At 56.8% G+C, this 57,671-nt stretch carries 53 protein-coding genes (2 of these 53 cut by a window edge); 36 read left to right on the top strand and 17 right to left on the bottom strand.

The window, feature by feature from the left end; all coding sequences use genetic code 11:
• The 6 genes from xsc to BUA39_RS06125 form a co-directional block, all read left to right on the top strand.
• A protein-coding gene (gene xsc, locus BUA39_RS06100) for a sulfoacetaldehyde acetyltransferase (RefSeq protein ID WP_072791981.1) crosses the window boundary here: on the top strand, window positions 1-745 show its end. The gene continues 1,025 nt to the left of window position 1, outside the view; only the last 745 of its 1,770 coding nucleotides appear in the window; its start codon lies off the left edge, out of view; the stop codon is at window positions 743-745.
• A gap of 22 nt (window positions 746-767) precedes the next feature.
• Window positions 768-1,772, top strand: coding sequence for a phosphate acetyltransferase (gene pta, locus BUA39_RS06105; RefSeq protein WP_072791983.1), 1,005 nt, complete (start codon window positions 768-770; stop codon window positions 1,770-1,772).
• A gap of 216 nt (window positions 1,773-1,988) precedes the next feature.
• On the top strand, window positions 1,989-3,020 hold the full coding sequence (locus BUA39_RS06110) for a YeiH family protein (RefSeq protein ID WP_072791985.1): 1,032 nt from the start codon (window positions 1,989-1,991) through the stop codon (window positions 3,018-3,020).
• Between the two features lie 25 nt (window positions 3,021-3,045).
• Window positions 3,046-5,862 (top strand): molybdopterin oxidoreductase family protein, encoded by a 2,817-nt coding sequence (locus tag BUA39_RS06115; protein WP_072791986.1) that lies wholly within the window; start codon window positions 3,046-3,048, stop codon window positions 5,860-5,862.
• 75 nt (window positions 5,863-5,937) lie between these two features.
• Window positions 5,938-6,717, top strand: coding sequence for a 4Fe-4S dicluster domain-containing protein (locus BUA39_RS06120; protein WP_072791988.1), 780 nt, complete (start codon window positions 5,938-5,940; stop codon window positions 6,715-6,717).
• A complete protein-coding gene (locus BUA39_RS06125) occupies window positions 6,717-7,592 on the top strand; it encodes a dimethyl sulfoxide reductase anchor subunit family protein (RefSeq protein WP_072791989.1) in 876 nt (291 codons plus the stop codon). Before BUA39_RS06120 ends, BUA39_RS06125 begins: the two co-directional genes overlap by 1 nt.
• Before the next feature lie 76 nt (window positions 7,593-7,668).
• Here the strand turns inward: BUA39_RS06125 and BUA39_RS06130 are convergent, their stop codons facing one another.
• A complete protein-coding gene (locus tag BUA39_RS06130) occupies window positions 7,669-8,304 on the bottom strand; it encodes a DUF1523 family protein (RefSeq protein WP_072791991.1) in 636 nt (211 codons plus the stop codon).
• Window positions 8,305-8,476: 172 nt separating this feature from the next.
• Between BUA39_RS06130 and BUA39_RS06135 the strand changes: the two genes are divergently transcribed.
• The 4 genes from BUA39_RS06135 (at window position 8,477) to BUA39_RS06150 (ending at window position 13,982) form a co-directional block, all read left to right on the top strand.
• Window positions 8,477-9,253 carry an ion transporter gene (locus tag BUA39_RS06135; RefSeq protein WP_072792682.1) on the top strand — a complete coding sequence of 259 codons (777 nt, stop codon included), beginning with the start codon at window positions 8,477-8,479 and terminating at the stop codon, window positions 9,251-9,253.
• Window positions 9,254-9,351: 98 nt separating this feature from the next.
• Window positions 9,352-10,341: a P1 family peptidase gene (locus tag BUA39_RS06140; protein WP_072792684.1), complete on the top strand. Its 990-nt coding sequence runs from the start codon at window positions 9,352-9,354 to the stop codon at window positions 10,339-10,341.
• Window positions 10,342-10,437: 96 nt separating this feature from the next.
• Window positions 10,438-12,621 (top strand): esterase-like activity of phytase family protein, encoded by a 2,184-nt coding sequence (locus BUA39_RS06145; protein WP_072791992.1) that lies wholly within the window; start codon window positions 10,438-10,440, stop codon window positions 12,619-12,621.
• A 119-nt stretch (window positions 12,622-12,740) separates the two neighbouring features.
• A complete protein-coding gene (locus BUA39_RS06150) occupies window positions 12,741-13,982 on the top strand; it encodes an Hsp70 family protein (RefSeq protein WP_072791994.1) in 1,242 nt (413 codons plus the stop codon).
• Window positions 13,983-14,040: 58 nt separating this feature from the next.
• On the opposite strand, the gene BUA39_RS06155 is transcribed toward BUA39_RS06150, so the two are convergent.
• The 3 genes from BUA39_RS06155 to BUA39_RS06165 all read right to left on the bottom strand — a co-directional run bounded on the left by BUA39_RS06155 (window position 14,041) and on the right by BUA39_RS06165 (window position 16,189).
• Window positions 14,041-14,511: an Hsp20 family protein gene (locus BUA39_RS06155; protein ID WP_072791996.1), complete on the bottom strand. Its 471-nt coding sequence runs from the start codon at window positions 14,509-14,511 to the stop codon at window positions 14,041-14,043.
• Window positions 14,512-14,645: 134 nt separating this feature from the next.
• Window positions 14,646-15,470 (bottom strand): trypsin-like serine peptidase, encoded by an 825-nt coding sequence (locus BUA39_RS06160; protein ID WP_072791998.1) that lies wholly within the window; start codon window positions 15,468-15,470, stop codon window positions 14,646-14,648.
• Window positions 15,467-16,189 carry a trypsin-like serine peptidase gene (locus BUA39_RS06165; RefSeq protein WP_165610487.1) on the bottom strand — a complete coding sequence of 241 codons (723 nt, stop codon included), beginning with the start codon at window positions 16,187-16,189 and terminating at the stop codon, window positions 15,467-15,469. The genes BUA39_RS06160 and BUA39_RS06165 overlap by 4 nt, the downstream gene beginning before the upstream one ends.
• 175 nt (window positions 16,190-16,364) lie before the next feature.
• On the opposite strand from BUA39_RS06165, the gene BUA39_RS06170 reads away from it, so the two are divergent.
• A complete protein-coding gene (locus tag BUA39_RS06170; protein ID WP_072792001.1) occupies window positions 16,365-17,063 on the top strand; it encodes a DUF599 domain-containing protein in 699 nt (232 codons plus the stop codon).
• 9 nt (window positions 17,064-17,072) lie between these two features.
• On the top strand, window positions 17,073-17,441 hold the full coding sequence (locus BUA39_RS06175) for a hypothetical protein (RefSeq protein ID WP_072792002.1): 369 nt from the start codon (window positions 17,073-17,075) through the stop codon (window positions 17,439-17,441).
• Here BUA39_RS06175 and rlmH read toward each other — a convergent pair.
• The 3 genes from rlmH to BUA39_RS06190 form a co-directional block, all read right to left on the bottom strand.
• Window positions 17,429-17,899, bottom strand: a complete 471-nt coding sequence (rlmH, locus tag BUA39_RS06180) for a 23S rRNA (pseudouridine(1915)-N(3))-methyltransferase RlmH (RefSeq protein ID WP_072792685.1) — start codon at window positions 17,897-17,899, stop codon at window positions 17,429-17,431. The genes BUA39_RS06175 and rlmH overlap by 13 nt on opposite strands.
• A gap of 49 nt (window positions 17,900-17,948) precedes the next feature.
• Entirely contained in the window at window positions 17,949-18,302 is a 354-nt protein-coding gene (gene rsfS / locus BUA39_RS06185) for a ribosome silencing factor (RefSeq protein WP_072792004.1), read from the bottom strand.
• Window positions 18,303-18,500: 198 nt separating this feature from the next.
• Window positions 18,501-19,907, bottom strand: coding sequence for a mechanosensitive ion channel family protein (locus BUA39_RS06190; protein WP_084604769.1), 1,407 nt, complete (start codon window positions 19,905-19,907; stop codon window positions 18,501-18,503).
• 251 nt (window positions 19,908-20,158) lie between these two features.
• Between BUA39_RS06190 and leuC the strand changes: the two genes are divergently transcribed.
• The 14 genes from leuC to BUA39_RS06260 all read left to right on the top strand — a co-directional run bounded on the left by leuC (window position 20,159) and on the right by BUA39_RS06260 (window position 36,029).
• On the top strand, window positions 20,159-21,562 hold the full coding sequence (leuC, locus tag BUA39_RS06195) for a 3-isopropylmalate dehydratase large subunit (RefSeq protein ID WP_072792005.1): 1,404 nt from the start codon (window positions 20,159-20,161) through the stop codon (window positions 21,560-21,562).
• Between the two features lie 4 nt (window positions 21,563-21,566).
• Complete coding sequence (locus tag BUA39_RS06200) at window positions 21,567-22,904, top strand: glycosyltransferase family 4 protein (RefSeq protein ID WP_072792007.1); 1,338 nt, start codon at window positions 21,567-21,569, stop codon at window positions 22,902-22,904.
• A 56-nt stretch (window positions 22,905-22,960) separates the two neighbouring features.
• The gene (gene leuD, locus BUA39_RS06205) at window positions 22,961-23,566 is read left to right on the top strand and encodes a 3-isopropylmalate dehydratase small subunit (RefSeq protein ID WP_072792008.1); all 606 of its coding nucleotides are present in this window, start codon (window positions 22,961-22,963) and stop codon (window positions 23,564-23,566) included.
• A 448-nt stretch (window positions 23,567-24,014) separates the two neighbouring features.
• Window positions 24,015-24,848: a hypothetical protein gene (locus BUA39_RS16965; protein ID WP_072792010.1), complete on the top strand. Its 834-nt coding sequence runs from the start codon at window positions 24,015-24,017 to the stop codon at window positions 24,846-24,848.
• A gap of 98 nt (window positions 24,849-24,946) precedes the next feature.
• Window positions 24,947-25,834 (top strand): endonuclease/exonuclease/phosphatase family protein, encoded by an 888-nt coding sequence (locus BUA39_RS06215; RefSeq protein ID WP_423219935.1) that lies wholly within the window; start codon window positions 24,947-24,949, stop codon window positions 25,832-25,834.
• Between the two features lie 95 nt (window positions 25,835-25,929).
• Window positions 25,930-27,039 (top strand): 3-isopropylmalate dehydrogenase, encoded by a 1,110-nt coding sequence (leuB, locus tag BUA39_RS06220; protein ID WP_072792011.1) that lies wholly within the window; start codon window positions 25,930-25,932, stop codon window positions 27,037-27,039.
• A 141-nt stretch (window positions 27,040-27,180) separates the two neighbouring features.
• Window positions 27,181-28,146: a DMT family transporter gene (locus BUA39_RS06225; RefSeq protein WP_072792013.1), complete on the top strand. Its 966-nt coding sequence runs from the start codon at window positions 27,181-27,183 to the stop codon at window positions 28,144-28,146.
• Window positions 28,147-28,686: 540 nt separating this feature from the next.
• Entirely contained in the window at window positions 28,687-30,303 is a 1,617-nt protein-coding gene (locus tag BUA39_RS06230) for a peptide ABC transporter substrate-binding protein (RefSeq protein ID WP_072792014.1), read from the top strand.
• Between the two features lie 62 nt (window positions 30,304-30,365).
• Window positions 30,366-31,298 (top strand): ABC transporter permease subunit, encoded by a 933-nt coding sequence (locus BUA39_RS06235; protein ID WP_072792016.1) that lies wholly within the window; start codon window positions 30,366-30,368, stop codon window positions 31,296-31,298.
• Entirely contained in the window at window positions 31,295-32,224 is a 930-nt protein-coding gene (locus tag BUA39_RS06240) for an ABC transporter permease (protein WP_072792017.1), read from the top strand. Before BUA39_RS06235 ends, BUA39_RS06240 begins: the two co-directional genes overlap by 4 nt.
• A 3-nt stretch (window positions 32,225-32,227) precedes the next feature.
• Window positions 32,228-33,184: an ABC transporter ATP-binding protein gene (locus tag BUA39_RS06245; protein WP_072792019.1), complete on the top strand. Its 957-nt coding sequence runs from the start codon at window positions 32,228-32,230 to the stop codon at window positions 33,182-33,184.
• Window positions 33,184-34,164: an ABC transporter ATP-binding protein gene (locus BUA39_RS06250; protein ID WP_072792020.1), complete on the top strand. Its 981-nt coding sequence runs from the start codon at window positions 33,184-33,186 to the stop codon at window positions 34,162-34,164. Before BUA39_RS06245 ends, BUA39_RS06250 begins: the two co-directional genes overlap by 1 nt.
• A gap of 223 nt (window positions 34,165-34,387) precedes the next feature.
• The gene (locus BUA39_RS06255) at window positions 34,388-35,365 is read left to right on the top strand and encodes an HpcH/HpaI aldolase/citrate lyase family protein (protein ID WP_072792022.1); all 978 of its coding nucleotides are present in this window, start codon (window positions 34,388-34,390) and stop codon (window positions 35,363-35,365) included.
• 127 nt (window positions 35,366-35,492) lie between these two features.
• The gene (locus BUA39_RS06260; RefSeq protein WP_072792023.1) at window positions 35,493-36,029 is read left to right on the top strand and encodes a TetR/AcrR family transcriptional regulator; all 537 of its coding nucleotides are present in this window, start codon (window positions 35,493-35,495) and stop codon (window positions 36,027-36,029) included.
• On the opposite strand, the gene BUA39_RS06265 is transcribed toward BUA39_RS06260, so the two are convergent.
• From BUA39_RS06265 to BUA39_RS06295, 7 genes are all read right to left on the bottom strand, one after another.
• A complete protein-coding gene (locus BUA39_RS06265; RefSeq protein WP_072792691.1) occupies window positions 36,026-37,087 on the bottom strand; it encodes a flavin monoamine oxidase family protein in 1,062 nt (353 codons plus the stop codon). The two genes, BUA39_RS06260 and BUA39_RS06265, sit on opposite strands and share 4 nt — an antisense overlap.
• A gap of 95 nt (window positions 37,088-37,182) precedes the next feature.
• Window positions 37,183-37,851: a cupin domain-containing protein gene (locus tag BUA39_RS06270; protein ID WP_072792024.1), complete on the bottom strand. Its 669-nt coding sequence runs from the start codon at window positions 37,849-37,851 to the stop codon at window positions 37,183-37,185.
• Window positions 37,852-37,871: 20 nt separating this feature from the next.
• A complete protein-coding gene (locus BUA39_RS06275; RefSeq protein ID WP_072792026.1) occupies window positions 37,872-38,492 on the bottom strand; it encodes a glutathione S-transferase family protein in 621 nt (206 codons plus the stop codon).
• 196 nt (window positions 38,493-38,688) lie between these two features.
• Window positions 38,689-40,206, bottom strand: a complete 1,518-nt coding sequence (locus BUA39_RS06280; protein ID WP_072792027.1) for an ABC transporter permease — start codon at window positions 40,204-40,206, stop codon at window positions 38,689-38,691.
• Window positions 40,207-40,218: 12 nt separating this feature from the next.
• Window positions 40,219-41,271 carry a quaternary amine ABC transporter ATP-binding protein gene (locus BUA39_RS06285; RefSeq protein ID WP_072792029.1) on the bottom strand — a complete coding sequence of 351 codons (1,053 nt, stop codon included), beginning with the start codon at window positions 41,269-41,271 and terminating at the stop codon, window positions 40,219-40,221.
• Window positions 41,272-41,347: 76 nt separating this feature from the next.
• Entirely contained in the window at window positions 41,348-42,310 is a 963-nt protein-coding gene (locus tag BUA39_RS06290; RefSeq protein ID WP_072792030.1) for an ABC transporter substrate-binding protein, read from the bottom strand.
• Between the two features lie 33 nt (window positions 42,311-42,343).
• A complete protein-coding gene (locus BUA39_RS06295) occupies window positions 42,344-44,671 on the bottom strand; it encodes a DUF1989 domain-containing protein (RefSeq protein ID WP_072792032.1) in 2,328 nt (775 codons plus the stop codon).
• 106 nt (window positions 44,672-44,777) lie between these two features.
• Between BUA39_RS06295 and BUA39_RS06300 the strand changes: the two genes are divergently transcribed.
• Entirely contained in the window at window positions 44,778-45,788 is a 1,011-nt protein-coding gene (locus BUA39_RS06300; protein ID WP_072792033.1) for a LacI family DNA-binding transcriptional regulator, read from the top strand.
• Between the two features lie 6 nt (window positions 45,789-45,794).
• Here the strand turns inward: BUA39_RS06300 and BUA39_RS06305 are convergent, their stop codons facing one another.
• The gene (locus BUA39_RS06305; RefSeq protein ID WP_165610489.1) at window positions 45,795-47,081 is read right to left on the bottom strand and encodes a 3-deoxy-D-manno-octulosonic acid transferase; all 1,287 of its coding nucleotides are present in this window, start codon (window positions 47,079-47,081) and stop codon (window positions 45,795-45,797) included.
• 191 nt (window positions 47,082-47,272) lie between these two features.
• Here BUA39_RS06305 and BUA39_RS06310 point away from each other — a divergent pair, with 191 nt between their 5' ends.
• Window positions 47,273-47,968 carry a tyrosine-protein phosphatase gene (locus BUA39_RS06310; protein ID WP_072792034.1) on the top strand — a complete coding sequence of 232 codons (696 nt, stop codon included), beginning with the start codon at window positions 47,273-47,275 and terminating at the stop codon, window positions 47,966-47,968.
• Here BUA39_RS06310 and BUA39_RS06315 read toward each other — a convergent pair.
• On the bottom strand, window positions 47,957-48,877 hold the full coding sequence (locus BUA39_RS06315) for a lysophospholipid acyltransferase family protein (RefSeq protein WP_072792695.1): 921 nt from the start codon (window positions 48,875-48,877) through the stop codon (window positions 47,957-47,959). The two genes, BUA39_RS06310 and BUA39_RS06315, sit on opposite strands and share 12 nt — an antisense overlap.
• 273 nt (window positions 48,878-49,150) lie before the next feature.
• Here BUA39_RS06315 and BUA39_RS06320 point away from each other — a divergent pair, with 273 nt between their 5' ends.
• Genes BUA39_RS06320 through BUA39_RS06330 form a run of 3 tightly spaced genes read left to right on the top strand, consistent with a single transcriptional unit; the run spans window position 49,151 to window position 52,100 of the window.
• Window positions 49,151-49,915, top strand: coding sequence for a sugar phosphate isomerase/epimerase family protein (locus tag BUA39_RS06320; protein WP_072792036.1), 765 nt, complete (start codon window positions 49,151-49,153; stop codon window positions 49,913-49,915).
• Entirely contained in the window at window positions 49,908-51,032 is a 1,125-nt protein-coding gene (locus BUA39_RS06325) for a Gfo/Idh/MocA family protein (protein WP_072792037.1), read from the top strand. Before BUA39_RS06320 ends, BUA39_RS06325 begins: the two co-directional genes overlap by 8 nt.
• A 9-nt stretch (window positions 51,033-51,041) precedes the next feature.
• Window positions 51,042-52,100 (top strand): sugar phosphate isomerase/epimerase family protein, encoded by a 1,059-nt coding sequence (locus BUA39_RS06330; protein ID WP_072792039.1) that lies wholly within the window; start codon window positions 51,042-51,044, stop codon window positions 52,098-52,100.
• Here the strand turns inward: BUA39_RS06330 and BUA39_RS06335 are convergent.
• Window positions 52,070-53,131, bottom strand: coding sequence for a LacI family DNA-binding transcriptional regulator (locus BUA39_RS06335; protein WP_072792041.1), 1,062 nt, complete (start codon window positions 53,129-53,131; stop codon window positions 52,070-52,072). The two genes, BUA39_RS06330 and BUA39_RS06335, sit on opposite strands and share 31 nt — an antisense overlap.
• A 181-nt stretch (window positions 53,132-53,312) precedes the next feature.
• Between BUA39_RS06335 and BUA39_RS06340 the strand changes: the two genes are divergently transcribed.
• From BUA39_RS06340 to BUA39_RS06360, 5 genes are all read left to right on the top strand, one after another.
• Window positions 53,313-54,545, top strand: a complete 1,233-nt coding sequence (locus BUA39_RS06340; protein WP_110721823.1) for an ABC transporter substrate-binding protein — start codon at window positions 53,313-53,315, stop codon at window positions 54,543-54,545.
• A gap of 94 nt (window positions 54,546-54,639) precedes the next feature.
• Window positions 54,640-55,569, top strand: coding sequence for a carbohydrate ABC transporter permease (locus tag BUA39_RS06345; protein ID WP_072792697.1), 930 nt, complete (start codon window positions 54,640-54,642; stop codon window positions 55,567-55,569).
• Window positions 55,566-56,471, top strand: coding sequence for a carbohydrate ABC transporter permease (locus tag BUA39_RS06350; protein ID WP_072792044.1), 906 nt, complete (start codon window positions 55,566-55,568; stop codon window positions 56,469-56,471). The genes BUA39_RS06345 and BUA39_RS06350 overlap by 4 nt, the downstream gene beginning before the upstream one ends.
• A 4-nt stretch (window positions 56,472-56,475) precedes the next feature.
• Entirely contained in the window at window positions 56,476-57,564 is a 1,089-nt protein-coding gene (locus BUA39_RS06355) for an ABC transporter ATP-binding protein (protein WP_072792045.1), read from the top strand.
• Window positions 57,565-57,580: 16 nt separating this feature from the next.
• Window positions 57,581-57,671: the 5' portion of a Gfo/Idh/MocA family protein gene (locus BUA39_RS06360; protein WP_072792047.1), read on the top strand. 1,049 nt of this gene lie beyond the right edge of the window; only the first 91 of its 1,140 coding nucleotides appear in the window; the start codon lies at window positions 57,581-57,583; its stop codon lies off the right edge, out of view.

Here is a 57,671-nt window from a genome sequence, read left to right on the forward strand (position 1 = left end):
AAACACCATCGCAGATGCAAAATCCACATGGGCGCAACAGCTGACCTCTATGGATCACGAGGACGACGATCCGGGCACCACCTGGAACGAGCGTGCACGCGGTCGCGAGCCAGAAAAGATGTCCCCACGTATGGCATGGCGTGCGATCCAAGCAGCGCTGCCAAAAGATGCGATCATCTCTTCTGACATCGGCAACAACTGCGCAATCGGTAACGCGTACCCTTCTTTTGAAGACGGCCGCAAATACCTTGCACCTGGCCTGTTCGGCCCATGTGGCTATGGCTTCCCAGCGATCTGCGGCGCGAAAGTGGGCTGCCCAGATACACCGGTTGTTGGCTTTGCTGGCGACGGCGCATTCGGCATCTCCATGAACGAGATGGTCTCTGTGAACCGTGACGACTGGCCACCAATCACCATGGTGATCTTCCGCAACTACCAGTGGGGTGCGGAAAAGCGGAACACCACGCTGTGGTTTGACGACAACTTCGTGGGCACAGAGCTGTCCAAAGAAGTGTCCTACGCAGGCATCGCCAAAGCATGTGGCGTGCACGGCGTTGCCGTCACATCCATGGATCAGTTGACCGACGAGCTGGCCAAAGCGGTCAAGCGTCAGATGGAAGACAAAGAAACCACCTTCATCGAGGTTCTGCTGAACCAAGAACTGGGTGAACCATTCCGTCGCGACGCCATGAAGAAGCCTGTCCAAGTGGCTGGCATCAACCGCGAAGACATGCGCGCGCAATAATTGGTCAAAAGGACGGACCCGAATGACTCTTCTCCCTCAGGAGCTGCTGAAATCAAAGGCTCCGTCCAACCGACCTGTTATTTCCCTATGTGAAGGCAGTGATCCCCGCATCGTCGCGGGGGCGCTTGCCGCCCATCAGGCCGATCTGGCCGACGTTATTCTTGTAGGCGACGCTGACGCTGTCCGCACCGAACTGGCAAACCAGGGTGCGTCTGAAAGCGCAGGTGTTCAGGTCCATGACCCGCTGACCTCGCCCCTCACATCCGATTTTGCAGCTGAGTATCACAGCCTACGCAAACACAAAGGCGTCGACGAAGCCAAGGCGCTGTCGGCTGTTCAGACACCGGTTGTCTATGCCGCCATGCTTGTCCGTCTTGGTCATGCGACAGGCACCGTTGGCGGCGCTGTGCTCACCACTGGAGAGATCGTGCGCAGCGCGATCCAAGTCATTGGCATGGCCAAAGACGCCGCAATGGTTTCCAGCTTTTTCCTGATGTACCCGCCCGAAACGGCGACCACAGGCGCGCGCGCGATGCTTTATTCCGACTGCGGGCTGGTGATTGATCCAAGCGCCAAAGAACTTGCTGAAATCGCCAAGGCCTCCGCCAAATCCTGTCAGGCGCTGTTGGAAACAGATCCCAAAATCGCTTTCCTCAGCTTTTCGACCAAGGGCAGCGCACGCCATGACGCCGTGAGCAAAGTCTCTGAGGGCCTGGCCATTTTCAAAGACGCAGCACCCGAGATCGAAGCTGATGGCGAGTTCCAATTCGACGCGGCCTTTGTGCCAGCGGTGGGCGCGCGCAAGGCCCCCGGCTCTGACGTTGCGGGCCATGCCAATGTGATGATCTTCCCGAACTTGGACGCGGGCAACATCGGTTACAAAATCACCCAGCGCCTTGGCGGCTATATGGCCATCGGCCCGGTGATGCAGGGGCTTGCCAAACCCGCCAATGACCTGTCGCGCGGCTGCACCGCCCAAGATGTCACCCAAATGATCGCCGTGACTGCTTTGCAGGCGCTGAAATAATGTTGATCAATCCGTTTGCCCTTGCCGTTTTGGTATTTTCTCCTCATCAAGAGCACGGAGAGGAAAAAAATCCCAAATGGCCATGACATCAGGGAAATCCACCCAGCGCCCCGCGCCTATGGGCAATGCGCTTTGCGCACACTTTGGTTTGTTCCCTTCTTGCCTAACCGTGCGACCCGATTTCGGCGCAGCATCTCCAATGACGGTACTTCGCCTATGACTGCTTCCCTCGCCACCTCACCCAATATTCTGAACCGGGTCAAAGCGAAGGCACACGCCCTATTTCCGGGCGTCATGGTGTCTGTCATGGTGGCCGTCGCTGCGAAGTTTCTGTCGGAACACTACGCGACTCCAGCGATGTTGCTGGCCCTGCTTCTTGGGATCGCAGTAAGTTTTCTGTCGGAAGATGGAAAAGCCGTCGCAGGTATCGGATTCTCCGCCCGTACCTTGCTGCGCCTCGGGGTGGCACTACTTGGCGTGCGCATTTCAATGGACCTGATGGCCAGCCTAGGCCTTGAATTGATCCTTCTGGTCGTCGCTGGTGTCATCGCGACTATAGGCTTTGGTATCGCCTTTGGGCGCGTGTTCGGTCACAAATGGCGCTTTTCGTTTCTGACCGCAGGCTCAGTTGCGATCTGTGGCGCCTCCGCCGCAATGGCCATTATTGCAATCCTTCCAAAAGACGAACGTTCAGAAGAGCGCCTGATCTTCACGGTGCTTGGCGTAACTGTTCTCTCGACAATTGCCATGATTGCCTATCCGGTGCTCGTGAATTGGCTCGAACTGACGGAATTGCAGGGCGGGGTCTTCCTCGGCGGGACAATTCACGACGTGGCACAGGTGGTTGGCGCAGGGTTTTCAATCTCTGAATACACCGGCGACACCGCCACACTTGTGAAACTGATCCGTGTCGCGACTTTGGCACCGGTTGTCCTTGTGGCGTCGCTCCTCATCCGCCATTTCGCCGAACTACCAGAGGACGGCAAACGACCGCCGGTTCTGCCTATGTTTGTGGTCGGTTTCCTAGCGCTCGCCGCATTGAATTCATTCCACCTGATCCCGGCCTTTGTCGCGGATTTTCTTAGCCAAGCCTCGCGCTGGCTTCTGCTGATTGCGATCGCCGCCGTCGGAATGAAAACCAACCTTAAGCAAATCCTCTCCGTCGGTGGCGCAGCCATCGCGCTGATCGTCCTCGAAACCGTCTTTATTGCAGCCTTCATTCTTGCGGGGATCAAGCTGCTGACGTGACGCCAAAATAAAACAGGGAAGCCCGATGACATTCCAGCAACCTAAAATCGATACATCTCCGAAGGTCTCTGACGAGATACGCAAAACCACCTGTTACATGTGCGCGTGTCGTTGCGGCATCAATGTTCATATGAAAGACGGCAAGGTTGCTTACATCGAGGGCAACCGGGACCACCCAGTGAACCAGGGTGTTCTTTGCGCGAAAGGCTCTGCTGGCATCATGCAGGTCAACGCGCCATCACGGCTGAAAGCACCGATGAAGCGTGTGGGGCCACGCGGCTCTGGTGAATTCGAAGAAATCAGTTGGGAGGAGGCGCTGGATATGGCCGTCGCGCGCCTGAAGCCGCTGCGTGACAACGCGCCTGAGAAACTGGCGTTTTTCACCGGTCGTGACCAGTCCCAATCTTTCACCGGCTTCTGGGCGCAGAACTTCGGGACACCGAACTTTGCAGCACACGGCGGCTTCTGCTCTGTAAACATGGCGGCTGGCGGAATTTACACCATGGGCGGCGCCTTCTGGGAGTTCGGTCAGCCGGATTGGGATCGCGCGAAACTCTTTATGATCTTCGGTGTTGCCGAAGACCACGACAGTAACCCCATCAAAATGGGTATCGGCAAAATCAAAGGCCGCGGCGGCAAAGTCATTGGCGTGAACCCTGTGCGCTCTGGCTATAACGCTGTCGCAGACGAATGGGTTGGCATCACGCCGGGCACCGATGGCCTCTTTATTCTTTCGCTGGTGCATGAGCTGATGAAAGCCGGCAAAATCGATCTGGAGTATCTTGCGCAGTTCACCAATGCGCCGGGCCTGATCGATCCCGAAACCGGGCTGCTGCTGCGCAATGCAGATGACAAAGTCATGGTTGTCGACAGCGTTACCGGTGATCTGGTGCCGTTTGATCAAAAAGGCGCGCGTCCAAACCTTGGCGCGACCTACAAAGCAGACGGCAAGACCTACACCACGGTTATGGCGAAGATGGCCGAGAAATATCTCGACCCGCAATACGCGCCAGAGAACGTGGCTGAGAAGACCGGAGTCTCTGCTAAGAAGATCAAAACCATTGCGGCAGAACTGGCGCGTGTGGCCTTTGAAGAAAGCTTTACGCTGGATCACGCGTGGACCGACTTCCGCGGCGACAAACACGATAAGATGATTGGTCGCCCGGTGGCGATGCACGCAATGCGTGGCATCTCTGCCCACTCCAACGGTTTCCAGACATGCCGCGCACTACATGTGTTGCAGATCGTTCTTGGCACTGTTGAAGTGCCGGGTGGCTTCCGCTTTAAGCCGCCTTATCCAAAGCCGATTGAACAGCATCCAAAGCCACACGGCAAAGTCTCCAAAAGCGCGCCATTGGATGGTCCGCATCTGGGCTTTACCCGTGGTCCAGAGGACCTGATGCTGAAAGAAGACGGTTCTCCGATCCGCATCGATAAAGCCTTCACTTGGGAAAACCCAATGTCGAGCCACGGTCTGATGCATATGGTGATCTCTAACGCGCATGCGGGCGATCCCTACAAGATCGACACGCTCTTCATGTATATGGCGAACATGTCGTGGAACTCTTCGATGAATACCCGCGGCGTGATCGAGATGCTGACTGACAAGGATGAGAACGGCGACTATGTGATCCCGTATCTGATCTACTCCGATGCCTATAGCTCTGAGATGGTCGCCTACGCTGACCTGATCCTGCCAGATACCACCTATCTGGAACGCCACGACTGCATCTCACTCTTGGATCGTCCGATCTGTGAAGCAGACGCAGCGGCAGACGCCATTCGCTGGCCCGTCATTGAACCTGATCGCGATGTACGCGGCTTCCAATCCACGCTGATCCATCTTGCAAACCGTCTGGGCATGCAGGGTTTTGTGAATGAAGACGGCTCCGCCAAATGGAAAGACTACGCCGATTACATCGTCAACCACGAGCGCAAGCCGGGCATTGGCCCATTGGCGGGCTTCCGTGGCAAAGACGGAGATAAGGTTGGCCGTGGCGAAGTGAACCCAGATCAGCTGGATCGCTACATCGAAAACGGCGGCTTCTTTGTGGAGCATATCCCTGAGGGGGCTGATTACTACAAGCCCTGGAACAGCGCCTACCAAGATTGGGCCGTGGGCATGGGCATCTACGATGCGCCGTCGCCTTATCTGTTCCAGCTGTATTCCGAGCCTATGCGCAAGTTCCAACGCGCCGCCGAAGGCCATGGCGACCGCCAGCCTCCAGAAAACCTGCGTGAGCGCGTGAAATATGTGATGGACCCGCTGCCCTTTTGGTATGAGCCCTTTGAGGACACCGCGGTTGATCTGGATGAATACCCAATCCACGCCCTGACCCAGCGTCCAATGGCGATGTACCACTCTTGGGGTACCCAGAACGCTTGGCTGCGCCAGTTGCACGGCACCAACCCGCTGTATCTGCCGACCAAGCTTTGGGAAAAATACGGCTTCAAAGAAGGCGATTGGGCCAAGGTCACCTCGACCCACGGCACCATAACCGTACCTGTCGCCCTACAGGAAGCGCTGAACGACAACACGGTTTGGACCTGGAACGCGATTGGCAAACGCAAAGGCGCTTGGGCGCTGGACAAAGACGCGCCAGAAGCCAAGCAGGGCTTCTTGCTGAACCATCTGATCCACGAACTATTGCCTGCCAAAGGCGACGGTTTGCGCGTTGCCAACTCTGACCCAATCACCGGTCAGGCAGCATGGTTTGATTTGCGCGTGAAAATCGAAAAGGCTGACGCCCCAGCAGGTGAGCAGTCTCAGCCAGCCTTCCCAGAGATCAAGTCTCCGGTCGGCCAAGGCCCAGATCATCTGGAATGGAAGGTGGGCAAATGATGACCAATTCCATCTTCTTCGTTGCCCAAATACTCACCTGCACAGCGCCTGTCCTACACATGGAGTTCGCCAACAATGACTGACCTCCCAACCAGCACCGAGAAAAAACTCGGCCTTGTCATCGATCTGGACACCTGCGTGGGCTGCCACGCCTGTGTGATCTCCTGCAAAGGCTGGAACACTGAAAACTACGGCGCGCCGCTTTCGGATCAACGCCCTTACGGCGAAGAACCGATGGGCACCTTCCTCAATCGCGTGCACAGCTATGAGGTCAAACCAGAGGGCGGCGCGGCGCAGACCGTGCACTTCCCAAAGTCTTGCCTGCACTGTGAAAACGCGCCTTGTGTGACCGTCTGCCCAACCGGCGCAAGCTATAAGCGCAAGGAAGACGGCATTGTTCTGGTGAACGAAAGCTCCTGCATTGGCTGCGGGCTGTGCGCTTGGGCCTGCCCATACGGCGCGCGCGAGCTTGATCAGGCCGAGGGTGTGATGAAGAAATGTACGCTTTGTGTGGACCGGATCTATAACGAAAACCTGCCAGAAGTGGATCGGGTTCCTGCCTGCGTGCGGACCTGTCCAGCTGGCGCGCGCCACTTTGGTGACTTCGCGGACCCAGAAAGCAACGTCTCCAAGCTGACCGCAGAGCGCGGCGGTATGGACCTGATGCCCGAACTCAATACCGCGCCCGTCAATAAATACCTGCCACCCCGCCTGAAAGACAGCTGGGACGATGAAAGCGTGCTTGCGCCGTTCCTGGAACCAGTGGCCGAAGAAACGCAAGGCTTCATGGGTTGGCTTGATAAGCAACTGTCTCGTCTACCGGGCGATGTCAAACAGACAGAAGGAGCAGAATAATGCATCCAGCAGCATCCGTTATTGTCTTCACCACGCTGTCCGGCGCCGGGTTTGGCATGCTGGCGTGGCTTGGCATAGACAGCACGCCATCCACTGGCTGGGGCGCTTTCGGCTATTATTTCGTGGCCTTCGCCTTGGCTGTGGGCGGGCTATTGTCATCCACCTTCCACCTCGGCCATCCTGAGCGCGCGATGAAAGCCTTTACCCAATGGCGCACAAGCTGGCTGTCACGTGAAGGTGTCTGCGCCGTGCTGGCACTGACCGTGATGGGCCTTTATGCGGCGGGCCTGATCTTCCTTGGCGAAGCACTTTCGATCCTCGGTTGGATCGGCGCGATCCTCAGCCTTGGCACGGTTTACACCACCTCAATGATCTACGCGCAATTGGCAACGATCCCGCGATGGAACACACCACTGACCTCTCTGCTTTATCTGACATTCGCCATTGCGGGTGGTGCACTGCTGACTGGAAAAGTCACGATTGCGCTTGTTCTGCTGGTGGCCGCATCCTTTGTTCAGGTGATCTGGTGGAAAAAGGGCGACACAGCCTTTGCAGATCGTGGCACCAACTTGGGCACGGCAACAGGTCTGGGCGATCGTGGTGAGGTGCGTTCACTCGCGCACCCACATACCTCACCCAACTACCTGATGCGCGAGTTCATCTATACCGTAGGTCGCAAACATGTGCAGAAACTGCGCGTGATCTCTCTGACCTTGATGGCGGCTGTACCGGTTGTCTTGCTTGCGCTCTTTGGGGCGAACCACTTTATCGCGCTCATCGCAGTCCTCAGCCACATCGCAGGCGTTGCGACCTCGCGCTGGCTGTTCTTTGCAGAGGCCGAACACACCGTCGGCATCTACTACGGCATGCGATAGTCACAAAGCGTTCTGAAAATCAAAAAGCCCCGTCACTTTGGCGGGGCTTTTTGCTTGTTTGCAAAGGGTCTTTGACTCAGCTTTTGCGTCCCAAACCAAACCACCTGCGGCCCCGCCGCGCTGCGCGATCCCCGGCGTCTGCGATACCATCGCCAACGCCCTCTAACACAGGATCAATGCGGGCTTCGCGAAAGCGTATCCAACGCACGCGAATGGCCCAGAAAAGCGCAAACAACACCGTCAAGATGATGATGTTCTTCCACGGAATAAATGTGGCATCCGGGCCATCAACCGGTTTGATGGCCACTGCGTTTGGGAAAATCGACAAGAACTCGTTGCGCCACCCATAGTGCCGGATCGCGACCCACTCTGGCGCGTCCTTGGTGGAAATTGCGTCATTTGCCTCGGTATAGAGGTTCGCGGTGTCGAACTTGAAATACGGCGGCCAGCTCCAGCCAGTATCCTCGTTTCGATACACAATCGCGTCGCCATTGGGGCGCACCGCTTGAATAAACTGCACGTCACGATTGCTTAGGTTGGTCGATTGCGCGTCCGGCTTGGACCAAAACATGCGCGTCCAATCGTTGAGTTCCTGACGTTCCTCATAGGTATTTACAATGCGCACCACGTCATGCTGCGCCAAAGTGTAGTGAAAAAACGCGAAGGTCAGCAGCAAGAGCAACCCTCTGAAAATCCATTTGATATACGCCATCACGGCCCCCAATCGATGTTCCTTTCGACATAGGCGATCACGGGGCGCTTCTCAACTCTGTGCGCATCATTGCGTCGATTTATCAGTCTTGTCACAGGCTGACTAAGACGCCATATCCGCTGAAACGCGGCTTCAGGACAGTTTAGGAGCAATCAATATGGCAGACGCCCGCATGGTCGAGCGCAATCGCATCAATGATTTTGTGGAAAGCCCGGCGTTCCGCAACGCCATCTTTGGCATCATTATTTTCAACGCCATTTTGCTCGGGCTGGAAACCTCTCCTGCCGTGATGTCCTTTGCGGGTGGCTTGATCCATTTCCTTGATACGGCCTGCCTTGCGATTTTCGTGTTTGAAATTGCGCTGAAACTCTACGCGCGTCGGCTGCGGTTCTTTACCAACCCATGGGCGGTGTTTGACCTCTTTATTGTCGGTGTCTCCCTTATCCCCGGCTCCTCGGGTTTCAGCGTACTGCGGGCCTTGCGTATTCTGCGCGTTTTGCGGATCATTTCGATCGCTCCCCGTCTGCGGCGCGTGGTCGAGGGGTTCATCACAGCCCTCCCCGGCATGGGATCTGTTTTCCTACTGATGGCGATCATTTTTTACATTGGATCGGTTATGGCCACAAAACTGTTCGGCGGCGCCTTCCCTGAATGGTTCGGGAACCTTGGCCTCTCGGCCTATAGCCTGTTCCAAGTGATGACCTTGGAAAGCTGGTCCATGGGCATCGTGCGCCCTGTGATGGAAATCTACCCGCTGGCATGGGCCTTTTTTGTGCCATTCATCATGGTCACAACATTCGCTGTTGTGAACTTGCTGGTAGGCCTGATTGTGAACTCTATGCAGGATGCCCACCACGAGGAAGACGTCGCAAAAACAGACACCTACCGCGACGAGGTTCTGACCCGCCTAGAGGCCATCGAAGCAAAGCTTGATCGCGCCAATCGCTAGCCATTTCGACACTTCGGACGTATTGCTGCCGACAAGTTTTGTCGCCCATGGACGCTTGAAGCCTGCGCCTGATCCTCTAGGCTTAGACCATGAGCAAAATGCAAACCGGTCCCAAAAACCTGATCACGGATGTTGCCGGCCTTAAGGTCGGAAATGCGCAGGATGACGCGCTGAAATCGGGCGCGACGGTTTTGACCGCAGATCAACCTTTCACCGCTGGCGTTCATGTCATGGGCGGCGCACCGGGGACGCGAGAGACGGACCTGCTGGCGCCCGACAAGACCGTGCAGCAGGTGGATGCGCTGGTGCTCTCGGGTGGGTCGGCTTTTGGGTTGGATGCGGCGTCGGGCGTCGTGGATGCGCTGCGTGCGCAGGGGCGCGGTTTTCGCGTGGCCGATCAATATGTGCCGATTGTCCCGGCAGCGATCCTATTTGACCTGATCAATGGTGGTGACAAATCTTGGGGCGAAAACCCCTATCGCGCATTGGGGCGGGATGCGGTGTTGTACGCAGCGGAGGACTTCGACCTTGGCACTGTCGGTGCGGGCACCGGGGCCACCACCGCAAGTTTCAAAGGCGGGTTGGGCTCGGCCTCTGTTGTCACACCCAGTGGGCATACTGTCGGGGCCTTGGTGGCGGTGAATGCGCTTGGCGATGCGGTTGTGCCCGGTACGCGGCATTTCTGGGCATCACCATGGGAAATGGGGGATGAGTTTGGTGGCTTCGGCATCGCCAACGACGTCTCAAAAAACTGGCCCAAAACCAAACTCAGCGCGCATAACACCACCATTGCGATCGTCGCGACCGATGCAGACCTGACGCAAGCACAATGCACACGAATGGCCACCGCTGCCCATGACGGCATGGCCCGCGCCTTGGTGCCCAGCCACACGCCCATGGACGGCGATCTTGTCTTTGCGGCAGCGACCAATGCAAAACCTTTGACCGATCCCGTCGCTGACACGCTGATGATTGGTCACGCCGCAGCGACTTGCCTTGCGCGCGCCATTGCCCGCGGCGTCTATTTGGCACGGCCCGACAAAAGCGATCTGGTTCCGGCTTTCTCAGATATCCACAGAAAACCCTGACGCAGGGTGAACTGTCACAAAACCGAAACTTAATCGTCACATCCGCGTAACGCAGAGCCGTCACGTCCCCAGCACCTATTCAATAAGGAGCCTAGGATGTCTGCGCGTCTTCTTTGCCTGACGTCGGCCTTTGCCCTGACCGCCGGTCTGGCAAATGCCGAAATGAACTTCAACCGTATCGCGTCTTTCGCAACCCCGCTGAACATGGCGGCGGGCGAGGACACCTCCCGTGAAACCTCTGCGGAAATCATCGACGTCACAGCTGACGGCATGACGCTGGTCTACACCGACAGCCCACTGGGCGCGCTTGGTCGTGTGGACATCACCAACCCTGCGAATCCAAAGCCTCTGGGCAACATCGCCCTAGATGGAGAGCCAACATCTGTTGCGATCATCGGTACGACGGCCTACGCAGGTGTCAACACATCTGAATCCTACACAGCGCCATCTGGTCACCTCGCAGCCATCGACGTGGCATCCGGTGAAACCGTTGCATCTTGTGATCTCGGCGGTCAGCCTGACTCCATCGCCGCATCAAAAGACGGCAAGTTCATCGCCGTTGCGATTGAAAACGAGCGCGATGAAGACCTGAACGACGGCATCATCCCTCAGCTGCCAGCTGGCAATTTGGTTCTGGTGAACACGACGGAAGGCGGTCTGGACTGTTCTTCGCTAAAAATGGTGGACCTGACAGGTCTGGCAGACATCGCAGGTTCCGACCCAGAGCCAGAATATGTTTCGATCAACAACCTCGGCGAAACCGTCATCACTCTGCAAGAAAACAACCATCTGGTTGTGGTCTCTGCAGCGGGTGAAGTTGTGAACCACTTCTCTGCGGGTGCCGTTGATCTGCATAACATCGACGCAACCGACGAACGCGGCGCGCTGATCTTTACCGAGTCCCAAGAAGGTCGTCTGCGCGAACCTGACGCCGTGACTTGGATCGACGACAATCACTTCGCAACGGCCAACGAAGGCGATTACAACGGCGGCTCTCGCGGTTGGACGATCTTCAACAAGAACGGCACTGTTGTTTACGAAAGCGGTGTTGAATTCGAACACGCCATCGTTCAAATCGGCCACTACCCAGACAAACGCTCTGACGCGAAAGGTGTAGAGCCTGAGTCCGTGACCTTCGGCGAATTCAACGGTACGCCTTATGTATTTGTTGGTGCTGAGCGCGCCTCTGTTGTGGGCGTCTATGATGTCACCGACCCTGCCGCCCCTGTTCTGAAACAGCTGTTGCCATCCGGTGTTGGCCCAGAAGGCTACGTGACCATCCCAGAGCGTAACCTGCTGGTGTCTGCGAACGAAAAAGACCTGATCGAAGATGGTGGCGCACGTGCACACGTCATGCTGTTTGAACAGCAGGATGCACCGGCTGCTTACCCACACTTGACATCTGCGGGCATGGATGAACTGACCGGCTGGGGCGCGATCTCTGGCATGGTGGCTGACAAAGACGGTATCGTTTGGGCCGTGAACGACAGCTTCTACGGCTTCCAACCGTCCATCTTCAAGATCGACACCAAAACAACACCTGCGACCATCACCGATGTGATCCGCATCGAGCGCACCTCTGGCCCAGCGCAGAAACTGGACCTCGAAGGCATCACTCTGGATGGCAAAGGTGGCTTCTATGTCGCATCCGAAGGCCGCACAGAGCGTCTGATCCCACATGCGATCTATCACGTGTCTGCGGAAGGTAAGATCAAGAACCTGAAGGGCGAGATCGGCATCCCGGCAGAGCTGGCAGCGGTCGAAAAGCGCTTTGGCTTTGAGGGCATCACCAAGGTTGGCGACACCCTGTGGATGGCCGTTCAACGTGAGTGGAAAGACGATCCGGCGAACCACGTGAAACTGGTGGCCTACAACCTTGAAACCAAAGAATGGGGCGCGGTTCTTTATCCAAAAGCAGAGCCTGCAACCGGTTGGGTTGGCCTTTCAGAAATCGTAGCACACGGTGACTACGTCTATGTTGTGGAGCGTGACAACCAGCACGATTACCGCGCGGTGACCAAGAAAATCTACCGCATCCCTGCGGCAGAGATGGTTCCTGCGGCATTGGGCGGTGAGCTGCCAGTGGTGTCCAAAGAGCTGGTGCGCGACCTGCTGCCAGACCTAACCTCCACCGGTGGTTACGTTCTGGACAAGGTCGAAGGCCTCGCAATCATGGAGGACGGCACAGCGTTCGTGTCCACCGACAACGACGGTGTTGACGACCACTCTGGCGAGACCATGTTCTTCTCCATCGGCAAGATCTCTGACCAGAACTCCTAAGAGGTTCTTTCAAAGAAATAGCGCGCGCGGGGTGGAAGCCCCGCGCGTTTTCTATTGTCGCTTGACGCATGCATCGCAATTCCATAGCAAGCGCGTCTTTCTGACCCCCGGAGCGCATTATGTCAGCATCGTCGCACACCCTTGGCATCGACTTTGGCACATCCAACTCTGCCGCGGCCTTTGTGCAGGATGGTACCGTCCATTTTGTGGAAATGGCGCCGGGGTCAAACACGCTGCCGACCAGTTTCTTTTTCGACTTTGAAAGCCGTAAAACGCTGATCGGCCACGCAGCAGACCGCGCGCTTTTGAACGGGGATGAAGGCCGCTATATGCGCGCACTGAAACGTGTGCTGGGCACGGCTTTAATGCATGAAAAGCGACAGCTGCTAAACCAACGACTGACCTTTGTCGATATCATCGGCGATTTTCTGAAACGCTTGAAGGACCAAGCAGAAGCCACCACCGGCCAAACATTTGACCATGCCATTTCTGGTCGTCCGGTTGTGTTTCATGGCACCGGCGATCCGCGCGAGCAGCAGGCCGAGGATGATCTGCGACGATGTTATGAGGCCGCTGGTTTTAAGAGCGTGTCGTTTCTGCCCGAACCGCAGGCGGCCGCGCTGGCTAGTGGTGCGAAGCCCGGCCTTGGGCTAATTGTGGACATCGGCGGCGGCACCTCGGATTTCACGGTTTTTCGCCATGGCGCGGATGGGCAACACGAGGTTTTGGCAAACCATGGGGTGCGTATCGGCGGCACCGACTTTGACCACCTGATCAGCATTGCCAAGGTCATGCCTCTGCTGGGCAAAGACACCGAACTCCGTCGCGAATTTGGACCGGGCACAACACCAATGCCTGTCAATATTTTCCACGATTTGGCAACTTGGGAAAAGATCCCGTTCCTTTACACCACCCAAACCCGTCGCAAGGTTGCAGAGATGGCTGCGCTTTCATTGGCCCCAAAACGCCTTGCCCGTTTGCAAACCGTCCTGACAGACGAAACCGGCCATGACATCGCCTTTGCTGTCGAAGCGGGTAAGGTTGCGGCGAACTCTGAGGACAGCAATGGCGTGATTAACTTGGGCATCGTTGAAAGCGGCCTGGCTGCCATGCTTTCAGCCATCGATATGAACGCGATTTTGTCCAGTCAGGCAGAGCATTTGAAAACAGGCGCGCTGGAAACACTTGCGCTTGCGGGCAAAACACCAGCGCAGATCGACCAGGTGATCTATGTTGGCGGCTCTAGCTTGATGGGTTTTGTATCAGACGCGATGAAAGACACGTGTCCAACCTCTGAGCATATTTATTCAGAGGTGTTCACAGCCGTTGTCAAAGGCCTCGCCCTCGCCGCGCGGAAATGACGCCAAATAAAAAGGCCCCCGCATTTGCGAAGGCCCAAAGATCAAACGATACGTCCGTTTAGTTCACGGATTTCGCATCCACAACGTCCGCTTCAATCGCTTTGCCGCTGCGCGCGATTTCAATGCGGCGCGGCTTCAACGCCTCGGGCACTTCACGCACAAGGTCGATGTGCAGCATGCCATCTTCGTGGCTTGCACCGGTCACGCGCACGTGGTCTGCCAATTGGAAGCGGCGTTCAAAAGCGCGAGTCGCAATGCCGCGATGCAGATAGGATTTTTCGTCCTTGGCGTCTGGCTTGCGCGCGGTCACGATCAGCGCGTGTTCCTTGACTTCGATGCCAAGATCATCGGCGGAAAAACCTGCCACCGCGATCGAGATACGATAGGCATCTTCGGCAGTTTTTTCGATATTGTAGGGTGGGTAGCTAGAGCTGGTGACATTGTCAGACAGGACACGATCCATCATGTCTGCGATCTGATCAAAGCCAACGGATGCACGGTAAAGCGGTGCAAAATCATAAGTGCGCATGGGTTATCCTCCATCTTGAGCGACAACTATGTTTGCCTTCCCACATGGGACAGGCGTCAGTGTTTCAGACCCAAAAGCGGCGTCTGATAACCCAAAGATGGGACACAAAAATTCTGTTTCAAGAGGTTTGAAAGTCAGTTCGGGCGCAAAAATTTTGCACCGCTGGCCGAGCCGCCGCCGCCGATCTTGATCCGTTTGGCGCCCCCAGACACCTGCCGCGCTGGGGCATCACCATAGCGCAGACGCGCACGCAACTCGGCAACCACGGGCCCCAGTGCCATTCCGACCCCAATGCGGCGCCCGCCGGCCAGCTGTGCCGTGCCCGACACCAGCGACAAAATCCTGACACGGCCACCGTTTTTCACAAACACCGGCGCGCCTGATGAGCCAAAGGTAATGTCACAATCAAACAGTTTCAGGTCATTGACTTCCTGTTCCAAGGCACAGCTTCGCTGCCAACTCATCGCTTCGGAGCGGTCTTGCCCGTAGGACATCACCTGAACCGTTCCCGGTCCACCAGTTTCGGCTATGCGGAAGGGGTCTGCTTCGGATGAGAATATCGGCGAGTCCAGCTTGAGGATGGCCACATCTTTCCGAACATTTTCGATATGCGTGACGTTCCCGCCGGGTACATAGCCCTCTGCCACAACAACTTTCACGCCGCGCCGTTCGCTCAAGGCTTCCCCCTTCAGATAGCCGCTGCGAAAGACGATATCCTGCGCCAAAAGTGGTGCTTGGGTCGTTTTGTCATACATGCAATGCGCCGCCGTCAGCACTTGATCAGGCGCGATCAACACTCCCGTACAGAAGCCGCGCCCAGCAAGATCAATGCGCCCGACCGCTTCCCAGCCGAGCATATCGCCGCGACTGTCCATGGTCTCTAGCCGCGACCCGGCCCAGGCGCCCTGTGCGATAAGCGTCAGAAGGCAGGCGCAAAGGATATGCCGCAGAAAAATCATCGCTGAAAGGTGGCCTGTGTGACGCCGCGCGTCAGCGCGCGATGCATATCCGCAACAGCGTCAGCGACGGGGATAACCAAGGCCACGGGCGTGCCATCTGCCCGCGCCATTGCCGAAACGATCGACACGATCTTGGGCTGCCCGTTATGCATCTGATAGACCGGGGCACCGCTGGTGCCCAACCGCGCGTGGCACGTGGTGAGGATCACGCCTTCGGCGTGTTGCGTCAGTGCGCAGCCCTTTTCAATTTCAGGACTATCTGCACGGCCCTTGCCATAAGAAACCACCATCGCATTTCCGCTCTGCAGTTTAGGGGCTGCGAAGTGCCGGGCGCTGACAGTTTGAGATGTCGCCGCCGCGTCGAGTTTCAAAAGGGCGATGTCATAGCGCAGGTTTGTCAACTCTCCCTGACGCGCAAACGCGTAATCTGGGTGCATGAAAACAGCACGAACACCAGTTGCACCCGCAGCGTCGCCAGTTCCCAATCCTTTACGAAATGTTAAGTCAGTTGTGGCGAACCGTTTGCCAGTCTGCTTGTCAAAGAGGCAATGGGCAGCCGTTAGAACCACGCCTGGAGACACCACAGTAGCTGTGCAAAATCCCGCGCGCGCCATGTCCAGCCGACCGACACCCGACATAAGCGTCTGCTCTTGCGCCTGAGCGCCCGCAATACCTGCAGTCAAAAGGCACATAAATAGAGAAAAGACGGTGCGCAGCATGAAGCCCCCTGATTGATTTGCCCCAAAGGTGGACTGCTTCAATGAAGAAGATGCGACCAGACTGAGGCGATTTGCGGGACGACCGTTGATATGTGCCTCGAATTTGCCCAATTGGCATGTGACGGCGGCGGTTTTTCCGAATGACAATTCCAGTGCGCCATGCCTATGGTGCCGCATGCAATGGATAGACCGCCTCTCGCTTTTTAGCACCGTTGATTTCTGCGCCGTCGCGCTGCTGTTCTTCAGCTGGCTGGCCATGGGTTGGATCATTGAAAACCCGCCAGAAAGCCGGAAAAGCGTGTCGAGCCTCATGGCGTTCTATCGCCGGGAGTGGATGCGCCAATTCATCGACAGGGACCCGCGTATTTATGACGCGCAAATCCTCGGCAATCTCAGACAAGGCACCGCATTTTTTGCCTCGGCCACGATGATCGCCATCGGCGGCGGTCTGGCCCTGATCGGCAACGCAGAAAAGTTGACGGGGATTGCATCGGACCTGACTCTGGTGCGTGCGCCCACGATTGTGTGGGAGATCAAACTGGTTCTGATGCTCTTCTTTGTGACCAATTCATTCCTGAAATTTGTCTGGTCTCACAGGCTGTTTGGTTATGCTGCCGTTATCATGTCCGCTGTGCCCGTCGATCCAACTGATCCTCATTGTGTCCCGCGTGCTGATAAGGCGGCTGAAATTGGTATTTCTGCGGCTCGGGGCTATAATCGCGGCCTGCGGTCGATCTATTTCGGCCTGGCCGCCGCCGCATGGCTGGCGGGGGGCGTCGCACTTATCCTTGCGGTAATTCTGACGAATTTCATCATTTTTCGCCGCGAATTCGCCAGCCATTCGCGCAGATCGCTGCTGCGCGAACCCCGGTAGGAGATATCCATGCGTTGTTTGTCGATCAGTCTAATTTGCCTCGCATCCTTTGCGCAGGCCGACCCCGCGACGATCGAAGCGGTAGAGGCCACGCATGTTGGACAGGTTTGGCGGTTCAGCGTCACGCTAAGCCACCCAGACACCGGTTGGGATCACTATGCCGACGGCTGGCGCGTTACCACGCTGGACGGAGAGGTTTTAGGGACGCGCGAGTTGCTGCACCCGCATGTGAATGAACAACCTTTCACGCGGTCACTTGGCAATGTTTCCATCCCCGATGACATCACAGCCGTGTTGATCCAAGCCCGGGATTCTGCGGATGGTTGGGACGAAAATACAGTCACGTTGGACCTGTCGGACCCAACTTACGCACGATGATAGGGCGAACCGGATAATATCGACGCCGCGCGATAAAGCTGCTCTGACAGCATCACCCGAACCAGCATATGCGGCCAGACCATCTTGCCAAAACTGATTGAGAAATCGGCCTGTCCGCGCAGGCTCGGGTCGATGCCGTCCGCCCCACCAATAATAAACGCAAGGTCGCTGACCCCGCTGTCACGGCGCACTGCCAGCGCCTGCGAAAAATCGGGCGAGGACATCACCTTACCGCGTTCATCCATGCTGCAGATCATTGCACCCTTGGGCAGTACACCCTCTAGCAACTTGGCTTCTGCTGCCATGCCGCCACCTTTGCGGTCTTCGACCTCATGCACAGTGACCGGCCCAAGCCCCAAGGCCCGACCGGTTTTGTCAAAACGCGAAAGGTAGTCGTCAAGTAAATCTCGCTCTGGGCCTGACCGCAGTCGGCCCACCGCGCAGATGTGCACGCGCATTGCCATGCTGGCTCCTTCGGGGCCGAAGCTTTCGGCCCCTCGTCACATGTCAGGCGTTGCCGCCTTGCACCCACATCTTTTCAAGCTGGTAAAACTCGCGCACTTCCGGGCGGAAGATATGCACGATCACATCACCTGTATCGATCAGCACCCAATCGCCGGTATCCTTACCTTCGATCTTGCTGGTGCGACCGGTTTCAGCTTTGATGCGTTCAACCAGTTTTTCGGACATTGCCGCCACTTGGCGGGAGCTGCGACCAGAACAAACCACCATGAAATCGCCAATCGAAGAGCGCCCGCGCAAGTCAATGTGCACGATGTCTTCGGCTTTGTCTTTTTCAAGAGAGTTAAGAATGAGCTCCAACAGCTCGTTGCCTTTACCGGCGATTGCCGCGTCTGGCATCTGGTCACCTTTTGTGGCACTAGCCACGTCTACGTTCAAAGACAGAGATCTGCCCTCCTTGCAACGCGCCGCATCGCCCCGGCGCGGGGCCTATATTCAAGATAACACCGGTTGGGTGAAATTCTAGTCAAACGCAAGCGGAATATCTTTGGCGCGATAATTTTGCCGCCGCTTTGGGCCTTTTTATTGCTCTGACCACTATTTCTCTTCAGTCTCTTGCGTGACGAATTCTTTGGGTTCGTCCCCCAAAATACGCACTTCGCGTTGTGGGAATGGGAAATTAACACCCGATTCTTTAAAGGCATCCCACAGCGCCAGATACACATTGCCGCGAATATTGGTCAGCCCGCCGGTCGGGTCCTTGATCCAGAACCGCAGAATATAGTCCACCGAACTGTCGCCAAAACCAACGATGTGACAGACCGGCGCCTTCGGCGTTGACAGAACCCGGTCGACCCCCTTCGCTGCCTCGATCGCGACCTCGCGCACTTGATGCGGGTCGTCCCCGTAAGCCGTACCAAAAAAGATATCTAGGCGCACAAAGTCGTTGGAGTGGGACCAGTTCACGACCTGCCCGGTGATCAGGTCTTCGTTCGGGATCAGGTATTCCTTGCCATCCCGTGTCACCACAGAAACATAGCGCGCGCCCAGCGAGTTGATCCAGCCAAAGGTCTCGCCAAGCGAGATCACATCGCCGGGTTTGATCGACTTATCAAGCAATATGATGATGCCTGAGACAAGGTTTGAAACAACCTTTTGCAGACCGAAACCAAGGCCAACACCGATGGCACCTGACAGAACGGCAAGCCCAGTAAGGTCAACGCCAACGATCTTCAATCCAGTGAACAGGGCCGCTCCGTAGAGCAGCACCTGCAAGAACTTGATAACCAGCACTTGCATGGAGGGGCTGATATCTTCGTTGCTGCGGATGCTCGACGCCGTCGTAGCCGACACAAAGCGTGCCACCGCAAACGTCACCCCCAGCATCACGCCGGCTTGTAATACCGTCCATAGTGACAGGCGGAAGCTGCCAATATCAAAGGCTGCGGCGTCCAGAAGCTGCTGGAATTCATCACTAAAGCCGATCAGAACCAGCGTCACCCACGCCCATGCCCCATATCGCAGCAACCCACGTAGGAAATTGTTTTGAACCAAGCGCGTGACCAAAGCGATAATCAGCCAAGCTGCCGCAAGATTCGCAAACACGCCCAGCAGATATGAACGACTTGGCCACGTGACCTCGCGCATGACGAAGACGGTGATCCAAATCAGGATCACAAAAAAGATCAAAGCCATCCGACGCTGTATCAGCAACATGTAGCGATAGCGCCACTTCGGCCAGCCCTCGCGCGTGCGCATCCATTCATGCAGGCGAGGACTGAATACGCGTTTAAGCCCAAAAGAAATTGCAACAAGTAAAAGGGCGATGCCAACTTGATACGCGTTCCAAGGCCGCATCAGACCTTCTAGGAAGGTAAAGGTCTGATCCCAAAGGCCAAGCGCGATATCTGTTGTCGCCTGTTCGGGCAACGCATCCGCTGGCACCGCCGCCTCTGTTGGCGTTTCGCCCTTGATGTCTTCGACTTTGCTCTCGTGTTCTGCCATGCGCCTCATTCCTTGCCCAATCGTGACACGAGCAAGGCGCGAATAACAAGGCATTTCCCTTGCGGTAGACAGCGACTCCCGCTATCTGAATTCGCATGAAACGCATCTATGACATTGCTGACCACGCCTTTTTGCCTTGGCGCTTCTTTGGTCAGAACAAAACTGTCATCGCCGCCCTATGAGGGCACGGCGTGCCGACGCACGCCCGCATTTAAGCCATTTCGCATATTTCATCAAAACGGAGAGGACCCATGTCCCCCAAAACACTCTATGACAAAATCTGGGACGCACATGTTGCGCATGAGGCCGAAGACGGCACTTGCCTGCTTTATATCGACCGCCATCTGGTCCACGAAGTGACTAGCCCGCAGGCCTTCGAAGGTCTGCGCATGTCCGGTCGCAAAGTGCATGCGCCCGAAAAAACCATCGCGGTTCCGGATCACAACGTGCCGACCACGCTGGACCGTGCCAAAGGCATCGACAACGAAGAAAGCCGCATTCAGGTTGAGGCGCTGGACAAAAACGCCAAGGAATTCGGCGTGCATTATTACCCGGTGTCTGACGTGCGTCAGGGCATCGTGCATATCGTTGGCCCAGAGCAAGGCTGGACCCTGCCGGGCATGACCGTTGTGTGCGGCGACAGCCACACCGCGACCCATGGTGCTTTCGGTGCATTGGCACACGGCATTGGTACATCTGAGGTTGAGCACGTTCTGGCGACGCAGACGCTGATCCAGAAGAAGTCCAAGAACATGAAGGTCGAGATCACCGGCAAACTGAAGCCGGGTGTGACCGCGAAAGACATCACTTTGGCTGTGATCGGCGAAACTGGCACCGCAGGCGGTACTGGCTATGTGATCGAATACACCGGTGAAGCGATCCGTGATCTCTCGATGGAAGGTCGTATGACCGTCTGCAACATGGCGATCGAAGGCGGCGCACGTGCAGGTCTTATCGCACCGGACGAAACGACCTTCGAATATGTCAAAGGCCGCCCCCACGCCCCGAAAGGCGCGCAATTCGAGCAAGCGCTTGACTACTGGAAGACGCTCTTTACCGACGAAGGCGCACACTTCGATAAAGTTGTGACCTTGAAAGGCGAAGACATTCAGCCGGTTGTGACTTGGGGCACCTCTCCAGAGGACGTTCTGCCCATCACCGGCGTCGTGCCTCATCCAGAGGACTTTACGGGCGGCAAGGTCGAGGCGGCACGCCGCTCCATCGAATACATGGGTCTGACACCGGGTCAGAAACTGACCGACATCGAAATCGACACTGTCTTCATCGGCTCCTGCACCAACGGTCGTATCGAAGACCTGCGTGCCGTTGCTGAAGTGGTCAAAGGCAAAAAGATCAAAGACGGCATGCGTGCGATGATCGTTCCGGGCTCTGGTCTGGTGCGTGCACAGGCCGAAGAAGAAGGTCTGGCGGAAATTTTCCAAGAGTCCGGCTTTGAATGGCGTCTGGCCGGTTGCTCCATGTGTCTGGCAATGAACCCAGACCAACTGAGCGAAGGGGAACGTTGCGCAGCAACCTCTAACCGGAACTTCGAAGGTCGTCAGGGTTACAAAGGGCGTACACACCTTGTGTCCCCAGCGATGGCGGCAGCGGCAGCGCTGACCGGCAAGCTGACTGACATCCGCGAGCTGAGCTAAGCAAATGTCTGACGGCGCCAGCCATCCACAAAGACCGCGTGTCTTAGTGATCGCCGAGGCCGCAAACCCCGAGTGGGTGAGCGTGCCTTTGGTGGGCTGGTCCCTCTCGCAAGCTTTGCGAGAGGTTGCTGACGTGCATCTTGTCACCCAGGTTAGAAACCGCGACGCGATCCTGCGCGCGGGGCTGACCGAAGGGGATGAGTTCACAGCCATCGACACGGAATGGGCGGCAAAAGCGGGCCATAAGCTGGCAGAACGCCTGCGCATGGGGGCAAACCGGGGTTGGACCACGGTACGCTTGATTGAAAGCCTGCTTTACCCGGTCTTTGAACGCGCGGTCTGGAAACAGTTCGGCGCGGATATCAAAGGCGGTAAATACGATCTGGTGCATCGCGTGACGCCCTTGTCACCGACCGCCAATAGCCTTCTGGCGCGTAAATGCCGCAAAGCCGGGGTGCCTTTTGTCATGGGGCCGCTGAATGGCGGCGTCCCTTGGCCAAAGGAATTCGTTGCCGCACAGGTGAAGGAGCGAGAGTTCCTGTCATTTGTACGCGATGTCTATAAGCTCAACCCATTCCGTCGTCAGACACTGAACAATGCCAAGGTCATCATTGTTGGTTCCCGTCATACCGGATCAGAGATCCCTGAAGCCCTACAGGGCAAAACGATCTTCATCCCGGAAAATGCCGTGGACCCACAAAGGTTCAATCAACCTGCTGTTCCATATGAAAACGGCCCCGTCAGGGGATGTTTCATAGGTCGGCTCGTGCCTTACAAAGGCTGCGATATGTTGATTGAGGCCGCCCAGCCAATGCTGGAGGATGGCCGCATGACATTGGATGTGCTTGGGGATGGCCCGGAACTCGCTGCGCTGAAAGAACAGGCTCAAACCTTGGGAGTTGCAGATGCTGTGACCTTCCATGGATGGGTCGAACACCAAAAGGTTCAGGACGTTGCGCGCAACGCGGATCTTCTGACCTTCCCGTCGATCCGAGAGTTCGGTGGCGGTGTAGTTCTGGAAGCCATGGCCTTGGGATTGGTTCCCGTGATCTGCGATTACGCAGGTCCGGCAGAACTGGTCACGGATGAGACAGGTTTCAAAGTGCCGATGGGCACCAGAGATCAGATCGTCGCCAAGTTCCGCGAGACGCTTGACAGCATTTGTCAGACACCAAGCCAGCTAGCGCCGATGGCGCAGGCCGCTCGGACAACCATTCAGGACCATTTCACCTGGTCCGCCAAAGCGCGCCAGCTGCGCCAAGTCTATGACTGGGCGCTGCTCGGCACACCGAAACCAGAACCTCTTTCGGGTCACATCGCCAAACTGGCGAGCACCGCGTGACCCAAAGCCATACATACCGGACTCCATAAACCGTCCACTCTGAGGAGACTTACATTATGGACAAGTTTACAACACTGACCGGCGTCGCAGCGCCAATGCCTTTGGTCAATATCGACACCGATATGATCATCCCGAAGGTCTTTCTGAAATCCATCGCCCGCACCGGCTTTGGCAAGAACCTCTTTGACGAAATGCGTTACAACCGAGACGGCACAGAAATCGAAGATTTCGTGCTGAACAAACCTCAATACCGCAATGCCGAGATCCTAATCGCAGGCGACAACTTTGGTTGTGGTTCATCGCGTGAGCACGCGCCTTGGGCGATTGCAGACTTTGGCATCAAATGTGTTGTGTCTACGTCGTTCGCTGACATCTTCTTTAACAACTGCTTCAAGAACGGCATCCTGCCGATTGTCCTGCCACAAGAGCAAGTTGATCTGCTGATGTCTGACGCAGAAAAAGGTGAAAACGCGCGGATGACTGTTGATCTGGAAGCGCAGGAAATCACCACCTCTGATGGCGAAGTCATCAAGTTTGACGTCGATGCGCACCGCAAGCACTGCCTGCTGGAAGGTCTGGACGACATCGGTCAGACCATGCAGAAAAAAGCCGCCATTGATGCGTTTGAAGCGAAAGCCTCTGCAGAGCGTCCTTGGGTCTAAGGCCCATCACATCGCGAATTTGCAAGCCGCCCCAACGGGCGGCTTTCTTTTTTCTAAACTGGCACTTGCGGCACCTCGTCAACAATCGGACGCGCAGCCATCGATCTTCCTAACGTGGTTAACAAAGACTTATTTCGGCCACATCACGGGCCGTATTGCAGCCGTATTCTGGGTATTGTCTGAGCTCGACTGACATTCAGGCACATTTTTCACGAAGGTGCGTCGCAATGTATTGGGGGAAATCGCAATTTTGGTGCATTCGCGCACCACTTTTTGTCGTTTTTCGGCACCTTGAGGGCTGCGCGCCGTCAAAACGCTTGAGCGTTGGGCGAAAACACGGCACGATTAAGGCAAGAATGAGGCAGACCTGTCAAATTTGGCAGGATCTCAAGTTGGAAACAGCACGCGGCATCGAATCGTGGCGGTCCAGTTTGAAGGGAAAAGAGCAGTGCTCACACAATTCATAAGCGCGATCACACGCGCCATTCTGGTTGCATTTCTGGTTGCCCTCCCGGCAATCCTACTGCCCAGTGCGCATTCTGATTCATCTCCGATTGTTCTGCTGATTGCGTTTTTCGCCGCTGTTCTGGTGTTCATTGAATATTATGCGACTTATCCCAGCATCATCGAATTCCGCTACGCCCCGCCGTTTAACCGGCTGCGCTACGTTGCTGTCCTGATCACCGTTTTTGCAATTGCCTCTGTTGTCCGCAATGCGAGCGAACCGAATGTTCTGAATGGCCTGCTGACCTCCGTCGCGACACTGGCAGGCGGGATGCTGGACTTTCCATTTTCTCCGGTTCGATTGGTGACCTTGACCGTTCCGGTCAGCGAGGAATTCGCCGCAGTTGATCTGGTGCGCATGGCGGCAGGCACGGCTTATGTGTTTTCCTTGATCAGCCTGATCGTCTTTTATTTCCTCGTCCGCGTGTTGGATTGGCCCGCGCGCAATGGGGCGTTTAACGTTTGGGTCAACTTGCCCCTCTTTGACCCCACCGTGGGCGGCGATGTTCTGCCCCGGCTGACACGTGATGGGCGTCTTAACGTAGCATTAGGGCTCACCCTGCCATTCTTCTTTCCAGCGTTTTTTAAGGCGATCTCGGATATTGTCGCGCCATCGGCGCTGACCAATCCGCAGACGTTGATTTGGATGGTGGCAATATGGGCGTTCTTCCCGGCTGGTTTGGTCATGCGCGGCATCGCGATGATCCGCATCGCGGCCATGATCGACGCCAACCGCAAGCGCGCCTATGCCGTGGCGCAGGGATTGCAGCCTGTCTGATCGCCCTCGCGACTGCCGCCTCTACTGAAACAATTCGCATTGCCAACTACAATACTGACCTTTCGCAAAAGGGTCCGGGTTTGCTGCTGCGCGACATTTTGGCCCCGTCGCCTCAGGTCGCAAACGTGACGCGCACCATTGCAACGCATCAGCCAGATGTCTTGGTGCTGCAGGACATGGACTGGGACCTCAAAGGGGCGGCGGTGCATGCCCTGCAAACCCAGCTCAAACAAGTCGGCACTGACATGCCCTACGCCTATGTGCCGCCGTCAAACACCGGCCTGCCGATGGGCATTGATATGGACGCAGATGGCAAAACCGGCGGCCCCCGCGACACGCAGGGTTATGGGCGCTTTCCGGGGCAAGGAAGCATCGCGATTTTGTCTCGGCTTCCGATTGATGAAGACGCCGTACAGGAGTTTCACGCGCTGCTCTGGAAAGACATTGCAAGCCCAAAGCTACTAGAGAAGCTTCTGCCACCCGAAGCCATTGCGACGCAAAGGTTGGCCTCTGTTTTCATGGCCGCAGTGCCGATTGAGACCGCTGCAGGTCCACTGTGGGTCCTCACCCACCACGCGACACCCCCTGTGTTTGACGGCCCCGAAGACCGAAACGGTCACCGGAATGCGGCTGAGAACCTGTTTTGGCTGCAGTACCTAGACGGAACCTTTGGCACCCGGGACAACGCCCCATTTGTCATCGCATCCCAGTTGAACATTGATCCGATCCGAGGTGAGGGGCACAAAGAAACCCTTTCGACGCTCTTAAGCGATCCGCGTTTACAAGACCCGTTTGCGACTGGCCCATCCGAGGATCATCATACAGCGGCATTCGACTCGGTCGGCAAATTGCGGCTAGCGTATCTTTTGCCGTCCAGCCAACTTAACGTTTCAGCCAAAGGGCACTCCGCAGACCCAGCCCTTAGGCCCGATCAAACCCATAGTCGACACCGCTTGATTTGGATCGATGTCGAAATCCCAGACTAAGGCGCAACTTTCCTGCGCAAATACCCTTCGTTTCTTGATCTTTCTGACGGCAGAAGCTAGGCAGCGACAAGCAAATTTTTGAAGGATGAACGAAGATGAGCAACCCCTCGCTGCTGATCCTGCCCGGCGATGGCATTGGACAGGAAGTTATGGCTCAGGTCCGCCGCATCATTAGCTGGTACGGCGACAAACGCGGTCTGAAATTCGACGTAGACGAAGACCTCGTCGGCGGCGCGGCCTATGACGCGCACGGCACCCCGCTGCATGATGACACCATGGCCAAAGCACAGGCGGCGGATGCGGTTCTTCTGGGCGCGGTAGGTGGCCCGGCTTATGACAATCTTGATTTCTCGGTGAAGCCAGAACGCGGCCTGCTGCGCCTGCGCAAAGAGATGGACCTTTTTGCGAACCTGCGCCCAGCACAATGTTTTGACGCGCTGGCGGACTTCTCTTCCTTGAAGCGCGACATCGTTTCCGGCCTCGACATTATGATCGTGCGCGAGTTGACCTCTGGGTCCTACTTCGGCGAACCACGCGGCATTTTCGAAGAAGACGGGCAGCGCGTCGGCATCAACACACAGCGTTATACGGAAGCCGAGATCGACCGCGTTGCGCGCTCTGCCTTTGAACTGGCACGCCGTCGTAACAATAAAGTTGTGTCGATGGAAAAAGCCAACGTGATGGAATCCGGTATTCTGTGGCGCGAAGTTGTTGAGCGCGTGCACAAGGAATCCTATTCCGACGTGGAACTCTCACACATGTATGCCGACAACGGCGCGATGCAGTTGGTGCGTGCACCAAAGCAGTTCGACGTCATCCTGACCGACAACCTCTTTGGCGACATCCTGTCTGACTGCGCGGCCATGTTGACCGGCTCTTTGGGCATGCTGCCATCCGCATCCTTGGGTGCGCCAATGGAAAATGGCCGGCCAAAAGCACTTTATGAGCCGGTGCATGGCTCGGCCCCTGACATTGCAGGTCAAGGCAAGGCCAACCCATGCGCTTGTATTCTCAGCTTCGCCATGGCGTTGCGCTATAGCTTTGATCAGGGCGATGAAGCGACCCGCCTTGAGACAGCCGTTGAAAAAGTTCTGGCCGATGGGGTGCGCACTGGCGATCTGATGCAGGCAAGCGATGCGCAGCCTGTCAGCACGGCTCAGATGGGCGACGCGATTTTGGCTGCTCTGGATGCCTCATTGGCGTAACCGCCTAAAAAGCAAACACATCACAGACCGGCGCGCCCCTCGTGCCGGTCTTGTCATATCTGCTATGCAGACTTGTCGCTTGCAGCATTGGTTTCATATGCTAGGCCAGATGTTAGCGCTCTCTATAAACCCGGACCCGGCATGACACAGACTAACAACACCAAAGCAGCCCTGCTTTCACTGGCGGCGTTCTCTGTCTATGCCAGCCATGACGTGATTGTGCGTTACCTCGGCGGGATCTATGCACCCATGCAGGTGCTGTTTTTCGCGAGCCTGTTGTCCTTTCCGCTGCTGACACTGATGATCATCGGACGCGGCAAGCGTACCGATCTGCGCCCGCATCACCCATGGTGGGTTGCAGCCCGCTCGATATCCATGGTGGGGGGCGGCACCTGCGGGTTCTACGCCTTTTCTGTCCTGCCAATGACGCAGGTCTACGCGATCCTCTTTACAGTTCCGTTGCTGATCACCGTCATGTCGATCCCTATGTTGGGGGAACGTGTCGGTGTGCATCGTGCGGCGGCCGTTGTGCTTGGCTTGATAGGTGTCTTGATTGTTGTGCGACCGGGTGCCGAACCCTTGTCCTTAGGGCATATTGCCGGGTTCAGCGCCGCCTTATTTTCAGCGTTCCAATCCGTCATCGCGCGCAAGATCGGCAACAAGGAAAGCCAGGTCGTTATGATGCTCTATCCTTTCCTCGCCATTCTGGTGACGATGGGGGCGGCATTGGCCTTTGTCTACAAACCCATGCCATTGATTGATTTCGCGGCGATTGGGGCGGTTGCGGTCATGGGCTTCTTCGCCACCTTCCTGCTGATCGGAGCCTACCGCGCGGGCGAGGCGGCGATTGTCGCTCCGATGCAGTACAGTCAGATCATTTGGGCGACCATCTTCGGTCTGATCTTCTTCGCTGAAACTCCGGACCGGCAGACCCTTATCGGGGCGGGTGTCATTATCCTAAGCGGTGTCTATATCGTTCTCCGCGAGGCACTGTCGGGCAACTCTGCCAACACCCCTGTTCTGCGCACACGGTCACGCGCCATCGCGCCCGGAGCCTTCCGCATTTCGCAGTTTCTGAAGCTGCGAAATGGCCATGACGAAGAGTGATTTCCAAGGGAATCAACCCATCCGACGTGTGAATCGATGACAAAACAGTCGTCTCTGGTGGGATGCGCCTTGCGTAACAACATGCCCGCCTGACGCGACGGAAACAGGTGCACACAAGCTGTTTGCCCAGCAGACGCAGCGATCATGCGCGCAATATTTTCAAACTTTATTGTTATAATTCAGTGGCTTGAAACGCCATAAAGCCACCTCGTTCGCGCTATACGCGCTTCACATGACCCTATGCAAAAGTGGCATTTGCAACATCGCCTGCTGCTCGGAATACTCCTTTCACGGAAGCGGAGGCACCGGGCCGTTGCAAGATACGTTGAGGGGTGGATCTTGCATCTGAGTGACGTTTGGCCCGGTCGCCCTGCTTCCACGTGCTGTTGCACCTCATCAACGAAAGGCAGGCAAGGACCGATCCTGACCCAATCAATAGACTCAGCGCTGCGCAACTGACGGAAGAAGGCCGTGCAATTCCACGGTGTCACAGAACGCAAGGCGCAGGTCCGAATTTCAATCTTCTACGGGGAGTAAACTATGAAGATATTTACCTATGCACTGGCATTGACGATGACGACAGCCCTGTCGTCTCAGGCAATTGCCGCGAACGTTCCAGCAGGCACCAAGCTTGCGGACGATCAAACCTATACCTACCGCATGCTGGACGAGAGCTCGTCCGTGGATCCACAGCTGGTGGAAGACACCGATGGGTCTGGCATCGTGCGTGACCTATTCGAAGGTCTTTATAACCAGGACGGAAATGGTAAAAGCGTCCCAGGTGTCGCTCTGGGCCACACTGTCTCTGACGACAACATGACCTACACATTCACCCTGCGCCAAGATGCCAAATGGTCGGACGGCAACCCAGTGACCGCGCATGATTTCGTCTATGCATGGAAGCGCGCCGTGACCCCAGAACTGGCGTCGCCATATGCGTGGTACATGGAACTGATGTCGATCAAAAACGGCGCAGAAATCATCGCCGGTGAAATGGGACCAGACGCATTGGGCGTGTCTGCATCCGATGACCACACGCTGGTCGTCGAACTGTCCCAGCCGCTGCCATATTTTGCAGATATGGTGGCCCACGCGACAACTTTCCCGGCACCAAAATGGGCGATCGAAGCGCATGGCAACGAATGGACTCGTCCTGAAAACATCGTTGGCAACGGCGCATTTGTCCTGACCGAACACGTGCCAAAAGAACGCACCGTGCGCGAACGCAACGCAATGTATTGGGACAATGAAAACACCGTTCTGGACAAAGTTGTCTCTCTGGTCATTGGCGACGATGCGCAGGCTCTGACCCGGTATCGCGCGGGTGAATTGGACAAAACCGATATCCCGGCTGGCCAATACCCAACCCTGAAAGAAGAACTGCCAAACGAGGCCATCGCGGTCCCGCGTCTGTGCAACTACTACTTCTCCTATAACCTCGCGAGCGGGCCAGAAGCCTTCCAGGACGTGCGTGTGCGCAAAGCACTAGCGCTGGCTTTGGATCGCAACGTGATCGTTGATCAGGTTCTGCAAGGCGGCCAATTCCCGGCCTATAACTTCACCCCGGCAGCGACCGCAGGCTTTGATGTCCCATCCATCGACTACGCGGACATGACGCAGGCAGAGCGTGATGCCATGGCGATGGAACTGATGGCCGAAGCGGGCTACGGCAAGGGCGGCGAACCGCTGGCCTTCACCTACCTCTACAACACCTCAGAGGCACACCAGCAGGTTGCGATTGTCGCCTCTCAGATGTGGAAACAGAAGTTGGGTGTCGACGTCACACTGGAAAACCAAGAATGGAAAGTGTTCTTGGAAAACCGCGGCAACCAGAACTTTGAAATGGCCCGTGGCGCATGGTGCGGCGACTATAACGAAGCCTCGACTTTCCTAGACCTTCTGGTCAGCAGCTCTGGCTACAACGACGCGAAATACAACAACGCGCGTGTGGATGAACTGATGGCTTCGGCAAAATCCTCGCAGGCACCCGGCCCGCTTTACACCGAGGTCGAACAAATCCTGGCGGATGAAATGCCGGTTGTTCCGGTGTACCACTACTCAGCCAACATGATGTTGAAAGACAATGTCGAAGGCTGGCCAGTGAACAACGTTCAGCAAAAATACTACTCCAAGGACATGTATAAAGTCGCGGAGTGATCCTCCTGTCTGGACTCTAACAACCTCGCCGCGACAGCGCGGCGGGGTTTCACGAGGTTTCAATGCTCAATTATTCTTTGCGCCGCATGATGGCGGTGATCCCGACCCTTTTCATTCTGATCGTGATCTGTTTCTTCCTGATGCGCCTCGCGCCGGGTGGCCCATTCACATCGGAACGTCCTCTGCCCCCGGCAGTGATGAAAAACGTTTTGGAACGCTATGGCCTAGACGAACCGCTCTATGTGCAGCTCTGGACCTACATCAAAAACATTCTCTTCCATTTCGACTTTGGTCCCAGCTTTTCCCAAAAAGACCGCACCGTGAACGACCTGATCGCGCAGGGCTTTCCGGTGACGCTGACCTACGGCTTCTTCTCGGCTGTCTTTGTGCTTGTGCTAGGCATCCCATTGGGTGTGGTCGCCGCGCTGCGTCACAATTCATTCTGGGATTACGTGATGACCGGTCTTGCGATTTTCTCGCAGATTTTCCCGAACTTCGTTCTCGCGCCAATCATGGTGCTGCTTTTTACGCTGTCGTGGGGTTTGCTGCCCGGCGGCGGCTGGAACGGGGGCCAATGGCCCTACGTGATCATGCCCGCCGTCGCACTTGGCACGTCCTATATGGCTTCGGTCGCCCGCCTCACCCGTGGCTCGCTACTGGAAACCCTATCAGCGCCCTATATCCGCACCGCCCGCGCCAAAGGCCTGCCTGAACGCACAGTGCTGTGGCGGCACGCGCTGAAACCCTCCCTGCTGCCGGTGATTTCCTACATGGGACCGGTTTTTGTCTACATGATCACCGGCTCTGTCTTTATTGACGTGTTCTTTTCGACCGGCGGCATCGGGCAGAACTTTATCGACGCGGCTTATACCCGCGACTATTCGGTGATCCTCGGGCTCGCCATTCTCTATTCCGTGCTGACATTCGCGCTGACACTGATGGTCGACCTTGTCTACGCGTGGATTGATCCAAAGGTACGGAGTGGCCTGAAATGAGAACCAGAAAAATAATGAACAGCCCGGCCTATGCCGAGGCTGCCGCTGAAGAAATGATCAACAGCCGGTCGTTCTGGGTCGATGCACGCATGCGGTTCTTTAAGAACAAGATGGCTGTTGTCTCTCTGACCATGCTTTTCCTGCTGGCGCTCTTCGCTGCCTTTGGTCAGGTCTTTGCCCAATGGTCTTATGAAGAGATCGACTGGTCCCTGTTGGGCAAGATCAAAGAACAAGGCGGTCCAAACTGGGAAAACGGCCACTATTTCGGCGTCGACGAGCTGGGCCGTGATCTTTATGCCCGCGTTGTGCAGGGCTCTCGGGTCTCGCTATTGGTGGGCTTTCTGGCGGGCATCCTCGCCGTCTGCATCGGCTCAACCATGGGCGCCATCGCTGGTTACTACGGCGGTCGCACCGACCAGATCATTATGGGTGCTTTCAACATCACCCTGTCGATCCCCTACATCATCTTCTTCGTGGTCTGGCAGGCCTTCTTTGGCCGGTCACTGGAACAGATGATCCTTGTCATGGTCATCATCAACTGGACTGCTGGTTTGCTGATCGTGCGCGGTCAGGTGCAGACCTTGAAGAACAAAGAGTTCATCGACGCCGCGCGCATGCTGGGCATGAGCGACGCAAAGATCATCTTTAAGCACATCCTGCCCAATATGCTGTGGGTCATCGTAATCTACATGTCGATCTCGATCCCGGAAATGATCATGTACGAAAGCCTCGTGTCCTTCTTGGGCGTCGGCATCCAAGAGCCCAACACCAGCTGGGGCGCGCTGATTTCCGAAGGCGCAAAAACCATGACCTTTGGCACGCTTTGGCAGTTGGGCTATCCCGCCGCCTTCTTTGTGATTGCGCAGGTCTCTCTTTACTACATCGGCGACGGTCTTCGGGACGCGCTTGATCCAAAGGAGCGCTAAACCATGCTCTCTGTCCAAGACCTATCAATCCGTTTCCGCACGCCGGATGGCTATGTGCACGCGGTCAACGATGTCAGCTTTGACATCGCGGCCGGGCAAAAGCTGGCCATTGTTGGGGAAAGCGGCTCGGGCAAATCCCAGATCGCCCTCTCGATCCTTGGGCTTTTGGCAAAGAACGCCGAGACCCGTGGGCGTATCCTGTTTGAAAATCAGAACCTGCTCGATATGCCAACGTCGCGGATCAACAAGGTCCGCTCCAAGGAAATCAGCATTATTTTTCAGGACCCGATGAGTTCGCTGAACCCCTATATGACGGTGGAACGGCAGCTGAACGAAGTGCTGGAGTTGCACGAAGGCCTGCGCGGTCGGGCAGCGCGGGCACGCGTTCTGGAAGCGTTGGATGCAGTGCAAATTCCTGACGCGAAGAACCGCCTGAAAAGCTATCCGCATGAATTTTCTGGCGGGATGCGGCAGCGGATCGTGATCGCCATGGCCCTGCTCTGCCGTCCCAAGCTGATCCTCGCGGATGAACCCACGACAGCATTGGACGTCACCGTGCAGGCACAGATCATGCGACTGCTGGATGACATCCAAAAGGAATACGGCAGTTCGATCATGCTGATCACCCATGACCTCGGTGTGGTTGCGGGCTTCTGTGAGGAAACCTTAGTGCTTTACGGTGGCCGCGTAATGGAACGCGCCGAGACGCGCGCGATTTTCAACGCACCCAGCCATCCCTACACGCGGGGCTTGCTGCGCGCCGTCCCCAACATCCACGCGCAGGATGCACGGTTGCAAAGCATACCGGGTCAACCCCCCAACCAGTTGCATCCGCCCGAAGGATGCCCCTTTGCAGATCGCTGCTCTGACTCAAGAGACCCTTGCTTTAACAATCTGCCCCCCCTTGATGCGGGCCGTCACCAACGCGCCTGCCTGCGCCCGGTTGAGGAGCTGAGCTGATGACCGAAATGATTTCTGTTCACGACCTGTCGGTCGAATTCCAATTGTTGCAATCCAAAAAGTGGCCATGGTCCGACGCTGCCGTCCTAAAGGCTGTGAACGGCGTCAGCTTTTCTGTCGACGCCGGTAAGACACTTGGCGTTGTCGGCGAAAGTGGCTGCGGCAAGTCCACACTGGTCAGAGCGATTGCCGGGCTTGTCAAACCCTCTGCGGGCACTGTCACGCTGGAAGGTAAGCCTGTGAACTACAGTTCGCGCGCCGACCTCCAGGCGCTGCGCCGACGCGTGCAGATGATTTTTCAAGATCCTGTGGCGTCTTTGAACCCGCGCATGACCATCCGCGAGATCGTGGCCGAACCGCTGACCATGTTCTTCCCCGAGATGGACGCAGAGGCGCGGACCACCCGCGTCCATGCCTTACTGGATCGCGTCGGCATCCCACGCCGAAACGCCAACCGCTATCCGCATGAGTTTTCGGGCGGGCAATGTCAGCGGATCGGGATCGCACGCGCCTTGGCGGCGGAACCCAAGGTCTTGCTCTGCGACGAACCGGTCTCGGCGCTGGATGTTTCCATTCAAGCGCAGGTCGTCAACCTTTTGCAGGACCTGCAGCGCGACATGGGGCTGACCCTGATCTTTGTCGCCCACGACCTTGGTGTCGTCCGGCATATCTCGGACGAAATTCTGGTGATGTATTTGGGCGGGATGATGGAAAAAGCTTCGGCGGATGATCTCGTCAATGATCCCCAGCATCCCTATACGCGCGCCTTGCTCTCTGCCGTGCCGGTTCCTGACCCGGATGCAAAATTGAACCCAGAGGTTCTGGATGGTGATCTGCCAAGCCCGCTTAACCTGCCGACCGGGTGTCTCTTCCAATCGCGTTGCCCAAAACGGTTTGACCGCTGCACAGAACAACGCCCGCAGCCGCGCTTTGTCGGTGAGCGGCAAAAGGCTTGCCATTTGGAAGCGCTGACCGTCTAACCCTATTGCGGGCGGGGTCAAACCGCCCGCAATTGTATGCAACTGCGTACTTTTAAAAGATAATTTTCGATCCCTTTTCAGGTGCATTTTGCACAAATCTGTCGCAGACGCCGTATCGTCATCCGCTTTTCAGGGATCGCAATTTCGGAATCACCCTACGCTCCGAGACCAGCAGGCACAGCCCGTGTCCGAAGAAACACCGATGGTCGGAGGAGTTACCCCCATGAGTTTTCACCCCATTGAGCAGGCGCCAGCGCGCCTTAACCGCAGCGAACTGGCCGTGCCCGGCAGCCAACCCGGCATGTTCCAAAAGGCCGCCGATTCCGATGTCGACGTGATCTTCCTTGATCTCGAAGACGCGGTCGCACCGGATGAAAAAGAACAGGCCCGCAAGAACATCATTCAGGCTCTGAATGAAATTGACTGGGGTAAGAAAACCATGTCCGTTCGCATCAACGGTCTGGACACCCACTATATGTATCGCGACGTCGTCGACGTTGTGGAACAGGCAGGTGAACGCCTTGACCTGATCATGATCCCAAAGGTTGGCACCGCAGCAGACGTCTACGCCGTCGACATGATGGTCACTCAAATCGAAGATGCCAAGGGCTATAAGAAGCGCATCGGCTTTGAGCACATCATCGAAACCGCGCTCGGCATGCAAAACGTCCACGAGATTGCAGCCGCGTCTAAGCGCAACGAGTCGCTGCACTTCGGCGTCGCGGACTACGCGGCTTCAACCCGCGCACGCACGACCATCATCGGCGGCGTGAACAAAGACTATTCCGTGCTGACCGATCCAACTGAGGACGGCACGCGTGAAACCCATTGGGGCGACATGTGGCACTACGCTCTGGCACGTATGGTTGTTGCCGCCCGCGCCAACGGCCTGCGCCCCATCGACGGCCCGTTTGGCGACTTCCAAGATGCCGACGGGTACCGCGCCGCAGCCAAACGTGCTGCTGTTCTGGGCTGCGAAGGCAAATGGGCGATCCACCCAAGCCAGATCGCCTTGGCCAACGAAGTGATGAGCCCGTCTGACGCCGAAGTCACCAAGGCGCACCGCATCCTTGAAGCCATGGCCGAAGCAGAGGCCGCCGGCAAAGGCGCGGTCTCGCTGGACGGTCGCCTGATCGACTATGCATCGATCCGTCAGGCCGAAGTGCTGGTCGAAAAGGCCAAGCAGATCGCAGGCAACTGATCTGCGCTGTAGCATTGGATCGGGTCCCAACTGGGGCCCGATTTGCATTTTCAGAACCGCTATTCCCTGCTTGTGCGTTCTCACATGACTATCTATCTTCTGATAAATAGCCAAATGACCGAGCCCCATGGACCGACGCACTGCAATTCTGGACTCCGCTGAACGCCGCGCGCGAAAAGGCGGCTATTACGGCTTTAGTTTCCGTGACATCGCCGAAGATGTCGGGGTCAAAAGCGCGAGTGTCCATTACCACTTCCCCACCAAAGAAGCGCTCGTCGAAGCACTCGGGGAGCGCTACTTAGAACGCGCGAAAGAGGCGCTTGGTAACCCGGCGGACCATCCCGGAGTCGAAGGGGTTCAGCGCGTAGCGGACCTGTTTCTGACCGCAAATGAAACTGATGACCTGATGTGCCTCTGCGGGATATTCGGCGCGGAACTTGCGGCTTTGCCAGCGGCCATACAGCCTAAAATCGCCGCTTACTTTGACTATTTGACAGAGTGGCTTACTGCCGCCTTGGGAGTTGGCGCAGAGCCAGCCCATGCCCAAGCTGTTGTTGCCGCGCTTGAGGGCGGGTTGATCCTGTCGCGCACCAAAGACGACCCTGCCGTATTGCGCACCATTGTTCAGCTATTGCAGACGGGCCAAAAGGTGCGCCTGAGCTAGGTTAATTGAGCGATCAAATCTTTAGCGACTTGGTCGGCAGACTCCAACGCCCCTTCGAGCAACCCGCCCGAAACCGGGGCCAATTCCGTTCCAGCAAAATGCAGGCGTCCGTCCCAGAGATGCCGCAGAGAATTTGGCGCGCCATAGACGGGATGTGCCCGCAAAGGGGCATGGTCGGCTGCGGTTGTGGTGAACAGCTCCTGCGCCCAATCCTGCAGGATCACGTCGATTGGATCGGCTGCAGCCTCTCCGAACAATCGTTGCAACTGCGCGCGGACGGCTACAAGCAACGCGTCTCGATTGGTGCGCCGCGCAGCAGGCACGCCTATAAACCCAAAGAGCGCATAAGGCCCGCCGGTGGCAGGAGAGGCATCGTGAACTTCTACCATAGGTCCGCGCCGCGACATGGCATCGCCAGATAGCCCCGCGTCGCGCCAGAACGGGCGTTCATACACTGCAAGCACCTTCGCCTGCCCTGCCATCCAAGTCGGGATATTGGCGAGGTCCTGCAACGCGCTTGTAGAAAGTGCAGGTTCAAATGTGATGCCCGCAGAAAGGCGCGGGGGCATTGCAAGCACGACATGTTTGCTGAGGTACGCGCTGCCATCGTTGATGTCGGATTGGATGCCGCCGTCGACCCGAGTGATCCGCTGCACATTGCTTTTCAATGCGACCACCCCATCAGGCAGGTCCACAGCCAGCCCGTCGCATAGCGCAGCCATGCCACCCTCTAGGCGGTAGGAGCCTTGCATCGACGCATACCCCTGCCCCCGAACCACGCGACCATGCTCGTCCTCAAAGGTCAGAATGCCGTCGCTAAACTGTTCAAACTTGCGCAACTCAAGGTCGCGAACCAGTTCCGCCATCAGCGGCTGGCCGTCCCAGAACCAGGCAGGGCCCATGTCAAAATACCCCTCCCCAAGCGTCTGAGTGTAAATGCGTCCGCCAATGCGGTCGCGCGCTTCCAAGACCTGTACGTCGAGCCCAACGGCTGTCAGCCGCCGCGTCAGTGCCAGACCGGTCAGCCCTGCCCCTACAATCAAAACGTCTTTGGTCATTGATATGTCCGCATTCATTCTAGCTGTTTCCGCAGAAACAGCATCAAGGCGTCGCGCACTACACGCAACGCCTCATGGTGTTGATAGGAAGCGACCTAAGCGGCTGGCGCCTGGGCAAAGGGCAAATGGCCTGTCTTCATCCACAGCTTTGCGCCCTCTGCGCCGGCAACAGCGTTCAGCGGTTCACCCTCGGGCAAACGCAGCCAGCTATCGGTTTCAAGCTGATCCCCGGACTCACTCACCGAACCGCCAAGCACCAGCACTTCGATCCCACCAGCGGCGTCAGAGGTCAGTTCGGCCCCGGCCTCCAACTGGTGATAAGTCACCGTCTCGCGGTCATCACTGTGCAAAGTTGCTGTCGCCACGCCACTCACTGGGTGCGCCAATTCGTCAGCCATTGACTTGCGAAACTGGGTCCGGTCCTCAAGGTCGAACTGCCAGAGTTTAACAAAGATCGTACAGCCGTCGTCAGACCGCGGCGTATGCTGCGAAGTCGGCGGATTGCGTACATAGGTGCCAACTGGAAAATCCCCGTGCTCGTCTTGAAAGACCCCATCCAGCACGATGAATTCTTCGCCCCCCGTATGGGTGTGTGCGGAAAAGTGGCTGCCCGGCGCGTAGCGCACAATGGTGGTGGCGCGCGCCACCTCTGCACCGATCCGGTCCAACATGCGCCGATCAACACCCTTCATCGGAGAGGCCTGCCAATCCAACTGCGCCGCATGCACGACGACCCGTTTGGAAAAATCAGAGTTCAATTCCATGGTCTTCTCCTTCGTTTGCGTCAGCCCGACACCGATGGGCGCGCCGCGACGCGCGCGCGCCACTCCGTCAGATGGGTAAGGGTTTCGGGCACCTCGATCTTGGCGAAATCCGCAAAGGCCAGCCCGGCAAAAGCTGTGATATCAGCGACCGAGAAAGACTCCCCAGCCAGATAATCGGACGAGGCGAGCACACTGTCCAGATAGGCCATTGTCTGTTCCGCAGTGGCCTTTTGTCGATTGCCCCATACGGCGCATTGGTCCGTTTCCAGATCAGGACCCAATCCCGGCGTTGCGTGATGAAAATAGGTCCCAACCGCGTTCAACAGCCCGTTTTCGGCCCGCAGGTTCATCATGGAGATCACGGCACGTTCTTTGGCGGTTGTACCTGTCAGGGAAGGCCCCTCAAACGACGCATCGATGTATTCGGTGATCGCGTTGCATTGCGAAATGCAGGTGCCGTCCTCAAGTTCCAGACAGGGTACAACGGCGTCCGGGTTTTTCTGACGAAATGCTTCGGAGCGATGTTCACCCTGCATCACATCGATCGCAACAAATTCGACCGCATCCTGCGCGCCTTTTTCTGCAAGCGCAATGCGCACACGCGCCGGGTTTGGGAACCCTTCGACATCATAGATTTTCATTATCGTATCCTAATTCGGCTATCAACTTTCATCTATCTATCACTAGATAGATATCTGGAAAAGGATTCTTTCTGCGCCCATTCAAGGATCACCCAATCGTGAACCGGGTGGTAACCAGTCGCCGTGACCTCTCTGCGCCGGGCCACAAAAAAAGGGCGCCACAAGGGCGCCCTAAGTCTTCTACACGGGAAGTTTGTTATTTTTTACCGGCCACAATCCGGTCAAGGATCAAAGCACAGAACAGGATGGCGAGACCCGCCAGAATACCCTGTCCGGCTGCCGCATATTGCAGCGCTTCCAGAACGTCCTCGCCCAGACCCTTCGCACCAATCAGAGAGGCCACAACCACCATTGCCAGAGACAACAGGATGGTTTGGTTCACACCTGCCATGATGGTGTTGCGTGCCAGGGGAAGATCCACACGCCAGAGCAGATAGCGTGGGGTTGCACCAAAGGCCAAGGCGGCTTCGCGTACAGTCTCAGGCACCTGTTGCACACCCAGAACCGTAAAGCGGATCACAGGTGGCGAACCAAAGATCATGGTCGCAACCACACCCGCTGGCTTACCGGAGCCAATGAAGGCAACAACCGGGATCAGGTAAACGAAGGACGGCATGGATTGCATGAAGTCCAAGATCGGCCTGATCACGGAATAGACTTTAGGACGACGCGCACAGTAGATGCCCAGCGGGATACCCAGCGTGATCGAGATCAACGCCGCTGCCCCCAGCAGAGCGATTGTGGTCATCGCTTTTTCCCAGAAGTCCAAGAGACCTAGGTATGCCAGCGCCGCACCGGTGAAGATTGCAACCCGAGCGCCCGCAGACAGGTACGCCAGCATCACGATCACGAAGGCAACAACCGGCCATGGTGTGTCAACAAGCACAACCTCGATCCAATCGAGCAGCGTGCGCATGCCGAAGGTGATGGAGTCAAAGAACCCACGTCCATGCAACTTCGTCCAGTCAAAGGCCGCCTGTACACCGTCACCGACATTCAAACGCCACTCGCGGTTGTTCGGGAAGGCCTTCAGGATGCCAAGTGCGTCAGGCTGCGCAAACTTGATGCTGGTCAAGATAACCACCATCGCAGACGCCGCTGCAGAGATGATCATGCGAGTGTCAGACCACCCACTTGCTACGCTGCGATCAGACCGCCACTTGGCGAACTGCATTTCCAGCGTCCAGTTGGCCAACGCCGCGGTCAGGAGCTTCACTGCCAGAAGCAGGATGATCCCCACCATAAAGAAGAACGTTCCGGTACTATCTGCGGTCGCTGCGGCCTGTTGTGCGCCTGACAAGGCTCCCTCTAGGCTTTCGGAAGCACGCTTCAACGCATCCAGAGAACTCGACCCCGAGGATTCCGCCGCCGCAATCTGCTGGCGACGCAGTTCCAGAGTCTGCGCGATCTGCTCTGCCCGTTCACGATACTCGCGACCGAGGTCCCCAAACAGACCCATACCGATCTGGATATACGCCATGGTTTCCAGCAACAGGAATCCGAGCATCCAGTTCCACAACCCGCGTGCGCCAAACCAGACCGGACCCAGCAGGCCAGCCATCCAGTTCAACGTGAAACGATACCCCGGCGCTTTCATCATGACGCCAAAGATCTGTTTATAGTAGTCTGCGTTCTTGCCGACGAACTGTTCGATCAGACCGTTCAAGCGTTCGGCGGTTTCAGGTTTGATGTCTTGGTTAGATACACCTTGCATAGTCAATCCCCCTTACGCCTGGCTGTCTTGGATCGCGCGGATCAGACCCGCACGGTTGATCACGCCAACGGTTTTGTTGTCGCCGTCGGTGACCGCGACGATGCCATGACCATCCACGCAGAGGGTCATCAGATCGCTGAGGTCCATATCAGGACGGGCCGCCTGCGCGTCCGGAGGCAGATCGCCATGTTTGGCTTTGAACTCATCCACCGGCTGCATCACGGAATGCGCAAAGATCATGTTCAGTTTCGAGATGCCCGCCACAAAGTCAGACACATATTCATCCGCCGGATTGAGAATGATTTCTTCCGGTGTGCCGATCTGTACAATCCGGCCGTCTTTCATAATCGCGATGCGGTGACCGATACGGATCGCCTCATCCAGATCGTGGGTGATGAACATGGTTGTTTTTTTCAAGCTGTTCGACAACTCCATGAACTGGTCCTGCAACTGTTTGCGGATCAGCGGGTCAAGCGCCGAAAACGGTTCATCCATCAGCATGATATGCGGGTCAGAAGCAATGGCGCGGGCCAGGCCTACACGTTGCTGCATACCGCCCGACAGTTCGTGGGCGTATTTGTCTTCCCAGCCGGTCAGTTCCACAAGGTCCAAAACGCGGTCGGCTTCTTCCCAACGACGCGCTTTGCCTGTGCCACGAATTTCCAGCGGCATCGCCACGTTATCGCGCACGGTCCGGTGCGGCATCAGGCCAAAGTTCTGGAAAACCATCGCCACGCGACGATTTCGCAGGTCCCGCAGGCCTTCGGCGTTCAGGCCCATGACATCTTCACCACCGATCATAATCTGGCCGGCAGTCGGTTCCAGAAGGCGGTTAACGTGGCGCACCAGCGTGGATTTACCGGACCCGGATAGGCCCATCACGCAGAACAGTTCGCCTGTTTCGATTTCAAAGCTGGCGTCCGCGACGCCAACAACGCAGTTGTAGCGCTCCAAAACCTCAGCCTTTGACAGGCCTTCGGCATGGATGGCTTCCAGCGCCTCTTTGGAGCGGTCGCCAAACACTTTCCAGACGCCTTTGGCGTCAATTGCAATCTCTTTGTCCATCCTATCCCCGGGGTTCAATTGTTCTGGCTCCGGTTGCTGTAGCAACCGGAGCACATTGTTGTTGAAACTCAGCGGCTTAGTTCAGGCCCAACCAAGTGTCGACAGTATCACCGTTGTTGGCGATCCAGTCCGCGACCACCTCGTCGATGTCATTGCCTTGAACAACCACGCGATATGTCATTTCAGACAGCTGCTGAGAATCCATATCAATGTTCGCCAAGAAGGATGCCGCCGCAGGGTTGCGCTCTTCCAGTGACGTGGAATAGGCCACCGTCACGGTTTTCACTGGCTCGCCAGTGTCAACACGAGATTTGTTGTACCAGTCCGCATCTTGGTCAGGCTGAACCATCTTATAGGTGTTCGGGTCGTTCTCTGGCTCTTCCAGAATGGTCACAGGATACAGCGCGTGCACATAGTGAGGTGCGTAGCAATAGAACGCTGCGCCCTTCTTCTGGTCGATCAGGTCTTTCAGACGCGAGTAGAAGACGGTTTCGTCTTCGGTTGTTGGCTCAAGGAAGGTCTCGATACCATAGTCACGCACGCGCACTTTGAAGGTGTTTGTGGAGGCCCAACCGGACGCACCAACCCAGACTTCGCCTTTGCCGTCGCCATCGCTGTCAAACAGCTCCTGCGCGGTTGGGGTCGCCAGATCGAAGATCGATTTGATGTTGTGCTCTTCAACCATGTAGTTTGGAACACAGATACCTGCGCGGCCTTCGTAAGAGCCAGAGGACAGAGCCACAGTGCCTTTTTCATCAACATACTCGTTGGTGAAAGAGGATTGGTTTGGCAGCCAGACGTCAGGGTGCACGTCGATATCGCCACGACCACCGTCCATGGACGCGAAGATAACCGCGTTGGCACCTGGTGCATAACCGGCTTCGCCGCCAAGACGGGTTTCGATGATCTGACCGATGACACGGCTCATGATCTTCGCACCCGGCCAGCTTGGTTCGCCAACCATGACTTTTTCCTGAGCCATTGCGCCAGTCGCGCCGATTGCCAGGGTCAGAGCTGTTGTAAGTGTAAGTTTCTTCATACCTTTTTCTCCCGTTGGTGAATGATATTGGGCTTATGCCCGTGCCCGCTTTCTTTGCGGGTCTATGAATGGAATGTCGGTCACGGTAGCGTTCAGGCGCTTCATGCGACCATCCAGCAAACCGACTTCCAGGATCTTGTCGTTTTCAGCATGTTCAACTGAAATCCGAGCCATGGCGATTGCGCGCTCCAGAGATGGAGAGCGCGTCGCCGATGTGATGTGTCCCACCTGCCGCTCACCGGCATAGACCGGAGAGCCATGGGGCGGCACGTCATCGCAATCAAAAAGCAGGCCTTTCAAAAGCCGCCGCGGGTCCTTTGCATTGCGTTCCAAAGCCTCTTTACCCGTAAAGGCCTCTTTCTTGAGATCAACCGCAAAACCAAGCCCCGCCTCAAAGGCGTCGACACCTGGCGCGAACTCGGCATTCGCCGCGGCCAAACCCGCTTCGATCCGAATGATCTCTAGCGCGGCGGAGCCCATGGGCTTGATCCCAAATTCTTCGCCCGCTTCCATAATCGCGTCCCAAACCTGCACAGCGTCTGATTTCGCGCAGAAGATTTCATAGCCCAACTCGCCGGTGTAGCCCGACCGAGACAGCATGAACGGCGCACCATAGCGATCATTCAGGCGTGCGACAGAGACGCCAAACCATTTCAGATGGTCCAAATTCGGCACATGCGGCTGGAAGAAGCAGATTTTCTTCAACAAATCCCGAGAATGCGGGCCTTGGATCGCCAAGTTTGGCAAGCTGTTGCGCATTTCGTGAATACGCACCTGAAGGTCCAATTCCTTGGCCAGCGCATTCAGCGTCCGGCCACTTTCTTCGGATCCGCAGAACCAGCGGAACAGGTGATCACCCAGACGGAACAGGGTGCCATCGTCAATGACTTCACCGCTTTCATCGCACATCAAGGTATATGTACCGCGCCAAACCGCCAGTTTAGCTATGTTTCGCGTCAAAGCTTGTTGCAAAAGCGTCTCAGCGTCGGGGCCGATGATGTCATACTTGCGCAAACCGCTCATGTCCTGAACGGTCACGGCATTGCGACATGCCCAGTATTCTCCGAGCGTGCCCGTGCCGGGAAAGTTGACCGGAGTCCACAAATCACGAGCTGGGGCAAAATGTTCTGTCAAAGGGGCCAACCGCTCGTGAAAAGCGGATTCCTGACTGATTGACATTGGGGCGTCTTCCTTTTCGCGGTAGGCCACTGCGCGCCGAATGGGCGTATCGGGCCGGTAAATTCGCACATGTACGTCGGTTGGATTCCAACCATTGATGGGGTCAATGTCATCCGGGCAGGCCGTCGAGACACAGACAAGGTCTTCCATGGCGCGCATCACAACATAGTCGCCAGGACGCGACCGCGATTCCGCCGTCATCAACCGGTTGCTGTTGTGATCCACCCATGTGTTCCAGAAAAAGTTGATCGCTGGCCAGGCAGAGCGTTTCTGCACGCCATAGGGATCAAGCGCGTAAGACATATTGTCGGAACAGTTCAAATGTCCCGGAAAACCACGCTCTTCATAGCCGCGCGCAGTACACGCAAGGCCAAAGGCATCGTGCCGCCCGCAGGTATCCTGCACCATATTCAAAAGCGGACGCATTTCCTGATCATAGAACTTATCCAGCATCCCGGGCACGGGATAGGCGCTACCGACCATGGTCCGCGTCGCCGTCGAGTCGATCATCAGTTCACGACCCCGGTCCAGTCCAGAGGCCGAAAAGGCCATGAAATCCGAACACTGCTGCCCCTCCAGATCGATGATCTGGATGTATTCACCCTTTTTGATCTCATAGGCCTGCCCGGTTCCGGCGGCGACGGTAAATTCATCGCGCGTATCCCCGAGAAGCCCCGGCAAGGCGCTTGGGGTGAATTGTGCCAACTTGTGAGAAACAGAGACAGACCCGTTGCCAATGGCCGAAATCAAAGAAAACGGATCAACCGGACGCGCCACCCAAAGCGACACAGGCGCGCGCGCTTTCAGGATCAATTCTTCTTCCTGCCCCTCGTAACGGGCACATGGGATGTCAGCCTCTGGCGATCCGCCCTGAGCTGCGACCCAGCCAGCCAATGCGCGGCTGTCAAAGCTGCCCATTTCTAGGTTGCCGGTGGCCCGCAGGTTCACGTGGCCCAACCCTACGCTGCCATCCGCGGCAAAAGCGACCACATCGACAGGCACACCAACAGACGCACCACGAATGGTCAGAAGGTCGCCCTCTGCCATCTGGATATGAACCACCTCGCGGCTCGCGATGGAGGTATGACGGACACCGGAATTCTTTTCAAAACCCGAGAAATGACGACGGGATTGCAGAAACCCCATATTGCTGAAGTCGTGGAGGACAGTTTGGCCAAGCATACCTTAGATTCGCTTTATGTAACTAGTTACACATGCTCATGTAACCAGTTACAAGCGTCAAGTTTTTTTATTGGTCAGCGTCGAAAATTCGGCTATTGCTGGCGTTATGCGTGACGTTAGCGATAAAAAAAGAGCAAACCTACGGGATGTTGCCAAAGCCGCTGGCGTTTCTGTCGCAACGGTCTCTCGCGTTTTGAACACACCAGACACGGTAGCGCCGAAAACGCGCGAAAACGTGCAACGTGTGATTGCAGACCTTAAGTTCATGCCCAGCGCAGCCGCGCGCGCGATCAACAGCGGACGCACGCGATTCGTTGGCGCATTGGTGCCAACATTGGACAACGCGATTTTTGCCAGCTTCCTATCCGCGTTGGAATCAACCCTTGCCGCGCAGGGGCTATCGCTTGTTGTCTCAACGACCGGCGAAGACCCGCAGCTTGAAGTCGACAAGGCGCGTTCATTGATCAATATCGGGGCAGAGGGTTTGATCCTGTCGGGTGTCGCCCATGCCCCTGAACTCTTCGATCTGATCGAAAGCACCTCTTTTCCGACATTGGCCACGTCATTCTTTGACCCAGAGGGCCCCCTGCCCACCATCGGCTATGACAATATCGACGCTGCCGAAATGGGCATTCAGTACCTTAAGGACCAAGGGCACCGGAAGGTCGCAGTGGTGCATGGCCCCGTGGCCAGCAATGACCGAACCCGCGCGCGCATCGAAGGCGCGCGCAGCGTCACCGGTGTATCCATTGAATTCCACGAAGTTCCGCTTTCCTTCGAAGGTGCCGCGCGCGCCCTTGATCAGATTCTGTCTCAAACCGAACGACCAACCGCCATTGCCTGTATGTCCGACGTTTTAGCCATCGGCGTGTTGCAAAAACTGCAACGTCTGGGGATGGCTGTGCCCGGAACATTCTCTTTGCTTGGGATGGATGACCTCCCGATCGCGGCACACACTTTCCCGCCCCTATCGACCGTGCACCTTCCGGTGAAACGCATGGGAACCGCTGCAGGAATGGCCATTGCGCAATGGTTGGAAAACGGCACGGTGCCAAAGGCGCATCGGCTTGAGCCACGTATGGTCGTACGCGAATCCGTGGCGAGACTGTCTGATTAATCCGCGTTAGTTCGCAATGTCCGGCAGCAAGGCGCAGACCTCATCGCACACAAGTTCGGTGGTGGATTGCGCGGACCCAAGCGCTGCTGTTGCACGCTCCAGCATGTCTGCACCAGAGGTGCGCACCAACAAAGGCTTGATCACCTCGGCCAAAGACTCGGCACTATCGACTTCCAGACAACCGCCGGCCTGACGAAGTGTCGCGTAGATGTCAGCGAAATTGCCGACATGCGGCCCGTGAACCACGTTTGAACCCAAAAGGATCGGTTCATACGGATTGTGCCCGCCAATCGACACCAAAGACCCGCCCACAAAACTGACCGGCGCCGCACGATACCACAGCCCCAGTTCGCCCATGGTATCCGCGACATAAACCTCTGTCTCGGAACGGATTTGCTGCCCGGCAGAGCGTCGCGCCACACCAAAAGACATGCCCGAAGCCAAGTCTTTGACGTCACGCCCACGATCCGGGTGTCGAGGCACCAGAACCAACAAGGTGCCCTTTGGCAGCAATTTGTGGGCCTGCAGGATGATCTCATCCTCGCCAACATGTGTCGAGGCCGCAACCCAAACAGGTCGCGCATCCAACGCCCGCAAGATCTCCGCCGCGTCCTCTGCTGCTGGCAAGGCTGGGGCCAATTCCGCTTTCAAGGACCCGGTCAAACGGCGCTTTTCCTCTGGGATGTTCAATTCGCCCAACAGCCCAAAAGTCGCCTGATCCTGCACCAAAATTCGGTCAAACATCTGGAACAATTTTGTCGCCGCGCGGCGCGCAAAACTCCAGCGCTGCAAGCTGCGCATCGACACGCGCGCATTCAAAAGCATCATCGGTATGCCGCGCCGCTTGGTTTCCACCATCATGCGCGGCCATAGCTCGCTTTCTACCCAAACAGCCACGTCCGGTTTCCAATGCTTCAGAAAGCGCCGGATGGCGGCAGGCGTGTCCACCGGCGAAAACTGATGGATCGCCCGATCTGGCAGATCCCGTTCCAGCAGCGCAGCGGAGGTCACCGTTCCGCTGGTCAGCACAATCGAAACATCGGGTCGCTGCGCCAAGATTGCGGGGATCAGCCCCAGCAGCGACTGGGTTTCCCCCACGCTCGCCGCATGCATCCAGATAACAGACCCTTCGGGGCGGACGACCTGTGTGATCCCAAACCGCTCTTGATGACGCGTCGCATGCTCTTTCCCGCGCCGCCGACGGCGTGCCACGGCAATGCGATAGACCGGGTCGATCGCCCGTGTCAGCGCCAAATAGGCTGTCAGTATCTTAGAGCCGCCGTCCAAACCCACACGTCCAATCCGCAGAAACTGGCATGCCCTTACCCGTCAGAACCCAATCTGTCGAGCGCACATATCCCCCCGAACACCCTGCGTGACGCAAAGGCCCCTTAAAGTTGGCGGTGGAACGCACAGTGCGACTACCCTATATGGGCGGGACGGGTCTGCGATCATGCAGCCAGTTTGCAAGGTTGGAGCAGATCATGGGCGCTTTCATGCGGTGGATGAAAGATCGGGAACGCAAGTATCGTGCCCGGTTTTCCCATGACATTGTCGACGCCGAAGAACGCAAACGCTCGCAATACTACATGGACTGGGTCGATCACGGCATCCTGCGCTACCGCTGGCACAATTTCGCGGAAATCGCGCCGGGCCTTTATCGCAGCAACCACCCAAATCACGCGCGCTTTGAAGACTATGCCAAACTCGGCATCAAAACCGTCCTGAATCTGCGCGGTGCCACGCATCACTCGCATTATTACTTCGAGGTCGAAAGCTGCGAAAAACTTGGCCTGAAGCTGATCGACCTGCCCCTTCGCGCGCGCGCAGCGGCGTCGCCCGAATTGCTGCTAGAAGTGCTTGATGTGCTGGAACAGCTTGACGCGCCCACCTTGATGCACTGCAAATCCGGGGCCGACCGCACCGGCCTCGTCTCGGCACTCTATTTGATCCACATTCTGGGCAAACCCGTGTCTGAGGCGAAAGAAATGCTCTCCTTCCGGTTCCTGCACCTAAAATTCACCAAGACCGGCATGCTGGATTACCTGCTGCACCTTTATGGACAGCGTCAGGCTGAAACCGGGATCAGCCTGCGGGATTGGATTGCCACGGAATACGATCCAAAGAAGACCCAGGCCGAATTCAAAGCGCTGACTTTTTGGGAACGGCTAAAGCTCTGATTCTTCCGCGATCAGCTGCGCTTTCGGGATCGCTTTCCAGCGTTTGTGAAACCAAAACCACTGGTCCATATTCTCACGCACCTGTGCTTCAAGGATATCATTGAAGGCCTGCGTCATCTCTGACGGGTCCCCTGCCGGGATCGGGGCATCGATATGGGTTTTGAACGACAGACCGTCCGGCCGCCGGATCGAAAAGACCGGGACAAACAGCGCATTATACTTCACCGCCATTTCCGCCATCGAAGTCGCCGTCCAGGCGCGATGCCCGAAATAGGTCAGCGGTTCGCCATTCCCCGCCCGCACATCAATCAGCGCCGCAAGGCAGCCACCCTTCTTGAGGTGCCGCAGCATCTGCCCCAACCCTTTGCGGCCGCGCTGAAACAGCGGCGTGCCGATGGTCGAGATATTGTTGACGTAATAGTCGTGAAACAGCGGGTTGTTCATCTTGCGATACAGCCCACCGACATCAAAGCCCTGCTCAATCAGCGCAGCCCGGATCACATCGTAATTCGCAAAGTGCCCCGACACAAAGATGATCGGCTGCCCCGCCGCTTTTGCTGCCTCTAGCGCCGCAACGCCGGGCCCTTCCAGCGGCACATGGCGCGCGCGCGCCTTGAAATCGACCGGCGAAAACAGTTCTGCCAAGGTACGCCCAACATTATTCGCCGTGCGCCCCACCAGCCGCGCGCGCTCTGCTGCGTCGATCTCTGGCGCGACAAGTTTCAAGTTGTCCGCCACCCGGCGATTGTAGCCCGCCAAGGGCGCAATCACCCGCTGCATCACCCAGCCCAAGGCGGGGATGCGCCTTTCATAAGGCATCGCGTGAATGATGCGCAGAATCGTTCGGATCACCGCGAATTCGAGGCGCTCAAGAATCGTTGCGCGTTTTTTGGTTTTGGTCGTACTCATTTCCCCCGACTTATCGCCGAAGCCTTTCGCAAAGAAAAGACCACGACGCGCACTGCGCAAAAATCCGTTTGAAACGAGACTTCTAGCTGGACCCCAAGAACCGCAAAAAATTCAGCGGAAGGCAATAATGTAATCGATTACTTTTTGGATTGACAACCGGCGGCAAGGCGGATCATCTATATATGTAATCGATTTCATAACCGCTGCAGACCAACTGCGGGGCTGTGAAATCGGATCGTGTTTTGAGATACCTAAGAAAAGAGGGAGGCCCGGATGCCCCTGTCGTTGCAACTCTACAGCATGAGAAACGCACCCGATGCGGACCGCGTTTTTGCGGACTGCGCTGCCTACGGCGTGTCAGCCGTCGAAGGATATGGCGGCGTGATTGCGGATGCAGGCGCCTGCAAGCGCGCCTTGGACGAACACGGCTTAACCATGCCCTCGTCCCATTTTGCGCTGGATGACATTCGCGACGCCCCCGAAACTGTTATCGAACGCTCTAAGTTTCTTGGTATCACAAAAGTCTTCGCGCCCTACCTTGATGCCGCTTTGCGCCCGAAAACCGCGTCTGGTTATGCAGCGATTGCCGACCTGCTTGCCGAACGTGGCAAAATGTTTGCAGATCATGGCCTGACAGTCGGCTGGCACAACCACGATTTCGAGTTTGAAGCGCTGGAAGATGGTGCCTTGCCGATGCAAGCCATGTTTGATGCGCAACCTGACTTGCCTTGGGAAGCCGATCTTGGCTGGGTCATACGCGCCGGGGTCGACCCGCTGGATTGGCTGGGCAATCACATGGCCAATATCCAAGCGATCCACGTCAAGGACCTTGCCCCTGCTGGCGAGAACGCGAATGAAGACGGCTGGGCCGATCTTGGCGATGGCACAGCGGACTGGGCCGGGATCATACAGACCGTGCGCACGGCAAAACCAGACATGCTTTTTGTTCTGGAACACGACAACCCAAGCGATCCGTACCGCTACCTGCAGCGCTCTGCGCAGGCATTCCACAGCATTTGGGAGACGACACATGGCTGATCTTGGCGTTGGCATCATTGGATGTGGCAATATCTCTGCGGCCTACCTGCGGCTTGCCCCAATGTTCAAAGGTTACGACATCCGCGCGGTGGCCGATATCAACCTGGATGCGGCCAAGGCGCGGGCCGAAGAGTTCGGTGTGCAGGGCCAATCGGTTGAGGACCTATTGTCCAATGACACCATTGACCTTGTGATCAACCTGACCATCCCAGCGGCGCATTTTGACGTCTCGCAACGCATTTTGCAGGCGGGCAAACATGTCTATTCCGAAAAGCCCTTTGTGCTGACACGCGACGAAGGCCAAGCGCTTGCGGAATTGGCAGACCAGAAAGGACTGCAGATCGGTTCTGCGCCCGACACCTTCATGGGCGGATCCCACCAATTTGCCCGCGCCTTGGTGGACGAAGGCCAAATCGGCAAAGTCACCTCGGGCACAGCGGTGATTCAATCCCACGGGATGGAAGACTGGCATCCGAACCCGGACTTCTTCTTTCAACCGGGTGCCGGTCCCGTTCTGGATATCGGGCCTTATTATATCTCGAACCTTGTGCAGCTGATCGGCCCTGTTGCCCGCGTCACCGCCTTCGCAGGCAGCGCATCGGCGACGCGCACCATTGGCAATGGCCCCCGCTTGGGTGAGGAAATTCCCGTCGACACGCCCACCACGATCCATGCCGTCATGGAGTTTGAAAGCGGCGCAATCGTCACGCTGTTGACCAGCTGGGATGTCTGGAGTCACGGGCATTCGCGCATGGAACTCTATGGTACCGAAGGCACAATGTACTTGCCCGACCCCAATTTCTTTGGGGGCGATCTGACCGTGACCAGCCGGAAAGACGCTGCTGAGGTGACACCTTGGGACCACCCGTTTAGCGTTGTGAACGACGGGGAGCAGGCAAACTATCGCGGCGCGGGTCTGGCGGATATGGCGCTGGCCATCGCAGAAGGGCGGCCCCATCGCTGCTCTAACGACTTTGCCCTGCATGTGGTCGACATTATGACATCCATCTTGGCCGCGGCAGAAACGGGGCGTGTTGTCGACATCGCCACCCGCTGCACACGACCGACCCCGCTTGGCCCCGATGAAGCTGCAGCGTTGATGACCCCGCAAGATTAGGAGCAGACCATGTCAAAAACCATGAAAGGTCCGGCGCTCTTTCTGGCACAGTTTGTCAGCGACGACGCGCCCTTCAACTCTCTGCCGAATATTGTGAAATGGGCGGCCTCTTTGGGCTACAAAGGTGTGCAGATCCCTTCGTGGGACAGTCGGCTGATGGATCTCGCAAAGGCTGCGGAAAGCAAAGACTATTGCGACGAACTTCGGGGCATCTGTGCGGAACACGGCGTGGAAATCACCGAACTTTCTACCCATGCACAGGGGCAGCTGATGGCCGTGCACCCAGCCTATGATGAGGCGATGGATATGCTTGCGCCAGTGGCCTTGCGCGGCAACCCAAAAGCCCGCACCGAATGGGCCAATGACCAGATGCGCCTTGCCGCCAAAGCCAGTCGCAACCTTGGGCTGGATGGTTCGGTCAGCTTCACCGGCTCGCTTGCCTTCCCGTTCCTCTATCCGTGGCCACAACGCCCCGCCGGGCTGATCGAAGAGGCTTTCGCTGAACTCGCCCGCCGCTGGCGACCGGTATTGGATGTCTACGAAGAGCTGGGCGTCGATGTTGGCTATGAACTGCACCCGGGCGAAGATGTCTTTGACGGCGCGACCTTTGAACGGTTCCTAGAGGCGCTGGACGATCACCCGAGATGCCAGATCAACTATGACCCAAGCCACTTTGTGCTACAGCAGCTGGACTATCTGGATTTTATCGACATCTACCACGACAGGATCAGTGCGTTCCACGTGAAAGACGCTGAATTCAACCCGACCGGTCGGCAGGGCGTTTATTCAGGCTATGCGGGCTGGACGGACCGCGCCGGACGCTTCCGGTCTTTAGGGGACGGGCAAGTGGATTTCAGGGGCGTGTTCTCGCGGCTTGCGACCCATGGCTATGATCGTTGGGCTGTTCTGGAATGGGAATGCTGCCTCAAACACCCAGAGGACGGCGCGGCCGAAGGCGTTCCCTTTATCAATGACCACATCATCCGCGTAACAGACAAAGCCTTTGACGATTTCGCCGGAGGCGAGAGCGACCAAGGTCAGATCCGGCGTATGCTCGGCCTGTCCTGAGGGTCCGCCCGCGACGTGCTGCTACGGGCGACTAGTTCAACCTCCAGAACCTCAGGCGTGGTGTCACAACTCAGGTCCGCTGGGGCGTTGGGACCAAGCCGCGCCAGCAGCATCTCTGCCGCGCGCGCCCCGATGCGATGCCGGTCTTGACGAACTGTTGTGAGGCTGGGCACAAAGACTTCGGCCAGTTCAATATCATCAAAGCCGACAACCGAGATATCCTCGGGCACCCGCAGCCCCTTTGCCCGCAACCCCGAGACAAGCCCAAAAGCCACCTCGTCCGAGGCGCAGAAGACCGCCGTTGGGCGATCTTCCATGGCAAAAATGCGCTTGGCCGCGTCCTGACCGGACCGGACCGAAAAATCCCCGCGTATGATCCATTCTGGCCGGGTTTCCAGCCCCAGACGCTGCCGCTCTGCCAGCATCCCTTCACGCCGCTCTTTTGTCAGAACATTGCTTTCTGGCCCTGTCACATGGGCGATCTTGCGATGGCCAAGGTCATAAAGATGGCGCACCGCCAATTGCGCGCCCATGGCGTTGTCAACACGAACGGACGGGTAATTGCCATCCGGCACCCATTCGCAAGCAAAGACAATCCGCCCCTTCCCGGCCCCCTGATCAAAGCGCTGCAATTCGTCCTGTTTAAGGTCGCCATCTAGGCTGATCATCCCATCCACGCGGGAGTCGAGGAAATATTCGGCAAGCTTGCCCTTTTGCCGTTCAGCAGAGCTGTCTGCGATCAGCACCGAATATTCGCTCTCTGCCAATACCGAATTGATGCCCGACAGTATCTGGCTGAAAAACGGGTTTGCGAGGTTTGGAACCAGAATCAGCACCGCGCCCGCGCGCTGTTTGCGCAGGTTGCGCGCCGCCTGATTCACCCGGTATCCGGTCTTCTCAATGGCCTGAAACACCGCCTCCCGAGTCGATTTGGTCAGCATATCAGGGTTGGAAAGCGCCCGACTGACCGTTGCGGTCGACACCCCTGCCTCGCGGGCAACATCCTGAATCCGTGCGTTTTTCGGGGCCATCTTTGGTCTCTCCTCGTCTTCTTCATCGCTACCCGCGCAAGAACGTCTTGACAAGAGGGGCTGAGTCGATGAATGCTTTCATGCAATCGATTACATACCACCCTGCCCGCGAATGTAATCGATTACAAGATAGTAGCGGGAGTGAACCTGGCGCGCCGATCGCGCCTTTGGGAGGATGGAAATGAAATTGAAACGCATGTTCCTTGCGACGGCGGCCGCCCTTGGTTTGGCGACCAGTGCACAGGCTGTCGAACTTGAAGTGACCCATTGGTGGACCTCTGGCGGCGAAGCGGCTGCTGTTGCAGAGTTCGCAAAAGCATTTAACGAAAACACGGATCACACATGGGTGGACGGCGCTATCGCTGGCGGCGGCGGCACCGCGCGTCCGATTATGATTTCCCGCATCATTGGCGGCGACCCCATGGGCGCAACGCAATTCAACCATGGCCGTCAAACCGAAGAGTTGATCGAAGCGGGCCTGATGCTGGACCTCACCGATGTGGCCGAAGCCGAAGGCTGGGCAGACATCGTGAACCCATCCAGCCTGCTGGCAAGCTGTACTGTTGATGGTAAAGTCTACTGCGTTCCTGTGAACATCCACTCCTGGCAGTGGCTGTGGCTTTCCAACCAGGCCTTTGCAGACGCGGGCTTGGGCGTGCCATCCAACTGGGATGAATACGTGGCGGCGATGCCTGCCCTGCAAGAAGCAGGCAAAATCCCATTGGCACTTGGCGGTCAAGCTTGGCAGGCCAACGGCGCATTCAGCGTAATGGCGGTTGCATTGGCAGGCGAAGAAAACTGGCTGAAAGTGAACAGCGGCAAAGACGCAAGCGTCGCTGCGGGACCGGCCTACACAAAGGTCTTTGAAGCAGCAGCCGCGGCGCGCGAGTTTTCCAAAGACACCAACGTCATCGACTGGAACCTGGCAACAGCCAAGGTGATCAACGGCGAAGCCGGCGGTCAAATCATGGGCGACTGGGCTCAGGGTGAATTCGCGGTCGCAGGCAAGGTTGCTGGCGAAGACTACACCTGTTTGCCAGGTCTGGGCGTCACAGAGGTAATCTCAACTGGTGGCGATGCGTTTTATTTCCCTAAGAACGACGATCCAGAAATCGAAGCCGCGCAAAAAGAACTGGCATCTTTGATGATGTCCAAGGCCGTTCAAGTTGCCTTCAACTTGAAAAAAGGCTCTTTGCCAGTGCGGGGCGATGTTGACCTGGCAGCAGCAAATGACTGCATGAAGAAGGGTCTGGAAATCCTCGCCGAGGGCAACATCCTGATCAGTGGCGACCAAGTGCTGTCAGCCGATACAACAGGTCAGATCGACGATCTGATGACCGAGTTCTGGTCGACCGATTTGTCAGCAGCTGACGCTCAAGCGCGTTACGCCGACATCATCGCAAGCGCAGACTAACCCACACACAGGACCCGACCGGATTCTATTTCGGTCGGGCTTTTTGTGTCTAAAGTGGCACATCGTCTGTGCACAGAGAGCTCCAATGGCTGACATGTCCCAATCCACACCGACCCGCGAGGCCTCCCCGGCCCCCTCGTCAAAACCACCGCTCAGGATTTTTCGAAACCTAAACGCAAAACTCGCCGCGACGCCCATGATCCTGACTGCTCTGGTCATTTTCGTTGGCTGTTCCGTTTGGACCATCGTTTATTCCTTCACCAACTCCCGGCTGCTGCCCAAGACCAACTTCGTTGGCTTTGACCAATATGAACGGCTTTGGAGCACCAAACGCTGGATGATCGCGGTGGAGAACGTCGCGATCTACGGTATTCTCTCGCTGATTTTCACCATGATCATCGGCTTTTTCCTCGCAACCCTACTGGATCGTAAAATCCGCTTCGAGGACACCTTCCGCACCATCTTCCTCTACCCATTCGCGCTGTCCTTCATTGTGACAGGCCTTGTGTGGCAGTGGATCTTGAACCCCGAGTTTGGCGTGCAGAAAATCGTGCGCAGCCTCGGCTGGGAGAGTTTCACCTTCGATCCGCTTTTCAATGCAGAGATCGTGATTTACGGCATTCTGATCGCGGGTCTGTGGCAAGGCACCGGCCTTGTAATGGTCATCATGCTGGCCGGTCTGCGTGGCATCCCCGAAGACATTTGGAAAGCCGCCAAGGTTGATGGCATTGGCACCGCAAAAACCTACACGCATATCATTCTGCCGATGATGAAACCTGTGCTTGTGACTGCGCTGGTTCTGATCTCTGCTGGGATCGTGAAAGTCTATGACCTTGTGGTTGCGCAGACTGCGGGTGGCCCCGGCATCGCCTCGGATGTGCCAGCAAAATACGTCTATGACAGTCTGTTCCAACGCCAGAACCTTGGTCAGGGATTTGCGGCGTCGACCATGATGCTTGTGATGGTGGTCATCATCCTCATCCCCTACTTCTACCTGCAATACGGGGGCAAGAAAGCCAAATGAGCACCGCAACCCAATCCCCCGCCAAAACGCCGCGCGGCCCAAAACCCAAACGCGCGTTTTCCCCGGCCAATATAATGATCTACGGCACGCTTTTTGTGGTCTCGATCTATTACCTGTTGCCGCTTTACGTGATGGTGATGACCTCGCTTAAAGACATGACCGAAGTCCGCATGGGCAATATCTTTTCCCCCCCGGTCGAGATCACGTTTGAGCCTTGGGTCAAAGCCTGGGCCGAGGCCTGTACTGGCATCAATTGTGATGGCCTTTCGCGTGGCTTCTGGAACTCGGTGCGCATCCTGATCCCTTCCGTCGTCGTCTCCATCGCCGTCGCCTCGGTGTCGGGTTATGCGCTTAGTTTCTGGCGCTTCAAAGGATCAGAGCTGTTCTTCAATATCCTGATCGTCGGGGCCTTCATACCCTATCAGATCATGCTCTACCCAATCGTTATCATTCTGCGCGAACTCGGCGTTTATGGCACGCTGACGGGCCTTGTCATGGTGCATACCATTTTTGGCATGCCCATCCTGACGCTTTTGTTCCGTAACTATTTCGCCAGCGTGCCCGAGGAGCTATTTAAGGCCGCCCGCGTGGATGGCGCCGGGTTCTGGGGCATCTATGTGCAGATCATGCTGCCCATGTCGCTACCGATCTTCGTGGTTGCGATCATCCTACAGGTCACCGGCATCTGGAACGACTTCTTGTTTGGCGTCGTCTTCACAAAGCCTGATATCTATCCGATGACCGTGCAACTGAATAATATCGTGAATTCGGTGCAGGGCGTCAAAGAATACAACGTCAATATGGCCGCGACCTTGCTGACCGGCATGGTCCCGCTCGTCATCTACTTCGTTTCTGGAAAACTCTTCGTGCGCGGCATTGCGGCTGGCGCGGTGAAAGGCTGAACCCATGGATCAAATCGTTAACCCCAGCATCTCGATCAAAAACCTCGACCTCAGCTTTGGCGCGGTCGAGGTGCTGAAAAACCTGAATCTCGATATCGCTGACGGCGAGTTTGTCGTGCTTCTGGGCTCCTCGGGCTGTGGGAAATCCACCCTTTTGAATTGCATCGCAGGTCTCTTGGATGTCAGCGACGGCGAAATTCATATCTCGGGCAAAAACGTTACTTGGGAGGAACCCTCGCAGCGCGGGATAGGCATGGTGTTCCAATCCTATGCGCTCTACCCGCAGATGACGGTCGAGGGAAACCTGACCTTCGGCTTGCGCAATGCCCGCGTGCCCAAGGACGAGATCGCCGCACGTGTCGAGAAAGCCGCTAAGATTTTGCAAATCGAACCGCTTCTGAAACGCAAACCCGCCGCGCTGTCAGGCGGGCAACGCCAGCGCGTGGCCATTGGCCGGGCCCTGGTGCGTGACGTCGACGTGTTTCTGTTTGACGAACCTCTGTCCAACCTCGACGCCAAACTGCGTGCCGATCTGCGGGTCGAGATCAAGCAGCTGCACCAGCAACTTGGCAACACGATGATCTACGTGACCCACGACCAGATCGAGGCGATGACCCTCGCCGACCGGATCGCGATCATGCTGAACGGCAATGTCCTGCAATTCGCTAGCCCTTATGAAATCTACAACCACCCGGCAAATAAATACGTGGCGACTTTCATTGGGTCACCCACCATGAACTTTATCGAAGGCTCTGTTCATGGCGGCAAATTTGACTCCGCGCTCGGGACCCATTCTTTGGACGGCTATGACTTCACCACCCCATCGCCAGATGGTCCCGCCTGGCTGGGCATCCGGCCAGAGCATATGGCGACCGGCGATGAGGCAGCCAATAAACCGATCCAGCTAGAGGGACGTGTCGAATTTGTCGAACCGCTTGGCTCTGATACCCTGACGCGGGTCACGGTCGGCGATCAACACATGTGGGTGCGCATGGATGGGCAAGCGCAGGTCAAAATCGGAGAGATGATCCCAATCGGTTTTAGCGCCACTCAAGCGCATCTGTTTGATACAACCACCGAAGAGCGGCTGTGAGCGAGGGACCAACAGAATGACCCGTAAACTAAGATTGGGCATGGTCGGCGGCGGCCAAGGGGCGTTCATCGGGGATGTGCACCGGATGGCGGCCCGCCTTGATGGCG

The organism is Cognatishimia maritima, assembly GCF_900129685.1.
GTDB classification, from domain to species: domain Bacteria; phylum Pseudomonadota; class Alphaproteobacteria; order Rhodobacterales; family Rhodobacteraceae; genus Cognatishimia; species Cognatishimia maritima.

Bases quoted from the DNA above. Each gene is read 5' to 3' on its own strand.
- pta (WP_072791983.1), top strand. From the start codon at position 768: ATGACTCTTCTCCCTCAGGAGCTGCTGAAATCAAAGGCTCCGTCCAAC.
- BUA39_RS06110 (WP_072791985.1), top strand. From the start codon at position 1,989: ATGACTGCTTCCCTCGCCACCTCACCCAATATTCTGAACCGGGTCAAA.
- BUA39_RS06115 (WP_072791986.1), top strand. From the start codon at position 3,046: ATGACATTCCAGCAACCTAAAATCGATACATCTCCGAAGGTCTCTGAC.
- BUA39_RS06120 (WP_072791988.1), top strand. From the start codon at position 5,938: ATGACTGACCTCCCAACCAGCACCGAGAAAAAACTCGGCCTTGTCATC.
- BUA39_RS06125 (WP_072791989.1), top strand. From the start codon at position 6,717: ATGCATCCAGCAGCATCCGTTATTGTCTTCACCACGCTGTCCGGCGCC.
- BUA39_RS06130 (WP_072791991.1), bottom strand. From the start codon at position 8,304: ATGGCGTATATCAAATGGATTTTCAGAGGGTTGCTCTTGCTGCTGACC.
- BUA39_RS06135 (WP_072792682.1), top strand. From the start codon at position 8,477: ATGGTCGAGCGCAATCGCATCAATGATTTTGTGGAAAGCCCGGCGTTC.
- BUA39_RS06140 (WP_072792684.1), top strand. From the start codon at position 9,352: ATGCAAACCGGTCCCAAAAACCTGATCACGGATGTTGCCGGCCTTAAG.
- BUA39_RS06145 (WP_072791992.1), top strand. From the start codon at position 10,438: ATGTCTGCGCGTCTTCTTTGCCTGACGTCGGCCTTTGCCCTGACCGCC.
- BUA39_RS06150 (WP_072791994.1), top strand. From the start codon at position 12,741: ATGTCAGCATCGTCGCACACCCTTGGCATCGACTTTGGCACATCCAAC.
- BUA39_RS06155 (WP_072791996.1), bottom strand. From the start codon at position 14,511: ATGCGCACTTATGATTTTGCACCGCTTTACCGTGCATCCGTTGGCTTT.
- BUA39_RS06160 (WP_072791998.1), bottom strand. From the start codon at position 15,470: ATGATTTTTCTGCGGCATATCCTTTGCGCCTGCCTTCTGACGCTTATC.
- BUA39_RS06165 (WP_165610487.1), bottom strand. From the start codon at position 16,189: ATGCTGCGCACCGTCTTTTCTCTATTTATGTGCCTTTTGACTGCAGGT.
- BUA39_RS06170 (WP_072792001.1), top strand. From the start codon at position 16,365: ATGCAATGGATAGACCGCCTCTCGCTTTTTAGCACCGTTGATTTCTGC.
- BUA39_RS06175 (WP_072792002.1), top strand. From the start codon at position 17,073: ATGCGTTGTTTGTCGATCAGTCTAATTTGCCTCGCATCCTTTGCGCAG.
- rlmH (WP_072792685.1), bottom strand. From the start codon at position 17,899: ATGCGCGTGCACATCTGCGCGGTGGGCCGACTGCGGTCAGGCCCAGAG.
- rsfS (WP_072792004.1), bottom strand. From the start codon at position 18,302: ATGCCAGACGCGGCAATCGCCGGTAAAGGCAACGAGCTGTTGGAGCTC.
- BUA39_RS06190 (WP_084604769.1), bottom strand. From the start codon at position 19,907: ATGGCAGAACACGAGAGCAAAGTCGAAGACATCAAGGGCGAAACGCCA.
- leuC (WP_072792005.1), top strand. From the start codon at position 20,159: ATGTCCCCCAAAACACTCTATGACAAAATCTGGGACGCACATGTTGCG.
- BUA39_RS06200 (WP_072792007.1), top strand. From the start codon at position 21,567: ATGTCTGACGGCGCCAGCCATCCACAAAGACCGCGTGTCTTAGTGATC.
- leuD (WP_072792008.1), top strand. From the start codon at position 22,961: ATGGACAAGTTTACAACACTGACCGGCGTCGCAGCGCCAATGCCTTTG.
- leuB (WP_072792011.1), top strand. From the start codon at position 25,930: ATGAGCAACCCCTCGCTGCTGATCCTGCCCGGCGATGGCATTGGACAG.
- BUA39_RS06225 (WP_072792013.1), top strand. From the start codon at position 27,181: ATGACACAGACTAACAACACCAAAGCAGCCCTGCTTTCACTGGCGGCG.
- BUA39_RS06230 (WP_072792014.1), top strand. From the start codon at position 28,687: ATGAAGATATTTACCTATGCACTGGCATTGACGATGACGACAGCCCTG.
- BUA39_RS06235 (WP_072792016.1), top strand. From the start codon at position 30,366: ATGCTCAATTATTCTTTGCGCCGCATGATGGCGGTGATCCCGACCCTT.
- BUA39_RS06240 (WP_072792017.1), top strand. From the start codon at position 31,295: ATGAGAACCAGAAAAATAATGAACAGCCCGGCCTATGCCGAGGCTGCC.
- BUA39_RS06245 (WP_072792019.1), top strand. From the start codon at position 32,228: ATGCTCTCTGTCCAAGACCTATCAATCCGTTTCCGCACGCCGGATGGC.
- BUA39_RS06250 (WP_072792020.1), top strand. From the start codon at position 33,184: ATGACCGAAATGATTTCTGTTCACGACCTGTCGGTCGAATTCCAATTG.
- BUA39_RS06255 (WP_072792022.1), top strand. From the start codon at position 34,388: ATGAGTTTTCACCCCATTGAGCAGGCGCCAGCGCGCCTTAACCGCAGC.
- BUA39_RS06260 (WP_072792023.1), top strand. From the start codon at position 35,493: ATGGACCGACGCACTGCAATTCTGGACTCCGCTGAACGCCGCGCGCGA.
- BUA39_RS06265 (WP_072792691.1), bottom strand. From the start codon at position 37,087: ATGACCAAAGACGTTTTGATTGTAGGGGCAGGGCTGACCGGTCTGGCA.
- BUA39_RS06270 (WP_072792024.1), bottom strand. From the start codon at position 37,851: ATGGAATTGAACTCTGATTTTTCCAAACGGGTCGTCGTGCATGCGGCG.
- BUA39_RS06275 (WP_072792026.1), bottom strand. From the start codon at position 38,492: ATGAAAATCTATGATGTCGAAGGGTTCCCAAACCCGGCGCGTGTGCGC.
- BUA39_RS06280 (WP_072792027.1), bottom strand. From the start codon at position 40,206: ATGCAAGGTGTATCTAACCAAGACATCAAACCTGAAACCGCCGAACGC.
- BUA39_RS06285 (WP_072792029.1), bottom strand. From the start codon at position 41,271: ATGGACAAAGAGATTGCAATTGACGCCAAAGGCGTCTGGAAAGTGTTT.
- BUA39_RS06290 (WP_072792030.1), bottom strand. From the start codon at position 42,310: ATGAAGAAACTTACACTTACAACAGCTCTGACCCTGGCAATCGGCGCG.
- BUA39_RS06295 (WP_072792032.1), bottom strand. From the start codon at position 44,671: ATGCTTGGCCAAACTGTCCTCCACGACTTCAGCAATATGGGGTTTCTG.
- BUA39_RS06300 (WP_072792033.1), top strand. From the start codon at position 44,778: ATGCGTGACGTTAGCGATAAAAAAAGAGCAAACCTACGGGATGTTGCC.
- BUA39_RS06310 (WP_072792034.1), top strand. From the start codon at position 47,273: ATGGGCGCTTTCATGCGGTGGATGAAAGATCGGGAACGCAAGTATCGT.
- BUA39_RS06315 (WP_072792695.1), bottom strand. From the start codon at position 48,877: ATGAGTACGACCAAAACCAAAAAACGCGCAACGATTCTTGAGCGCCTC.
- BUA39_RS06320 (WP_072792036.1), top strand. From the start codon at position 49,151: ATGCCCCTGTCGTTGCAACTCTACAGCATGAGAAACGCACCCGATGCG.
- BUA39_RS06325 (WP_072792037.1), top strand. From the start codon at position 49,908: ATGGCTGATCTTGGCGTTGGCATCATTGGATGTGGCAATATCTCTGCG.
- BUA39_RS06330 (WP_072792039.1), top strand. From the start codon at position 51,042: ATGTCAAAAACCATGAAAGGTCCGGCGCTCTTTCTGGCACAGTTTGTC.
- BUA39_RS06335 (WP_072792041.1), bottom strand. From the start codon at position 53,131: ATGGCCCCGAAAAACGCACGGATTCAGGATGTTGCCCGCGAGGCAGGG.
- BUA39_RS06340 (WP_110721823.1), top strand. From the start codon at position 53,313: ATGAAATTGAAACGCATGTTCCTTGCGACGGCGGCCGCCCTTGGTTTG.
- BUA39_RS06345 (WP_072792697.1), top strand. From the start codon at position 54,640: ATGTCCCAATCCACACCGACCCGCGAGGCCTCCCCGGCCCCCTCGTCA.
- BUA39_RS06350 (WP_072792044.1), top strand. From the start codon at position 55,566: ATGAGCACCGCAACCCAATCCCCCGCCAAAACGCCGCGCGGCCCAAAA.
- BUA39_RS06355 (WP_072792045.1), top strand. From the start codon at position 56,476: ATGGATCAAATCGTTAACCCCAGCATCTCGATCAAAAACCTCGACCTC.